This window comes from Pseudomonas sp. B414 (assembly GCF_055408445.1).
In genome coordinates, this window is record NZ_JBUZTQ010000005.1 from 1 (window position 1) to 55,227 (window position 55,227).

General features: G+C 58.6%; 57 protein-coding genes and 1 pseudogene (1 of these 58 only partly in view). 30 read left to right on the forward strand and 28 right to left on the reverse strand.

Translation table 11 applies throughout. From position 1 onward, the window contains the following. Positions 1-270: pseudogene (locus tag ACZRMH_RS05925) on the forward strand (hypothetical protein); the annotation flags it as partial. A gap of 404 nt (positions 271-674) precedes the next feature. Here ACZRMH_RS05925 and ACZRMH_RS05930 read toward each other — a convergent pair. The 6 genes from ACZRMH_RS05930 to ACZRMH_RS05955 form a co-directional block, all read right to left on the reverse strand. Beyond that, positions 675-1,016 (reverse strand): HopJ type III effector protein, encoded by a 342-nt coding sequence (locus ACZRMH_RS05930; RefSeq protein WP_464012605.1) that lies wholly within the window; start codon positions 1,014-1,016, stop codon positions 675-677. Beyond that, positions 1,009-1,305 carry a DUF1244 domain-containing protein gene (locus ACZRMH_RS05935; protein ID WP_464012606.1) on the reverse strand — a complete coding sequence of 99 codons (297 nt, stop codon included), beginning with the start codon at positions 1,303-1,305 and terminating at the stop codon, positions 1,009-1,011. The genes ACZRMH_RS05930 and ACZRMH_RS05935 overlap by 8 nt, the downstream gene beginning before the upstream one ends. A 14-nt stretch (positions 1,306-1,319) precedes the next feature. Then, on the reverse strand, positions 1,320-1,706 hold the full coding sequence (gene folX / locus ACZRMH_RS05940) for a dihydroneopterin triphosphate 2'-epimerase (protein WP_464012607.1): 387 nt from the start codon (positions 1,704-1,706) through the stop codon (positions 1,320-1,322). Beyond that, positions 1,706-2,266, reverse strand: a complete 561-nt coding sequence (gene folE, locus ACZRMH_RS05945; RefSeq protein ID WP_464012608.1) for a GTP cyclohydrolase I FolE — start codon at positions 2,264-2,266, stop codon at positions 1,706-1,708. Before folE ends, folX begins: the two co-directional genes overlap by 1 nt. Positions 2,267-2,290: 24 nt before the next feature. Beyond that, positions 2,291-3,001 carry a dihydromonapterin reductase gene (folM, locus tag ACZRMH_RS05950; protein ID WP_464012609.1) on the reverse strand — a complete coding sequence of 237 codons (711 nt, stop codon included), beginning with the start codon at positions 2,999-3,001 and terminating at the stop codon, positions 2,291-2,293. An 87-nt stretch (positions 3,002-3,088) separates the two neighbouring features. Then, on the reverse strand, positions 3,089-3,658 hold the full coding sequence (locus ACZRMH_RS05955; protein WP_464012610.1) for an antibiotic biosynthesis monooxygenase: 570 nt from the start codon (positions 3,656-3,658) through the stop codon (positions 3,089-3,091). 259 nt (positions 3,659-3,917) lie between these two features. On the opposite strand from ACZRMH_RS05955, the gene ACZRMH_RS05960 reads away from it, so the two are divergent. Continuing rightward, positions 3,918-4,856 (forward strand): MerR family transcriptional regulator, encoded by a 939-nt coding sequence (locus tag ACZRMH_RS05960; protein ID WP_464012611.1) that lies wholly within the window; start codon positions 3,918-3,920, stop codon positions 4,854-4,856. Here ACZRMH_RS05960 and ACZRMH_RS05965 read toward each other — a convergent pair whose 3' ends face one another. Then, the gene (locus tag ACZRMH_RS05965; protein WP_464012612.1) at positions 4,857-5,462 is read right to left on the reverse strand and encodes a hypothetical protein; all 606 of its coding nucleotides are present in this window, start codon (positions 5,460-5,462) and stop codon (positions 4,857-4,859) included. It abuts the gene before it with no gap. 59 nt (positions 5,463-5,521) lie between these two features. Continuing rightward, complete coding sequence (locus tag ACZRMH_RS05970) at positions 5,522-5,989, reverse strand: PAS domain-containing protein (RefSeq protein WP_464012613.1); 468 nt, start codon at positions 5,987-5,989, stop codon at positions 5,522-5,524. 101 nt (positions 5,990-6,090) lie between these two features. Here ACZRMH_RS05970 and ACZRMH_RS05975 point away from each other — a divergent pair, with 101 nt between their 5' ends. After that, positions 6,091-6,546, forward strand: coding sequence for a flavodoxin (locus tag ACZRMH_RS05975; protein WP_464012614.1), 456 nt, complete (start codon positions 6,091-6,093; stop codon positions 6,544-6,546). On the opposite strand, the gene ACZRMH_RS05980 is transcribed toward ACZRMH_RS05975, so the two are convergent. Then, complete coding sequence (locus ACZRMH_RS05980) at positions 6,527-7,423, reverse strand: LysR family transcriptional regulator (protein WP_464012615.1); 897 nt, start codon at positions 7,421-7,423, stop codon at positions 6,527-6,529. The two genes, ACZRMH_RS05975 and ACZRMH_RS05980, sit on opposite strands and share 20 nt — an antisense overlap. Positions 7,424-7,522: 99 nt before the next feature. Between ACZRMH_RS05980 and ACZRMH_RS05985 the strand changes: the two genes are divergently transcribed. From ACZRMH_RS05985 to ACZRMH_RS05995, 3 genes are all read left to right on the forward strand, one after another. Beyond that, on the forward strand, positions 7,523-7,909 hold the full coding sequence (locus ACZRMH_RS05985; RefSeq protein ID WP_464012616.1) for a CidA/LrgA family protein: 387 nt from the start codon (positions 7,523-7,525) through the stop codon (positions 7,907-7,909). Continuing rightward, positions 7,899-8,585, forward strand: coding sequence for an LrgB family protein (locus ACZRMH_RS05990; RefSeq protein WP_464012617.1), 687 nt, complete (start codon positions 7,899-7,901; stop codon positions 8,583-8,585). Before ACZRMH_RS05985 ends, ACZRMH_RS05990 begins: the two co-directional genes overlap by 11 nt. 507 nt (positions 8,586-9,092) lie before the next feature. Next, on the forward strand, positions 9,093-9,467 hold the full coding sequence (locus tag ACZRMH_RS05995; protein WP_464012618.1) for a hypothetical protein: 375 nt from the start codon (positions 9,093-9,095) through the stop codon (positions 9,465-9,467). A 12-nt stretch (positions 9,468-9,479) separates the two neighbouring features. Here the strand turns inward: ACZRMH_RS05995 and ACZRMH_RS06000 are convergent, their stop codons facing one another. Further along, on the reverse strand, positions 9,480-10,274 hold the full coding sequence (locus ACZRMH_RS06000) for an IclR family transcriptional regulator (RefSeq protein WP_464012619.1): 795 nt from the start codon (positions 10,272-10,274) through the stop codon (positions 9,480-9,482). Between the two features lie 163 nt (positions 10,275-10,437). Between ACZRMH_RS06000 and hmgA the strand changes: the two genes are divergently transcribed. From hmgA to ACZRMH_RS06020, 4 genes are all read left to right on the forward strand, one after another. Beyond that, on the forward strand, positions 10,438-11,727 hold the full coding sequence (hmgA, locus tag ACZRMH_RS06005; RefSeq protein ID WP_464012620.1) for a homogentisate 1,2-dioxygenase: 1,290 nt from the start codon (positions 10,438-10,440) through the stop codon (positions 11,725-11,727). Positions 11,728-11,730: 3 nt separating this feature from the next. After that, complete coding sequence (gene fahA / locus ACZRMH_RS06010) at positions 11,731-13,035, forward strand: fumarylacetoacetase (RefSeq protein WP_464012621.1); 1,305 nt, start codon at positions 11,731-11,733, stop codon at positions 13,033-13,035. Between the two features lie 12 nt (positions 13,036-13,047). Next, positions 13,048-13,686 carry a maleylacetoacetate isomerase gene (gene maiA, locus ACZRMH_RS06015; protein WP_464012622.1) on the forward strand — a complete coding sequence of 213 codons (639 nt, stop codon included), beginning with the start codon at positions 13,048-13,050 and terminating at the stop codon, positions 13,684-13,686. A 256-nt stretch (positions 13,687-13,942) separates the two neighbouring features. After that, positions 13,943-14,968 (forward strand): Leu/Phe/Val dehydrogenase, encoded by a 1,026-nt coding sequence (locus ACZRMH_RS06020; RefSeq protein WP_464012794.1) that lies wholly within the window; start codon positions 13,943-13,945, stop codon positions 14,966-14,968. On the opposite strand, the gene ACZRMH_RS06025 is transcribed toward ACZRMH_RS06020, so the two are convergent. The 3 genes from ACZRMH_RS06025 to ACZRMH_RS06035 form a co-directional block, all read right to left on the reverse strand. After that, positions 14,965-15,336 carry a MerR family transcriptional regulator gene (locus ACZRMH_RS06025; RefSeq protein ID WP_464012623.1) on the reverse strand — a complete coding sequence of 124 codons (372 nt, stop codon included), beginning with the start codon at positions 15,334-15,336 and terminating at the stop codon, positions 14,965-14,967. The genes ACZRMH_RS06020 and ACZRMH_RS06025 overlap by 4 nt on opposite strands. Positions 15,337-15,366: 30 nt before the next feature. Then, positions 15,367-15,942: an NAD(P)H-dependent oxidoreductase gene (locus ACZRMH_RS06030; protein ID WP_464012624.1), complete on the reverse strand. Its 576-nt coding sequence runs from the start codon at positions 15,940-15,942 to the stop codon at positions 15,367-15,369. A 78-nt stretch (positions 15,943-16,020) separates the two neighbouring features. Beyond that, complete coding sequence (locus ACZRMH_RS06035; RefSeq protein ID WP_019410845.1) at positions 16,021-16,278, reverse strand: YebG family protein; 258 nt, start codon at positions 16,276-16,278, stop codon at positions 16,021-16,023. A 372-nt stretch (positions 16,279-16,650) separates the two neighbouring features. Here ACZRMH_RS06035 and ACZRMH_RS06040 point away from each other — a divergent pair, with 372 nt between their 5' ends. After that, on the forward strand, positions 16,651-17,151 hold the full coding sequence (locus ACZRMH_RS06040; protein ID WP_261739577.1) for a phosphate-starvation-inducible protein PsiE: 501 nt from the start codon (positions 16,651-16,653) through the stop codon (positions 17,149-17,151). A gap of 69 nt (positions 17,152-17,220) precedes the next feature. Here ACZRMH_RS06040 and ACZRMH_RS06045 read toward each other — a convergent pair whose 3' ends face one another. From ACZRMH_RS06045 to ACZRMH_RS06060, 4 genes are all read right to left on the reverse strand, one after another. Next, positions 17,221-17,649 (reverse strand): HPF/RaiA family ribosome-associated protein, encoded by a 429-nt coding sequence (locus ACZRMH_RS06045; protein ID WP_464012625.1) that lies wholly within the window; start codon positions 17,647-17,649, stop codon positions 17,221-17,223. Positions 17,650-17,851: 202 nt separating this feature from the next. Further along, positions 17,852-20,188: a TonB-dependent Fe(3+) dicitrate receptor FecA gene (fecA, locus tag ACZRMH_RS06050; RefSeq protein WP_464012626.1), complete on the reverse strand. Its 2,337-nt coding sequence runs from the start codon at positions 20,186-20,188 to the stop codon at positions 17,852-17,854. A gap of 124 nt (positions 20,189-20,312) precedes the next feature. Next, the gene (locus ACZRMH_RS06055) at positions 20,313-21,278 is read right to left on the reverse strand and encodes a FecR domain-containing protein (RefSeq protein ID WP_464012627.1); all 966 of its coding nucleotides are present in this window, start codon (positions 21,276-21,278) and stop codon (positions 20,313-20,315) included. Continuing rightward, positions 21,275-21,763: a sigma-70 family RNA polymerase sigma factor gene (locus ACZRMH_RS06060; protein WP_464012628.1), complete on the reverse strand. Its 489-nt coding sequence runs from the start codon at positions 21,761-21,763 to the stop codon at positions 21,275-21,277. The genes ACZRMH_RS06055 and ACZRMH_RS06060 overlap by 4 nt, the downstream gene beginning before the upstream one ends. Before the next feature lie 177 nt (positions 21,764-21,940). Here ACZRMH_RS06060 and ACZRMH_RS06065 point away from each other — a divergent pair, with 177 nt between their 5' ends. The 4 genes from ACZRMH_RS06065 (at position 21,941) to ACZRMH_RS06080 (ending at position 27,489) form a co-directional block, all read left to right on the forward strand. Next, positions 21,941-22,501, forward strand: coding sequence for an RNA polymerase sigma factor (locus ACZRMH_RS06065; protein WP_464012629.1), 561 nt, complete (start codon positions 21,941-21,943; stop codon positions 22,499-22,501). Beyond that, positions 22,498-23,484 carry a FecR family protein gene (locus tag ACZRMH_RS06070; protein WP_464012630.1) on the forward strand — a complete coding sequence of 329 codons (987 nt, stop codon included), beginning with the start codon at positions 22,498-22,500 and terminating at the stop codon, positions 23,482-23,484. The genes ACZRMH_RS06065 and ACZRMH_RS06070 overlap by 4 nt, the downstream gene beginning before the upstream one ends. Before the next feature lie 470 nt (positions 23,485-23,954). Further along, positions 23,955-26,375: a TonB-dependent siderophore receptor gene (locus ACZRMH_RS06075; RefSeq protein ID WP_464012631.1), complete on the forward strand. Its 2,421-nt coding sequence runs from the start codon at positions 23,955-23,957 to the stop codon at positions 26,373-26,375. A 223-nt stretch (positions 26,376-26,598) separates the two neighbouring features. After that, complete coding sequence (locus tag ACZRMH_RS06080) at positions 26,599-27,489, forward strand: EamA family transporter (protein WP_464012795.1); 891 nt, start codon at positions 26,599-26,601, stop codon at positions 27,487-27,489. Between the two features lie 17 nt (positions 27,490-27,506). Here the strand turns inward: ACZRMH_RS06080 and ACZRMH_RS06085 are convergent, their stop codons facing one another. Continuing rightward, positions 27,507-28,379, reverse strand: coding sequence for a helix-turn-helix transcriptional regulator (locus tag ACZRMH_RS06085; RefSeq protein ID WP_464012632.1), 873 nt, complete (start codon positions 28,377-28,379; stop codon positions 27,507-27,509). A 134-nt stretch (positions 28,380-28,513) separates the two neighbouring features. Here ACZRMH_RS06085 and ACZRMH_RS06090 point away from each other — a divergent pair, with 134 nt between their 5' ends. Then, positions 28,514-29,410: a DMT family transporter gene (locus tag ACZRMH_RS06090; protein WP_464012633.1), complete on the forward strand. Its 897-nt coding sequence runs from the start codon at positions 28,514-28,516 to the stop codon at positions 29,408-29,410. 30 nt (positions 29,411-29,440) lie between these two features. On the opposite strand, the gene ACZRMH_RS06095 is transcribed toward ACZRMH_RS06090, so the two are convergent. Beyond that, positions 29,441-30,430, reverse strand: coding sequence for a 2-hydroxyacid dehydrogenase (locus ACZRMH_RS06095; protein ID WP_464012634.1), 990 nt, complete (start codon positions 30,428-30,430; stop codon positions 29,441-29,443). Positions 30,431-30,507: 77 nt separating this feature from the next. After that, entirely contained in the window at positions 30,508-31,431 is a 924-nt protein-coding gene (locus ACZRMH_RS06100; RefSeq protein WP_464012635.1) for a LysR family transcriptional regulator, read from the reverse strand. A 125-nt stretch (positions 31,432-31,556) separates the two neighbouring features. Between ACZRMH_RS06100 and ACZRMH_RS06105 the strand changes: the two genes are divergently transcribed. After that, positions 31,557-32,303 (forward strand): 3-oxoacyl-ACP reductase family protein, encoded by a 747-nt coding sequence (locus ACZRMH_RS06105; RefSeq protein ID WP_464012636.1) that lies wholly within the window; start codon positions 31,557-31,559, stop codon positions 32,301-32,303. 57 nt (positions 32,304-32,360) lie between these two features. On the opposite strand, the gene ACZRMH_RS06110 is transcribed toward ACZRMH_RS06105, so the two are convergent. Continuing rightward, positions 32,361-33,293, reverse strand: coding sequence for a LysR family transcriptional regulator (locus ACZRMH_RS06110; RefSeq protein ID WP_464012637.1), 933 nt, complete (start codon positions 33,291-33,293; stop codon positions 32,361-32,363). 218 nt (positions 33,294-33,511) lie between these two features. On the opposite strand from ACZRMH_RS06110, the gene ACZRMH_RS06115 reads away from it, so the two are divergent. The 5 genes from ACZRMH_RS06115 (at position 33,512) to ACZRMH_RS06135 (ending at position 41,191) form a co-directional block, all read left to right on the forward strand. Next, positions 33,512-35,023: an efflux transporter outer membrane subunit gene (locus ACZRMH_RS06115; RefSeq protein ID WP_464012638.1), complete on the forward strand. Its 1,512-nt coding sequence runs from the start codon at positions 33,512-33,514 to the stop codon at positions 35,021-35,023. A gap of 31 nt (positions 35,024-35,054) precedes the next feature. Beyond that, positions 35,055-37,241, forward strand: coding sequence for an FUSC family protein (locus ACZRMH_RS06120; protein ID WP_464012639.1), 2,187 nt, complete (start codon positions 35,055-35,057; stop codon positions 37,239-37,241). Further along, positions 37,231-37,431, forward strand: coding sequence for a DUF1656 domain-containing protein (locus ACZRMH_RS06125; RefSeq protein ID WP_016781859.1), 201 nt, complete (start codon positions 37,231-37,233; stop codon positions 37,429-37,431). The genes ACZRMH_RS06120 and ACZRMH_RS06125 overlap by 11 nt, the downstream gene beginning before the upstream one ends. Positions 37,432-37,441: 10 nt before the next feature. Further along, positions 37,442-38,305 (forward strand): efflux RND transporter periplasmic adaptor subunit, encoded by an 864-nt coding sequence (locus ACZRMH_RS06130; RefSeq protein ID WP_464012640.1) that lies wholly within the window; start codon positions 37,442-37,444, stop codon positions 38,303-38,305. A gap of 120 nt (positions 38,306-38,425) precedes the next feature. Then, positions 38,426-41,191 carry an RHS repeat domain-containing protein gene (locus ACZRMH_RS06135; protein ID WP_464012641.1) on the forward strand — a complete coding sequence of 922 codons (2,766 nt, stop codon included), beginning with the start codon at positions 38,426-38,428 and terminating at the stop codon, positions 41,189-41,191. Positions 41,192-41,270: 79 nt separating this feature from the next. On the opposite strand, the gene ACZRMH_RS06140 is transcribed toward ACZRMH_RS06135, so the two are convergent. Both ACZRMH_RS06140 and ACZRMH_RS06145 read right to left on the reverse strand, forming a co-directional pair. Beyond that, positions 41,271-41,666, reverse strand: coding sequence for a DUF4440 domain-containing protein (locus tag ACZRMH_RS06140; protein WP_321834468.1), 396 nt, complete (start codon positions 41,664-41,666; stop codon positions 41,271-41,273). Then, positions 41,659-42,903 (reverse strand): MFS transporter, encoded by a 1,245-nt coding sequence (locus ACZRMH_RS06145; RefSeq protein ID WP_464012642.1) that lies wholly within the window; start codon positions 42,901-42,903, stop codon positions 41,659-41,661. The genes ACZRMH_RS06140 and ACZRMH_RS06145 overlap by 8 nt, the downstream gene beginning before the upstream one ends. Positions 42,904-43,012: 109 nt before the next feature. Here ACZRMH_RS06145 and ACZRMH_RS06150 point away from each other — a divergent pair, with 109 nt between their 5' ends. After that, positions 43,013-43,897, forward strand: a complete 885-nt coding sequence (locus ACZRMH_RS06150; protein ID WP_464012643.1) for a LysR family transcriptional regulator — start codon at positions 43,013-43,015, stop codon at positions 43,895-43,897. A gap of 115 nt (positions 43,898-44,012) precedes the next feature. Here the strand turns inward: ACZRMH_RS06150 and ACZRMH_RS06155 are convergent, their stop codons facing one another. Beyond that, positions 44,013-44,837, reverse strand: a complete 825-nt coding sequence (locus ACZRMH_RS06155; protein ID WP_464012644.1) for an SDR family oxidoreductase — start codon at positions 44,835-44,837, stop codon at positions 44,013-44,015. A 10-nt stretch (positions 44,838-44,847) separates the two neighbouring features. After that, entirely contained in the window at positions 44,848-45,312 is a 465-nt protein-coding gene (locus ACZRMH_RS06160; protein ID WP_464012645.1) for a multidrug transporter, read from the reverse strand. Positions 45,313-45,824: 512 nt separating this feature from the next. On the opposite strand from ACZRMH_RS06160, the gene ACZRMH_RS06165 reads away from it, so the two are divergent. After that, positions 45,825-48,314: an RHS repeat domain-containing protein gene (locus tag ACZRMH_RS06165; RefSeq protein ID WP_464012646.1), complete on the forward strand. Its 2,490-nt coding sequence runs from the start codon at positions 45,825-45,827 to the stop codon at positions 48,312-48,314. Positions 48,315-48,380: 66 nt separating this feature from the next. Here the strand turns inward: ACZRMH_RS06165 and yaaA are convergent, their stop codons facing one another. Then, on the reverse strand, positions 48,381-49,160 hold the full coding sequence (gene yaaA / locus ACZRMH_RS06170) for a peroxide stress protein YaaA (RefSeq protein ID WP_464012647.1): 780 nt from the start codon (positions 49,158-49,160) through the stop codon (positions 48,381-48,383). Between the two features lie 211 nt (positions 49,161-49,371). On the opposite strand from yaaA, the gene ACZRMH_RS06175 reads away from it, so the two are divergent. The 3 genes from ACZRMH_RS06175 to ACZRMH_RS06185 all read left to right on the forward strand — a co-directional run bounded on the left by ACZRMH_RS06175 (position 49,372) and on the right by ACZRMH_RS06185 (position 53,230). Beyond that, on the forward strand, positions 49,372-50,490 hold the full coding sequence (locus tag ACZRMH_RS06175; RefSeq protein ID WP_464012648.1) for a polysaccharide deacetylase family protein: 1,119 nt from the start codon (positions 49,372-49,374) through the stop codon (positions 50,488-50,490). Between the two features lie 259 nt (positions 50,491-50,749). Next, positions 50,750-52,144, forward strand: a complete 1,395-nt coding sequence (locus ACZRMH_RS06180) for a PhoH family protein (protein WP_464012649.1) — start codon at positions 50,750-50,752, stop codon at positions 52,142-52,144. 174 nt (positions 52,145-52,318) lie between these two features. Next, a complete protein-coding gene (locus ACZRMH_RS06185; RefSeq protein WP_464012650.1) occupies positions 52,319-53,230 on the forward strand; it encodes a LysR substrate-binding domain-containing protein in 912 nt (303 codons plus the stop codon). Here the strand turns inward: ACZRMH_RS06185 and ACZRMH_RS06190 are convergent. After that, positions 53,219-53,665 carry a DMT family transporter gene (locus ACZRMH_RS06190; protein WP_464012651.1) on the reverse strand — a complete coding sequence of 149 codons (447 nt, stop codon included), beginning with the start codon at positions 53,663-53,665 and terminating at the stop codon, positions 53,219-53,221. The genes ACZRMH_RS06185 and ACZRMH_RS06190 overlap by 12 nt on opposite strands. Before the next feature lie 145 nt (positions 53,666-53,810). Between ACZRMH_RS06190 and moaC the strand changes: the two genes are divergently transcribed. The 3 genes from moaC to moaE are packed head-to-tail and all read left to right on the forward strand — an operon-like array spanning position 53,811 to position 54,978. After that, positions 53,811-54,284 (forward strand): cyclic pyranopterin monophosphate synthase MoaC, encoded by a 474-nt coding sequence (moaC, locus tag ACZRMH_RS06195; protein WP_464012652.1) that lies wholly within the window; start codon positions 53,811-53,813, stop codon positions 54,282-54,284. Further along, positions 54,281-54,526: a MoaD/ThiS family protein gene (locus ACZRMH_RS06200; RefSeq protein ID WP_464012653.1), complete on the forward strand. Its 246-nt coding sequence runs from the start codon at positions 54,281-54,283 to the stop codon at positions 54,524-54,526. The genes moaC and ACZRMH_RS06200 overlap by 4 nt, the downstream gene beginning before the upstream one ends. Before the next feature lie 2 nt (positions 54,527-54,528). Then, positions 54,529-54,978 (forward strand): molybdopterin synthase catalytic subunit MoaE, encoded by a 450-nt coding sequence (gene moaE, locus ACZRMH_RS06205; RefSeq protein ID WP_464012654.1) that lies wholly within the window; start codon positions 54,529-54,531, stop codon positions 54,976-54,978. A gap of 63 nt (positions 54,979-55,041) precedes the next feature. Here moaE and rhlB read toward each other — a convergent pair whose 3' ends face one another. Next, positions 55,042-55,227, reverse strand: the 3' end of a protein-coding gene (rhlB, locus tag ACZRMH_RS06210; protein ID WP_464012655.1) for an ATP-dependent RNA helicase RhlB. Its footprint extends 1,311 nt past the window's final position; the window shows 186 of its 1,497 coding nt (coding positions 1,312-1,497); its start codon lies off the right edge, out of view; the stop codon is at positions 55,042-55,044.

Consider the following 55,227-nt stretch of genomic DNA (forward strand, 5'->3'; position numbering starts at 1 on the left):
GCACGCAAATTTGATGCTTGCAGGGATTATTGTGGGAGCGGGCTTGCCCGCGATACAGGCAGCGCGGTATGGCAGGCAAACCGCGTTGCTGCCATCGCAGGCAAGCCAGCTCCCACAAGAATTGTGTCGCACGCAAATTTGATGCTTGCAGGGATTATTGTGGGAGCGGGCTTGCTCGCGATGCAGGCGGCGCGATGTGGCAGGCAAACCGCAGTGATGCCATCGCAGGCAAGCCAGCTCACACAAGAATTGTGTCGCACGCAAATTTGATGCTTGCAGGGATTATTGTGGGAGCGGGCTTGCCCGCGATACAGGCAGCGCGGTATGGCAGGCAAACCGCGTTGCTGCCATCGCAAGCAAGCCAGCTCCCACAAGAATTGTGTCGCACGCAAAATTTGATGCTTGCAGGGATTATTGTGGGAGCGGGCTTGCCCGCGATGCAGGCAGCGCGGTATGGCAGGCAAACCGCGGTGATGCCATCGCAGGCAAGCCAGCTCCCACAAGAATTGTGTCGCACGCAAAATTTGATGCTTGCAGGGATTATTGTGGGAGCGGGCTTGCCCGCGATGCAGGCGGCGCGGTGTGGCAGGCAAACCGCGGTGATGCCATCGCAGGCAAGCCAGCTCCCACAGGTTTTGTGCTGCCCACAAGACTCGAGCCTTGCAGGTTGTGGGTTACGCCTTGCGCTTCAGCGGCTGGGCTTCGAACTTGACCCCGGCCAGGCCGTGGGCAATCAGCGCACGGATATTGCTGTGGTCAGTGCCTTCAGGCGTGGCCAGTACCGAACGGTAATGCTCGCCAAACGCCAGCAGGGCCTCTTGATCGATCAAACCTTCCAGTAACGCCAGGCCCAGGGTCTTGCACGAACCTTCGTTCTGCCCGGCTGCGTTTTCCACGCCGCCGTTGTTGAAAGCCTGCGGCTGGTAATCGTAGTGCGCTGCAATAAAAGCCAGGGTGTCGGCAAAAACGTGTTCGCCGCTGTTGAGGCTGGCGCGCAGGTTGTTCAAATCAGTCATGCTTTTTTCCTTGGGCAAACGCCGCCGCCTGGTCGGCGCTGGCTTCGTTCTGGTATTGGGCTTTCCATTCGGCATACGGCATGCCGTACACCACTTCACGGGCGTCATCGAGGCTGATGTCGATCTGGCGCTCGTCAGCCGCGGCCTTGTACCACTTGGACAGGCAGTTGCGGCAAAAGCCCGAGAGGTTCATCAGGTCGATGTTTTGCACGTCCTTGCGGCTGTCCAGGTGGGCGACAAGGCGGCGAAAGGCGGCGGCTTCGAGTTCCAGCTGTTCTTGAGGTGTCATGGGTTTCACCGATATTAAGAGATTGCAGCCTGACGGCTCGCTGCCAGGGTGATCGATACCGATTCGGCAAAGCGCAGTGCGTGCGGCTTGTCGACTTCGACTTCGGCATACAGTACTGCTTCGTTGGCCATTACCAGGTCCAGCAGTTCCTGGGTCAGGCGTTCGAGCAAGGCGAAGCGGTTTTCTTCGACATGCTGGATAACCGCCTTGGTGATGGTGCGGTAGTTCAGCGCGTGGTCGATATCGTTATCACGCACTGCTTGCTGCGCTGCGTAGAGGATGGTGAGGTTGATCAGCACATCCTGCTTGTTGAGGATCTCTTCCTCATTGATACCGATATAGGTGCGCAGGCACAGGTCCTTGACGCGAATACGGGCCATTCCTGGCTGAAGTTGTGGCATTACGGCTTGCTCCGTCCAATCAGTTGCAAGAACTCCATGCGGGTGCTCGATTCGCGAAAGGCGCCGAGCATGACCGAGGTGTTCATGGTCGAATTCTGTTTTTCTACACCGCGCATCATCATGCACATGTGCTGGGCTTCAATCACCACGGCCACGCCGGCGGCCTGGGTAACGCTCTCGATGGCGTCGGCGATTTCCCGGGTGAGGTTTTCCTGGATTTGCAGGCGTCGGGCGAACATGTCGACGATACGGGCGATCTTCGACAGCCCCAGCACTTTGCCGGTCGGGATATAGGCCACATGGGCCTTGCCGATAAACGGCAGCAAATGGTGCTCGCAGAGTGAGTACAGCTCGATATTGGCCACAATCACCATTTCGTCGCTGTCAGAGGCGAACAGGGCGCCGTTGACGATATCGTCCAGGCTCTGCTCGTAGCCATGACACAGGTATTGCATGGCCTTGGCAGCGCGTTTGGGGGTGTCGAGCAAGCCTTCGCGCTCAGGGTCTTCGCCAAGACCGATGAGGATTTCGCGGTAATGCCCGGGCAGTAATGCGCTCATGAAAATACTTCCTCGCGGGACGGCTTATTTGAGATGCCGGCCGCCATTGACGGTCAGGGTAGTGCCGGTCACATGGGGGTTGTCGAGCAGATAACGCAGGCTCTGGTAGATCACCTCGGCACCGGGCTCGATGCCCAGCACGGATTTGGCCAGCGCTTTGCTGCGGTACGCCGCATCGTCGTCGGGGTTGAACAACAGCATGGCCGGGGCGATACCGTTGACTTTGATTTGTGGCGCCAGTTTAGCCGCGAATGACAGGGTCAGGCTGTCGAGCCCGGCTTTGGTGGCGCAATAGGCAATGTGCTTGCTGCTGCCCTTGCGTGTCACATCATCGCTGATATGCACAATATCGGCCGGGCTTGAGCGCTCCAGCAGCTCGCTGCCATGCAGGTTGATCAGGTAGGGCGCGAGCATGTGCACGCTGAACATCTGGGTAAATGCGTCGGTTTCATTTTCCGCAGTTTCTGCCAGCCAGGCCGAGGCGTTGTGCACAATCGCCCGCAAACGGTCGGTGTGCGCTTTAAGGCGCTGGATAAAGTCGAGAATGCCGGCTTCGGTCGAGAAGTCGGCAAACAAGGCGACAGCGCCCAGATCGCGAAGGGTCTGTACACCCGGTCTTTCGCTGCGATAGGTGAAAATCACCGGGTAACCGTCTGCCAGCAATTGCTGGGCACAGTGCAGGCCAATGCGTTGGCCGGCACCAGTGATCAGGATCGGGGCAGAAGATGTGGGCATGACGGACTCGGTGCAGTAAGCCGGAAACTGTCGCGGCGCAATGGCAAAACTATACCAGCGTGCGCGACATAACGCCCAAGCCCGAGTTTAGTTGCGCGGTGTCGCGATGGTGCTGCGTATTGGGTTGGCTGGCGTGCTGTGCAGCCAACTGGCCAGCAGGTGGGTAGACAGCGGGATAAACAGATAAACCATCAGCGGTGTCAGCGCCAGGGTGCTGACCAGTACCCGAGGCGCCATGCTCAATTCGCCGAGCAAGGGGGCGCAGACAAAGTTGAACAGTAATGAGACGGGGAAGAAGGCCAGCCAGATGGCCACTGCCTGCTTCCAGCGCGGCGGCCGTTGGCCGCTTGCGCCAAACCAGCCATCGATGCCGCTGACACGATGCTCGGAAGGGTTGGCGAACAGGTCGCTGCCGCGCAACAACCAGGCCTTGCGCGAGACCGAATGCTCCCAGGCGTGCAGGGTGGCTTCGTCGGCAAAGCGGAAAATAATTTGAAATTCGTCGTCGCCCGGGGGCGGGGCCAATACGCCGGAGCCCAGATAACCGGAAAAGTCAGTGGCCAGTTGTTCGCCTTCATGCAGCCAGGCGATCAGCTCCTGGTAGCGGCCTTTGGCGACACGGCGTGCAACCATCAATGTGACAGGGGAGGTAGACATTGTGTATCTCCATAAGGCTGATGCTGCCCGGGTAGGGCAGGCACAAAACACAGCGCCGGGGTGGTGGGCTGGGTGCGCAAAAACAAGCAAAAACTGTTCCGTAATGCTGGCAGGGATTCTGTGGGAGCCGGCTTGCTCGCGATGGCATCACTCAGGTTTGTCAGACACGCTGAGTCGCCCGCATCGCGAGCAAGCCCGCTCCCACAGTACTGATATGAGGCGTAGAATCCCGGAATACCCTTTTGGTCTTCCCATCCCAATGCCTGTGATTACTGACGTTGAGCCCATTACTCAAGCTGCTGAAGGCCCTGATGCCGAAGGCCTTTACCCGATCCGGGAAGTGGCCAGGCTGACAGGCATCAACCCGGTAACCCTGCGCGCCTGGGAGCGGCGCTATGGTTTGATCGAGCCAAAACGCACCGAAAGCGGGCATCGCCTCTACTCTGTGACCGATATTGGAACAATTCGTCAGGTCATGGCCTGGCTTGAGCGTGGAGTCTCAGTCAGCAAAGTTGCGCAGATGCTCGCGAGCAGCACGCCCGAGGATGCGCAAACCGCCTCTACTGAATACGGCGAATGGCAAACCCGTATCGGCGCCGCGCTCACGGCCTTCAACGAGCCTGAGCTGGAGCGTCTGTACGGGCAGGTTTTTTCCAGCTATCCGGTCGAAGTGGTGTTTCAGGGGATTTTCCTGCCGCTGTGGCAGCAATTGTTGAAAACTCAGGATGTTTTTGGGCGCACCAGCGAATGGCTGCTGCTGGACGGTTTTTTGCGCGGGCGGGTGCAGCATCGTCTGCAATTACAGGCCGCAGATGCCCGCCAGTGCGTGCTGGTGGTGGCGATGCCCGAGTTGTGTCGCGAGCTGGAGTTGCTGGTGGCGGGCTTGTTGTTGAGCCGCAATGATCGCGTAGTCAGGGTGTTGGCCATCGGTCAGCCATTGGAAGAGTTGTCACTGGTTTGCGAGAAGCTCGAACCTCAGGCCGTAGTCCTGTTTGCCAACCATGCGTTGAGCACGGCACACCAGCGCAGGCTGATACGGCTGGCGCAGACCTTGAATTGTTCGGTATCGCTGGCGGGAGATGCATCTGAGGTGGCTCAAGAGGCACTGGCGGGCTCATCCATCGCTTGCCTGGGGAGTGCGGCGCGCTTGATGAATCAACGCCTGGCCGCGGATCTCAAGGCAACCCTGGACAGCTGATCATACGTGCAGGCGCGGATGCGCCAGGCGGTGTTGTTGCAGGATGTACTGGCGCAGCCGCTCGGTTTCGCCCTTGTCGCGCTGGCTTAGCCGGTAGGCGTAAAAACCCGTTTCGGTCTTGCGTTCCAGGGTGCCACGCAGGGCAATCCGCTCATCTCCGCCGGGGCTGAACCACTGCGAAAACTGGCGGGGTGGCTGGCTCTCGTGCCGCATTTCAACCAGCACACCTTTGAACGATAGTTCGGTTATCCACAGATGACCGGCCTTGCCCCTGACATTTTCCAGGGGCACCGGCTCAGGCAGCGTCAGGCGCCATGGGCGAGCTTTGGGACCGTCTTCGAAGATGCTCGGCGTGCCCAGTTGCAGATGCTGGGCATGGAATTCGTCTTCAACCAGGCGCAGCGGAAAACTCATTTGCTGGTTATCGAATTGCGCCAGGATCGTGACTTGCTCGTGGGCGGCCAGCCGGGTAAGCAGATCCCGTATTTGCGATACGCCATTAACCATCAGGCTGGACGACGCTTCCCGCAGATTCAGCAGCGGGTTTTGGTGCATCGTTTGGATGAAGTCCAGTTCGTCCTGAGTCAAAAGGGCATCGTGAGACATGGTGAGGCTCAAAAATATTTGTCTGAAAAATCGTCACAGCGACTATCAGACCGCGATTTCTACGTTTTGTTTAATCCGCTCGTCGCCTTGAGTGCCTGCAGTTCAGCCTGTACCGCGGCCAGTTGGGCTTCGAGCTGGGCTACCCGCTGCTCGGCCTTGACCTGTTGGGTGACGTCTTTTTGCACGCCAATAAAGTACGTCAGTTTGTCGTTCTCGTTAAATACCGGGGTGATAGACAGCTCATTCCAGAAGTGGCTACCGTCCTTGCGGTAGTTGCGCAGTACCTGGCGGGTCGGTTTTGCGCTGGCAATCGCTTCGCGGATCAACTGCAGGCCGCGCTGGTCACGGTCGCCAGCCTGCAAAAAGCGGCAGTCCTGGTACAGGATATCGTCGCGGTTGTAGCCAGTGAGGGCTTCAAATGCCTCGTTTACATAAATCAGGATGTTGTCTTCGCCCTCTTGTTCGGCAACCACAATGCCGTCCTGGGAGGCGTCCACCATGCGTTGTAGCAAACGGGCGTTGATCATTGAGTTGTACTCCACAGAGGCATGCTGATTGGCGCATGGTAAGGCATCGCTGCCAGACCTGTTAATATCCCAGGCTTTTAGTCAGTTACAGGATCAGATTGATGAAAGTCGCCATCCTTTCCGGCTCGGTGTACGGCACCGCTGAAGAAGTCGCCCGCAATGCGAAACAACTGCTGACCGATGCCGGTTTTGAGGTTTTGCTCAATACTCGCGCCACCCTGGCCGATATCCAGGCATTTGGCCCTGAGGCTCTTTTGGCCGTGACCTCAACCACCGGCATGGGTGAGTTGCCGGATAACCTGGTACCACTGTACAGCGCCATTCGTGACCAGTTGCCAGCCGCCTGGCGTGGACTGCCGGGAGCAGTAATCGCCCTGGGTGACGAGAGTTACGGCGACACTTTCTGTGGCGGCGGCGAGCAAATGCGCGAGCTGTTTGCCGAGCTTGGCGTGCGTGAAGTGCTGCCTATGTTACGCCTGGATTCCAGTGTCACGGTCACTCCGGAAGAAGACTCCGAGCCGTGGATTGGCGAGCTGGTCACAGCGCTGCAGCAATAACCGGGCGCTCACGCAGCAGCTCCAGCCAGGCTTGAGCTGCCCGTGACAAATACGCGCCGTCGCGCCAGATAAACGCGATATCCCAGCGCAGATAATCCGGCGCCACCAGCTTTACCCGCATTACGCCGGGGTGTACCAGTGCGCGGGCCACCACGCTGGGCAGCAACACTACGCCCTGGCCTGCGGCCACCAGCGCCACCAGAAAGTCCGTCTGGCCACTGCGTCCGCCTTCCCTTGGGGTGAAGCCCGCCTGCTGGCAGGCCTTGAGCACGCGGTCGTTGAGCATAAAACTATGCTGATAGAGCAAAAATGGCGTATCGGCCAGTTGCTCCAGACGCACACTGGGGCCTTCTGCCAGTGGGTGATCGGCGGGGATCATCACGTCCAGCGGCTCGTCGCAAAACGGCTGATAGCCGAAGGTGGGGTTTTTCGGAGTCAGGCTGCCGCCCAGTTCCAGCTCACCGCTCAACACCGCCCGTTCAATATTGCGGCTGCCTTCTTCCAGCAAGTGCACCTGGATATTTGGATAGCGCCGTCGGTATTCGGCAATCAGCCCGGCGAACATCGTGTTGCTGCCCAGCAACGGCAAGCCCACCCGTAGCTCACCACGGGTCATATCGCTCAAATCGTCCAGCTCAATCAGCAACTCCCGGTGCATGCGCAGTATGCCCTCGGCCCGTTGCAGCACCACATTGCCGGCAGCCGTCAGCCTGACTTGTGAACCCAACCGGTCGAACAGGGGCGTGCCGAGGCTGTGCTCAAGCTGTGCCACCTGTTTGCTCACCGCCGACTGGCTGATGTGCAGGCCTTGTGCGGCCTGGGTAAAACCGCCCAGGCGTGCGACTTCAACAAAGGTGCGCAGGTGTTTGAATTCCATGTTCGTGATTCCATTTTGGAATGGCTGTAAGTCTGACAATTCGTTTTCGGGATGGTAGCAGGCTCTTTAAACTGAAGGCCTGTCTGGAATGGAAAAATCATGAAACGCTTTGATGTAAAACGCTTGGGCAGACTGGTCAGTGAACTGGCCGTGTTGCTGGCTTTGTACTTTCTCGGTTGCCAGTTGGCGGCCTGGTGGCACTTGCCGATACCGGGTGGAGTTGTGGGTATGGCGCTGCTGTTGCTGGCGTTTGCCCTGGGCTGGGTCAAGCCAGCGACCCTGCAGTTGGGCGCCGGTGTATTGATGGCCGAGATGCTGTTGTTCTTTATTCCCGCGCTGATGAGCCTGCTTGACTACGGCGTGATCGTGCGTGATGAAGGCTGGCGCATCCTGCTGGTGATAGGCCTCAGTACCTTGTTGGTGATGGTGGTCACGGCGTTTACCGTCGAGGCCGTATGTCGCTGGAGAGTGCGTCATGAAGTTTGAGCTGATGCCTATGTTCTGGCTGTTGTTCACCCTGCTGACCTATGGCTTTAGCCGCTGGCTGTACCAGCGCACCGGGCGCTACCTGTTGTCGCCGCTGATTCTGGTGCCGGCCTTGCTCCTGGCCGTTGCCGTGCCACTGCACACCGCCTATGCCGAATACTCCAGTAACACCCATTGGCTGATGCTGGTGTTGGGGCCGGTCACGGTGGCCTTCGCCGTGCCAATCTGGCAGCAGCGCAGATTGCTGGCCCGGCACTGGGTGGCGTTGCTGCTGGGGATGCTGGCGGGCAGTACGGTGTCCATCGCCAGTTCGTTCTGGTTGGCCCGGGCGCTGTCCCTGGATACTGCCTTGACCATGTCCCTGGTGCCGCGCTCGATCACTACGCCATTTGCCATGCCGCTGGCACAGGACCTGGGCGGGGTGCCTGAACTTACCGCGGTGTTTGTGATGTTTACCGGCGTATTTGGCGCCTTGCTGGGCGGCATCCTGCTCAAGTGGCTGCCACTGCGCAGCAGCCTGGCGCGGGGTGCGCTGTTTGGTATCGGCGCTCATGGCGCAGGGGTTAGCCGTGCACGGGAAGTGGGCAGCGAAGAAGGATCGGTGGCGGGGCTGGTGATGGTATTGACCGGCATCCTCAACCTGTTTGCGGCGCCATTGCTGGCGATGGTGTTTTAACCATAAAAATGCATCCCTTGCTTTTCTGGGAGCTGGCTTGCCTGCGATGGCATCACCTCGGTTGCCTGAAAGGCCGCGTCGATTGCATCGCGAGCAAGCCCGCTCCCACAGGAAAAACAGGGGTTTTTGAAAGCATAAAAAAGGCCGCTGTAAAACAGCGGCCAAGGAAGACGTTCATCAAGGAGCTACAAATCAACGTCAGGGTAAATCGATAAGCAGAGTCGATGCGACTCGATGCGTTGGACGTGTGTCCGTACTGGAAAGTTCGACAAGAATAAGGTCTGGCTCGCAGCGGAGTAAGTCCGCTTTGTGACAATCTCTGTTACAACTTCGGCAACAGTTGTTGTGCGAAAAAGTGGCTGTGGCTCAAGGGCTTACAGACTCGATAACTATGTAGTGCACGCCCCTGACACGGCATGTGTTGAATGTGCTTTCACATGATTTCTCCCGGCAGTTTTTGTCGCAGCAAGACGCTGCACAGGCCGGGAGCACTAACAGGAGTACATCATGAGCACTATGGATAAAGGCGTATTGGATACCGATCAATTCACCCTTAAACCCAGCCCGGCAGTGGTTGAGCGGGTGCGCGGATTTCTCAATGAGCAACTGCTGCACCTCGCCACGGACTGTGAAAATATTTATCTCAATACGGTCAACAATATCGTCGATATGACCGTGATCTACAGTCAGGACCTGCTGGGCCTGGGCATGGATACACTGGAGTGGGGCATCGTCCAGTCGCACAACGACTGGGAGACCGGGGTGTTTTCCAAGGGCAGCACGTTCCAGGAAGTTCATCGTATTCATCACCTGCCGATTGAGCGCATCGAACAGATGATGAGAGACCTGCTCGATGAGGCCAAATACAAATGGATGGTCTGATGCTATGGGCCTTCAACCCGGCTGGTAGCCCATCCGCCAGCTGATGGCCTGGCTGGCGGCCAGCAAGCGTTTGGCCGCTGGCCCGTTTTCATCGGCGTGAAACAGCGATGTCGGGCCAACCACGGTAATCACACCGGCCACCTTGCCCGTGGCATTGAACACCGGGGCCGACAGGGCATCGACGCCGGGCATCAGCAAACCATGTACAAAATGCAGGCCGCGCAGGCGGATCTGCTCACAGAGTCGGGTATAGGCCTCGGGTTTTTCCAGGGGATGAACCAGATCGGTTTTCAATTCCAGTTCGCGCAAGTCGGAGGTTTCGCGATCCGGCAAAAAGGCGTTGAACACCAGCCCCGTGGATGAACTGAGCAGCGGCAAAACCGAGCCCAACTGGGTGACTACGGTGATCGCCCGCACCGCCGGTTCGATATGCACTACGGTCGCGCCCTGATTGCCCCATACGGCCAAAAAGCAGGTTTCATTCAAGTCATCACGCAACTCGGCCAATGGCAGGCTGGCGACCTTAAGCACATCCATGCTGTTGAGCGCGGCCAGGCCCACACGCAAGGCTTCGCGCCCCAGGCCGTAATGGTTGGTGGCGATATTCTGCTCGGCAAAGCCGCTGGCAATCAGTGCCTGTAAATAGCGATGCACCTTGCTGGCGGGCATCTGCACATGCTCGGCCAGGCGCGACAGCGAGGTCGAGGGGGACAGTTCGGCCAACGCTTTGAGGATGTCGGTGCCGACTTCGGCGGAGCGCACTTTTTGCTTGCCGGCACTGTCGTTGCTGCTGCGGGGCTTTTCCATGGTGGCGCTTAGATCTCGGGACGAATGGGCGTCTTTATAGCTTGACGCTTAATACCAATCAAATTACGTTATGCGTAATTGAATTACGATAAAAATAACGCAGCGACACGCAGCCTGTTTTCAGCAGCGCGCAGTCAACTGCCTTCTCCACTCTGGAGGCTCCATGAACCTCGACCTTGGCTATCAATCCGGGTTTGGCAACGAATTCAGCAGCGAAGCATTGCCCGGCGCCCTGCCGGTCGGTCAGAACTCCCCGCAAAAAGCTCCCTACGGCCTGTACGCCGAATTGTTCTCCGGCACCGCGTTCACCATGGTGCGCAGCGAGGCGCGGCGTACCTGGATGTACCGTATCCAGCCGTCCGCCAGCCACCCTGCGTTCGTCAAGCTTGAGCGGCAATTGGCCGGTGGCGCGCTGGGGTCGGTGACGCCTAATCGCCTGCGCTGGAACCCGTTGCCTGTTCCAGAGGAAGCTACGGACTTTATCGATGGCCTGGTAGGTATGGTGGCCAATAGCGGGTCGGAAAAACCCTCGGGCATCAGCATTTACCATTACCGCGCCAATACCTCGATGCAGCGGGTCTTTTTCAATGCCGACGGTGAGCTATTGCTGGTGCCAGAACTGGGCCGCTTGCGCATTTGTACCGAGCTGGGGCGTCTGGATCTGGAGCCACTGGAAATCGCGGTGATCCCCCGTGGCCTCAAGTTTCGCGTTGAGCTGCTCGACGCCCAGGCGCGCGGTTATGTCGCCGAGAACCATGGTGCGCCACTGCGCCTGCCCGACCTGGGGCCGATTGGCAGCAATGGCCTGGCCAACCCCCGTGATTTTCTGACCCCGGTCGCCCATTACGAAGACTCGCGCCAAAGCACGCCGCTGGTGCAAAAGTTCCTCGGTGAGCTGTGGGGCTGCGAGCTGGATCATTCGCCGCTGAACGTGGTCGCCTGGCATGGTAATAACGTGCCGTACAAATATGACCTGCGCCGTTTCAACACCATCGGCACGGTCAGCTTCGATCATCCCGATCCATCCATCTTCACCGTCCTGACCTCGCCGACCAGCGTGCCGGGCCTGGCCAACCTCGACTTTGTGATCTTCCCGCCGCGCTGGATGGTGGCCGAAAATACCTTCAGGCCACCTTGGTTCCACCGCAATCTGATGAACGAATTCATGGGCCTGATCCAGGGCAGCTACGATGCCAAGGCCGAAGGTTTCCTGCCCGGTGGTGCGTCGTTGCACAGCTGCATGAGTGCCCACGGCCCCGACGGCGAAACTTGTACCAAAGCGATTGCCGCCGAGCTGCAACCGAGCAAGATCGACAACACCATGGCCTTTATGTTCGAGACCAGCCAGGTGTTGCGCCCAAGCCGGTTCGCCCTGGAGTGCGCGCAACTGCAAACCCATTACGACGCTTGCTGGGCCACGCTGCCCGTGACCTTCACCCCGAATCGGAGATAACCCATGACCCAGACCACTTTTGCCCGTAGCTGGATCAGCTCTGCCAACGGCCACAGCGACTTTCCATTGCAGAACTTGCCGTTGGGCATCTTCAGCATGGGTGGCTCGGCCCCGCGCAGTGGGGTTGCCATTGGCGATGCAATTTTCGATCTGGAAGCCGGGCTGGCGGCCGGGCTGTTTGAAGGTCAGGCCAAGGTGGCGGTAGAGGCCTCGTTGGGCGGCGCGTTGAATGCCTTTTTTGCTCTGGGGCGTAGCGCCCGGGTTGCCCTGCGCGAGCGTTTGCTGGAGCTGTTGGGCGAAGGCAGCCCCCTGCGCGGCAAGATTGAAGCCCAGGGCGCAAAACTGCTGCCGCTGGCGGCGGATTGCCAATTGCATCTGCCCGCCAAAATCGGTGATTACACCGACTTTTATGTCGGCATCGAGCACGCGAAAAACGTTGGCAAACTGTTCCGCCCCGATAACCCGCTATTGCCCAACTATAAATATGTGCCGATTGGTTACCACGGCCGCGCCTCGACCATTCGCGCATCCGGTGCCGAAGTCCGTCGTCCTAAAGGGCAAACCCTGCCTGCCGGTCAGACCGAGCCGACCTTTGGTCCATGCGCACGCCTGGACTACGAGCTGGAACTGGGCATCTGGATTGGCCAGGGCAATGACCTGGGCGACGCGATCGCGGTCAGCCAGGCGGGCGAGCATATTGCCGGTTTCTGCCTGCTCAACGACTGGTCGGCGCGGGATATCCAGGCCTGGGAATACCAGCCGCTAGGGCCGTTTCTGTCCAAGAGCTTTATTACCAGCATCTCGCCGTGGGTGGTGACCGCTGAAGCGCTGGAGCCTTTCCGCCGTGCGCAACCGGCCCGTCCGGAAGGTGATCCGCAGCCGCTGGCATATCTGCTGGATGCCAGGGATCAGGCCAATGGCGCGCTGGATATCGAGCTTGAAGTGCTGCTGCTGACCGAGTCGATGCGCGAGCAGAATCTGCCGGCCCATCGCCTGGGCTTGAGCAACACCCTGAACATGTACTGGACCGCTGCACAGTTGGTCACCCACCACAGCGTCAACGGTTGCCAGCTGCAGTCCGGTGATCTGTTCGGTTCGGGCACCTTGTCCGGCCCGGATCGCTCGCAACTGGGCAGCCTGCTGGAAATCACCGAGGGCGGTAAACACCCGATCGAGTTGGCTTCGGGCGAAGTGCGCAAGTTCCTGGAAGATGGCGACGAAATCATCCTGCGTGCCCGCTGCACCCGTGAAGGTCATGCCTCCATCGGTTTCGGCGAGTGCCGGGGCAAGGTTGTCGCTGCACGTTAAAAGGAGCGGGACATGGAACTCTTTACCTATTACCGCTCAACTTCGTCATATCGGGTGCGTATCGCGCTGGCGTTGAAGGGGCTGGATTATCAGGCAGTACCGGTCAATCTGATCGCGCCGCCAGGTGGTGAGCACCGTCAGCCAGCGTATTTGGCAATCAATCCGCAGGGCCGTGTGCCAGCCTTGCGCGCCGATGAAGGCAGCGTACTGACGCAGTCGCCGGCAATTATCGAGTATCTCGAAGAGCGTTATCCGCAGGTGGCGCTGCTGTCCGCAGACCTCACCACCCGTGCTCATGAGCGCGCGGTGGCGGCCTTGGTGGCGTGTGATATCCACCCGCTGCACAACGTCAGTGTGCTCAATCAACTGCGTCAGTTGGGGCAGGGCGAAGAGCAAGTGGTGCAGTGGATCGGTCACTGGATCAGTCAAGGGCTGGCCGCCATTGAACAGTTGATCGGTAACGAGGGTTACTGTTTCGGGCCGCAGCCAGGGTTGGCTGATGTGTACTTGATCCCGCAGTTGTATGCCGCACAGCGCTTCAACGTGGCGCTGACGCAGTACCCGCGCATTGCCCGGGTAGCGGCACTGGCAGAAACACATCCGGCGTTTATCAAGGCGCATCCGGCCAATCAGCCTGATACACCTGCCTGACCAACTCCCGGATGCACAGGTTTTGTATGTGACACAAAACCTGTGGGAGCTGGCTTGCCTGCGATGGTAGCAACGCGGTTTTCCTGAAAGACCATATCGCCCGCATCGCGAGCAAGCCCGCTCCCACAAGTCCTTATTCCGCCCAGTTATGTCCGAAACCTTGAAAAGGCCACAGGCTTATTCCTGCGCACTTCAACGAGTTTTCTGGCGCCGCCTATACTGGCCAGTACCCCCATAATCGTTCGAGGGCCTGATGATGTTTGCTCTCATGCAAAGCGCTCAGCTTGAGTCGCTGCACCTCAGTGTAGACCCCGTTACAGGCCTTAAAGCCGTGATTGCCATTCATAACACTCGCCTGGGTCCAGCGCTGGGGGGCTGTCGTTATCTGGCCTATCCCAACGACGAAAGTGCTGTGGGCGATGCTGTCCGTCTGGCTCAGGACATGAGCTACAAAGCGGCGCTGGCCGGGCTGGCTGTGGGAGGGGGGCAAGCAGTGGTTGTGCGGGCGGCTCATGTCGATAGCCGTGCCGCGTTGTTTGAAGCCTTCGGCCGCTGTGTCGACCAACTGGACGGGCGCTATATCACTGCAATCGACAGCGGCACATCAACTGCCGATATGGACTGCATTGCCCAGCACACCCGGCATGTCACCAGCACCACCGCTGCTGGCGATCCTTCACCTCATACGGCCATGGGCGTATTTGCCGGTATCCGCAGCACCGCGTCCTCGCGTTTGGGCAGTGACAATCTCGAAGGCTTGCGCGTTGCAGTTCAGGGCCTGGGCAAAGTGGGTTACGCGCTGGCAGAGCAACTGCATGCAGCGGGCGCCGAGTTGTTGGTCTGCGATACCGACCCTGGCAAAGTGCGCCTGGCCATGGAGCAACTGGGCGCCCATCCGATTGCCTGCGAAGCCTTGCTCAGTACGCCGTGCGATATTCTTGCTCCGTGCGGTCTGGGCGGGGTGTTGAACTGGCACAGCGTGGCCCAACTGCGTTGCTCGGCTGTGGCCGGGTGTGCGAATAACCAGCTGACCAATCTGCAAGTGGCGGATCAACTCGAACGACGGGGTATTTTGTATGCCCCCGATTACGTCATCAATTCCGGCGGCCTGATCTATATGGCCTTGACCCATGAGGATGCAGCGCCCGAGGCCATCAACCAGCAGTTGCTGCAAATCAGCCAGCGCCTGACCGGCATCTATGCCCACGCTCAGGCCGAAAAGCGCTCGCCGGCAAGAGTCTCGGATGAGCTGGCGCATCAATTGCTCTATCCCAAGGATTAAGCACAGGCCAAATCCAGCCCCGGGCCACCCATGGCATAGCGCGACTCAAACTCAACCAGCCCCGCATGCACCTGCTGTAATGCTTCGATCTGGCTTGCCACAGCATGTTTTTTGCGGGCGATGGCGTTGCTCACCACCTCCCAGGGCAGTGTCTGGCCGCGATGCAGATCAAGAATGGCCTGCATTTCCTTGAGCTTGAAACCCAGCTGCTGTGCGCACTTGATAAATACCAGCAATTCGACGCTTTGCTCGCTGTAGATGCGATAGGCGCCACGGCGCTGGGGCCGCGGCAACAGGCCGATATCTTCGTAATGGCGAATGCTTTTGACGGTGGTGCCCGACAACTGGGCGGCTTTGCCGATGTACATGAAAAGTCCTTTTAAGCGCCGCCCGCCGGGTTATTCATTGGCGAGCTTGCGTGCCTCTTGAAGCCAGGCGTTTCTTTGGGGTGACGTGGCGTCGAGGATCGGGCCAAACGTCAGGGTGGCGGTGGGTTTTATGCCACAAAACGCCAGGGTGTTTTTACGTATTTGATGCAGCCCCGGCATGCGGTATACCCATTTGTAGTACCACGGCGGAGTGTCCATGGTCACCAGCAGGTGTGCGCTGCGGCCTTTGAGCAGCTTGTCGGGGAAGGCCTTGCCCTTGCGGTATTGAAAGGCAAAACCGGGCAGCAGGATGCGGTCGAAAAAGCCTTTGAGCACTGCGGGGATTCCGCCCCACCAGATCGGGTAGACCAGTACCAGATGCTCGGCCCAGAGGATATTGGCCTGTGCCTGAAGCAAATCAGGCTCCAGTGCCTGGACCTGCTGGTAGCCTTCGCGCAGCACCGGGTCAAAGTGCAGGGCGCCCAGGCGCATGACGCGCACATCGTGGCTGGCATCCCTGGCTGCTGCTATATAGCTTTCTGCCAGTGCGCTACAGAAACTGTTTGTGCCGGGGTGACCGAGAATCACCAGTACTCGCTTGCTCATCGTGACGCCAACCTGAAAGAGGGCCTTTGAGGTTAGAGGCTGCCCCGTAGGGGAGAGTCAAGCGAGGACCGGGTGCGATTACTCGCTGTCGACCAGCAACTCGGACAGGGCGTCCGGCTGGCTCTTGAAGGCCTTGGCAAATACATCGCGATTTTTCGCCATGTAGATACCGGCTTCTTCGACCTGCTGCTCGCTCAGCGACGGCACGGCCTTTTGCAATACTTCTGCCAGCAACTCGGCCAGCTCCAGCATTTTGTCATGACGGTCAGCTTCGGCTTTATCCATGAACAAACGCTCCAGATCTCGGCTGCTGCGGTATACCACTTCGACGGCCATTTACCACCTCATATGCCTTCACGTAAATTATCTTGCGATTACTGTATTTATATACAGCGAAAAGGATAAGCCAATCACCGGGATTTGAATAGCGGCTTTTTCACTCTAGCCGTAATTGGTGTGCGTGGCGGGGGCGGGCGTGTCTAATAGCTGCCCGCAGTCATCTTATGTTGGATCTCACCTGTGGGAGCGGGCTTGCTCGCGATAGCAGCGACGCGGTGTACCTGTTTGTTAGACCGCGCAGCCCCCATCGCGAGCAAGCCCGCTCCCACAGGTGAAGTCACTTGCGCTTGCACATGGCCTTTTTTCTGCATGTAAAAGCGTCATATGCATCGCGGATGATCCGTTCGAGTCGATTCAAGGAGCTGCATCGTGAGAGTTAACAAAGCTGAGAAGCTACGTCGCCAGGTTCATGAACTGGCCGAATCGATGGGCAATCTGTTCGTCGAAACCTTCCATTACCTGGCGCTGTTTGCCATTGGCGCGGTCACTGCCTGGGCGGCGGTGATGGAGTTTCTGGGGATGGTGGAGAAGGGCAATATTTCTATCGATGACATCCTGCTGCTGTTTATCTACCTCGAACTGGGGGCCATGGTCGGGATTTACTTCAAGACCAACCATATGCCCGTGCGTTTCCTGATTTACGTGGCGATCACGGCGCTGACCCGTTTGCTGATTTCCAACGTGTCCCATCACAACCCGCCAGACATGGGGGTGGTGTACCTGACCGGGGCGATTCTGTTGCTGGCGTTTGCCATTCTGGTGGTGCGTTATGCGTCGTCGCAGTTCCCGTCGGTGAAGATCGAGAACCCCCATCGCAAGACCGGTGCCGGCTCCGGTGAGCATCCGGAAGTGGAGAAGGGCGAGCTGTAAGCGCCTCTCACAAAAAAAGGCGGGCTTACCGAAGTAAGCCCGCCTTTTTTATGCGTCCTGGACGCGGTATCAGCTATTGAGTTCGAGTTCTTTTTCTTTCTCTAAAAACTCTTCTTCCAGCAGGGCGTCAGCGCTCTGCTTTGGCTCTTTTGCCTCAAACCCTTCCGGGGCGAGGGTCACTGTACGTTTGCCACGCAGCTTGCCGAACAGGTGTTCCAGAGCGTGCTCCAGCTTTTGAGCGGCACCCTCCACAGCCTGGGTCAGTGAGTCAGCGTCGTGGGATACAAGAATCGGCTGGTGTCCTTTAGGTCGAGCCTCCATTTTGCAACGTTTGTCCTTGGGACCGGACTTGCCACCATTTTCATCACTGAGATGGACCTCGACTCGGGTCAGATCTTCCAAATGGCGTTCGAGCGTTACCTCGACAGTTGCAGTTACCCAATCCTGGGTGCGTTTGTCACTGTCGATGTGTTTATCGGAAAAGACGTGAGTAAGCATAGTTCTTCCCTTATATAAGCGTGCTCGTGTGAGGTCTGACGGCCTCGTATGTTCAAAGGTTCAACGTCATCGCTCAGTTACAGTGTTTGGGCCGATGAGCAAATATTTCAAGCACTATTTTCAGGAAGTCTCGCAAGTCGTGACCGGCGTCATTCTTTGTCTGTAGGAAAAGCCCGCGTGTGCGGGCTTTGGTCGATTTGAATCAAAATGCGACAGAGGTCTGCACGTAGAGCGTGCGTGGCTCGCCCACGTATTTGCCCTTGTTGTTGTCGTCAAACGAGCGGGTGTAGTACTCGTGATTGAGGATGTTTTTGACCCCGACGGCCACGTTCAGGTCGGACAGTTGATGACCGAAGTCATAGCCCACGCGGCTGTTGAACACCATGTAGCCGGGGATCAGGCCGGTGCTGCCGTCAGCGCTTTCGGCGCGGGTGTTGGCATTATCGGCGAACTGGTTGCTCTGGAAGGTGCTGTCCAGGTTGGCTTTCCATGGGCCTTCGGTATAACCGACGCCGATGCTGCCCTTGTTTTTCGAGGAGAACGGCACACGATTGCCCTTGTTCGGCCCATCTTCGCGGATGGTTGCGTCAACATAGGCGTAGCTGGCGTATACGTCGAAACCGGCCAGTACCGGGCTCAGGCCATCAAGCGCGTAGTTGACGCTGGCCTCGATGCCCTGATGCCGGGTCTTGCCCCGGGCGATCACTGTATCGGTGGTCTGGTTGCTGTCGTACTGGTTGTTGAAATTGATCAAAAATGCGCCTATCTCCGCGCGCAGGTTGCCATTGTCGTAGCGTGTGCCGAGTTCCCAGGTGCGCGCTTTCTCAGGTTTTACTTCGCCACCGCTGACGCGGTTGGGCATCTGGCTGTACTGCACGCTGCCGAAAGAACCTTCGGTGTTGGCGTAAAGATTCCAGCTGTCGGTGACGTGGTACATCACGTTCAGAGCTGGCAGCGGGGTGTTGTAGTCGCCCTTGTATTTGACGTTGGTCAGCAGGTTGGTTTGCTGCTGTTCGATCATCTCGTAGCGAATGCCGGGGGTGAAGGTCCATTTGCCGATATCGATTTTGTCATCGATAAAGAACGCATGGGCTTCGGTGGCGCCACGGGTGTCGCGGTCATTGCGGCTGTTGCTGGTGGGCAGCTCGTTGGCCGCAATCGGGGTGCGGTAGCGCAGTTCATGGCCAGCTTCGTTGATATAGCGATAGCCCGCGCCCACTTCGTGGCTGCTGTTGCCCAGGTCAAAGCCTTGGGCAATGCGGGTTTCGATGCCGCGCACCCAGTATTCACGGGGTGACAGCGAGAGGAAGCTGCCCTGGTCCAGATAACCGCTACGCAGGGTTTTGGTGAAGAAGCTGTTGACCGTGAATTCGCGGCGATCTTCCTGGTAGCGATAACCGAAGTTGACCAGGGTGCGACGGCCCCAGAACTTGTCGTTCGGGCGGGTCGACTGGTATGGGTCGGCCTTGTAAGCCGCAGTGCTCAGGCCGCCGGGCATATCGGCTTGACCATCGTAGTACTGGGCCATGGCGTGCAGACTGTTGGCTTCGTCGATCTGGTAGTTACCCTTGAGGATCAAGTCGTCGATGCGTGTGTCGCTGTGCTCGCGCCAGTCGCCGCCGCGCACGCCGGAGTACAGCAGGGCGCCGCCCAGGCCATTGTCGGCGGTGCCGCCTGCCAGCAGGTTGGCGGTTTTCTTGAAGCCGTCCTGGGAAGATGACGGGCTGGTCTCGGTCTGCATACCGAGTTTTACGGTGGGCTCGTCAGGAATGGCGCGGGTTACGAAGTTGACGATACCGCCCACGTTTTGCGGGCCATAACGCACGGCACCGCCACCGCGCACGACGTCTACCGCGTCCATATTGCCCATGCTGATGGGAGCAAACGACAACTGTGGCTGGCCGTAAGGGGCGAAGGGTACCGGAATGCCGTCCATCATCACGGTGGAGCGGGCCGCCAGCCGCGGGTTAAGCCCGCGAATGCCGAAGTTGAGCGCCATATCGTGGCTGCCGGTGCCGTTGTTTTCCGGGGCATTCACGCCGGGGATGCGGTTGAGCACTTCACGGGCACTGGTCGCGCCCTGGCGTTCGAAGTCTTCGCGGCGGATCACGTCTCGCGCGCCGGGGTGTTCAAATACGTTGGTTTGCGCCGCATCGCCCAGCCAGTCGCCGACCACGCTGGAAGTGCCCAGCTCAATGCTTGTTGGCGCTGTCGAGGTGCTTGCCGGTTGCAGGCTATACGCCCCTTGGCCTTCGGTGCGCGCTTGCAGGCCGGTGCCTTCGAGCAAGGCTTGCAAGCCTTGCTCTGGGTCGTAGGTGCCTTCCAGGCCCTTGCTCTGAATGCCGCTGGCGGCTGCGGAACTGAAGGAGATCAATACCCCGGCTTCACGACCGAACTGGTTCAGGGCGTTTTCCAGCGACGAGGGCGCGATGTGATAAACCTTGGCGTCGGCCAGGGCCATCGGCAGGACGCTGAAACTCAAACTGGCGCCTAGTAGCAAACGGGCCAGAGACGTGAGGCGAAAGGGCTGAGCGGGCATGAAAGGGGTCCTGAGAAGATGAGAATCGAAGTGGCTTACCTTCTCTGTCACGGCAGATTTGAAATCAGCTCATCTTTTTTGAAATTAATGCAGATCCCTTGTGGGAGCGGGTTTTGGTGTGTGGTCAGGCTCTTGCTTCTACCGTTACCCAGTACCGGGTAAAGCGTTTGATCCGCACCGGCAAGCTGACCGTGAGCAGGTCCAGAACCCGCTCACTGTCGTCCACCGGGTAGGTGCCGGAGATGAGCAAATCTGCGACTTTCGGGTCGCAGTTGAGCTGGCCACGACGATAGCGGCCCAGTTCACCGAGAAAGTCAGCCAGACGCATATGGGCGGCTACCAGCATGCCGTCGGTCCAGGCGCCGCTCCCGGCATCCAGCGGATGTGGCGGGTTCCAGGCCTGGCGGTTGAAACTCAGTTGCTGATGGCGCTCAACCCATAACGGGCTGCCCGGGTGTGCCGTGGGCGTGAGCGCAACCCGGCCATCAAATACCGCGATCTCGGTACGGTCGGTGAACTGACGCAGATTCAGGCGTGCGCCCTGTGGCTGCAAGCTGCCGTCGGCGGTCAGTACCTGCAAGGGCCGTGAATCCTGGGCTGCGGTCAGCAGTATTTCGCCTTCGAGCAGGCGGATTACCCGCTGCTGAGCATCGAATTTCACATCAATCGAACTGGCGGTGTTGAGCTGGATCTGACTGCCATCGTGCAATTGCACTTTGCGCCGCTGGCCCACCGGGCTGCTGAAGTCTGCCAGTAGCGGGGTGATGGGCAGTTGATCACGCAAGCCATAGGTCAGCGCGGACCCTGCGCCCAACAACAGCAGTAGCTTCAGGGCCTGGCGGCGACTGCTGCTTTTCGGCGCATTAAGGGCCGCGTGGGCCAGCGGCGACGACAGGCCGCGCAAGCGCTGGTTGATCCGCTGAATATGATCCCAGGCCCGCTGGTGTTCACTATGGGCCTGCAACCAGTGTTCCCATACCTGCTGACGCTGTGGGCTGAGGGCACCTTCCTGCATTTCGATCAGCCAGCTTACGGCTTGCTCGGCGACGGCGGAACCTATGTCCGCTGGTGCATTGAACGCGCCGTTCACAGGGCGAAGTAGCAGCGCAGGGCTGCCTTGCTCAAGTGGCGTTTGACCGTGGCCACCGAAACGCCCAGCCGGGCACCGATTTGGGCATGGCTCAGGCCATCGATCTGGGCCAGCAAAAAGGTCCGTTTAACCGGGGAGGGCAGGCCATCGAGCAACTGGTCCAGCTCCATCAGGGTTTGCAGAATGATTGCCCGCTCTTCTTCGCTGGGCGCAACCAGCTCTGGCATCTCGGCGAGTGCCTGCAGATAAGCGCGTTCCAGATCCTGGCGGCGGTAGTGATTGAACAGCACACGCTTGGCGACCACGGTCAAAAAAGCCCGGGGTTCGTTCAGGGTTGGGGTTTCGCGAGCGGTCAGCAGCCGCATAAAGGTGTCCTGGGCCAGGTCGGCGGCACTCTGCGGGCAGCCCAGCTTGCGCCGCAACCAGCCCGTGAGCCAGCTGTGGTGGTCCTGATACAGAACCTCGACGGTGTTTGACTGCGGCAACGACCACTCCAGCTGCGCTGAAAACGCTTTAGAGAACAAGAATTGTTCGCATTGTAGAGGTGGCTGATTGCATTGAGCAATTACCACTGATCAATGTTGTGGGTACTGGCCGTCATCTGCTTTTGCATATGAGAATATTTATCATTAGTATCGCTTTCCTTTTTGACCTGCGCACCGATGTCCATGACCCCGCCCGAACTCAAGGATGGCCCCGCTAGCGAACCGCGCCATGGACGGGCGCATTTTCTGCAGGTGTTTCTCAGCCAACGTCCGCAAATGGAAGCCCTGGTGAGCCGCCGCGTGGGTTGTCGGGCCACGGCTGCCGACCTGGTCCAGGACTTGTTCCTGCGTTTCTGGCGTCGGCCGCTGGTGCAAGTTGAGGAACTCAGCACTTATTTGCTGCGTTGCGCGGGCAATATCGCCATCGACCATTTGCGCAGCGAAGGCACTCGCGGGCGGGCCAGCCAGCACTGGCAGCCGGAGGTGGATGCACGAAGCAGCGAACCGCAAGCGGCACTGGAGGCGGGCAATGATTTGCGTCAGGTCGAGGCGGCCTTGCGCGGTTTGCCCGAGCGCACGCGGCATATCTTTTTGCTCAACCGGATTCACGGTCGCACCTATGCCGAGATCGCCAAGGTCATGGGCGTGTCCCAAAGTGCCGTCGAAAAACATATGATGCGCGCCCTTGAGGCCTGCAAGGCCAGTTTGCGTGAACCGCCATCAGGGACAGCGTTGTGAGCAGCCATTCGAAAATCCCCGTCACCCCCGAGCAGGAGTGCACCGCGCTGGCATGGCTCAGCGTGTTGCACGATCAGCCCGACAGCGGTGATCAGGCCACTTTCAGCCGCTGGCTGCAGGCCGATCCTGCCCATGCTGAGGCTTATGCCCAGGCGCAAGTGGTGTGGGAACTGAGCGAAGTGGCGGGCAGCACCCTGGCGGCCGAAGAAGCCCTGGTGATGCAGGGGTATCTGAACGCGATGAACACATCCCGACGTAGCCGCCTGTGGCACTGGTCCGGCGGGCTGGCCGTTGCGGCATGCTTGCTGATGATGGTCGGCGTGATTGCCGGTTGGCAGCCCGCGCGGTGGGTGGATGATCTTGGGGCTGATTATGTCAGCGCACCGGGGCAAGTGCGTACGCTGGTGCTGGCCGATAAATCACAGGTCACCCTCGATGCCGACAGTGCCATTGCGGTGAACTTCAGCGGTGGCGAGCGGCATGTGCAGTTGCGCCGTGGCGTGGCGTTTTTTCATGTCACCCATACCGGCGAGCCATTTGTTGTGGATGCCCAAGGCGGCGAAGCGCGGGTATTGGGCACTGAATTTGAAGTGCGCCTGCAACCGGGTGGTGCGCAGGTGACGGTGTTGTCCGGGCGGGTAGGGGTCAAGGCCAGCAAGGATGGAACGCAGCAGGTTCTTACTGCGGATCAGCAGTTGGCCTACGACGCTGGCGTGACCGATACGCTGCATCGCGTCGACAGCCAGGCCCGACTGGGTTGGCGCTCGGGCTGGCTGACCTATTACAAGACGCCGCTGGCCGATGTGGTGGCGGATCTCAAGCGTTACTACCCTGGGCAGATACTGTTGCTTGATAGCCAGTTGGGTGCACAGCGCATCAGCGGCAGTTTCCCGAGCAAAGACCCGCAGGCAGTGCTCAACTCGTTGCAAGGCGTGCTGGGGTTTGAACAGCACAAGATGTTTGGGCTGATTGTTTTGCGCTGACTGCTCCCCTCACCCCAACCCTCTCCCGGAGGGAGAGGGGGCCGACCGAGTCGATTCCAGATTCGATGTAATAACTTCAGATTGCAGAAAATCTCAAGCATCTCCCAATTGACTTCCTCTCCCTCCGGGAGGGAGAGGGAGCCGGCCGATTCGATTACAGATTCGATGTATTACCTTCAGATTGCAGAAAGTCTCAAGCATCTCCCAATTGATTTCCTCTCCCTCCGGGAGGGAGAGGGAGCCGGCCGATTCGATTACAGATTCGATGTATTACCTTCAGATTGCAGAAAGTCTCAAGCATCCCCCAATTGGCCCCCTCTCCCTCTGGGAGAGGGCTGGGGTGAGGGAAAAGGGTTAAACACCCAATTATTTTTCAACCGCAGGTGAGGTAACCCCCACCCCCATCCGTGTAGTGCTTGAAAATGCGAAAAATTCGTATTCCGTATCGAGTCGACACACAGGTCATGAGCATGAAGTCCAGGGCAAGTTCGGTGAAACAGTGGTTGGGCGCTTCTGCTTTTTTGATGGCGGGACTGGCGCTGAGTCCGCTGTGCGTGGCAATCGCAGACGAGGCCACGCAACAGCAGGTCGCCGCGATGTTCGATTTCAACCAGCCGGCCAAACCGCTGCCCCAGGCCCTGAACGATTTTTCCCGCCTTACCGGCCTTAGCGTGGTCTACACCGATGAAGCGCCCTTTGGCCTGCAAGCCCCTGCGATCAAAGGCCATATGAGCGCGGATCAGGCCTTGCAACGTCTGCTCGCGCAGTCGGGCCTCACGGTGCGTCGTACCGATGCCAATACCTTTGCCCTCGAACCCCAGCCCATGGCAGGTGCCCTGAATCTGGGCGCTACCAGCATCACCTCGCAGGCAGCAATTGACACCAGCTATCAGCCACCCGCGAATACATCAGTCATGCGCGGCACAGGATCGAACATGGAGATCCCGCAGACCGTCAACGTGGTCGCCGCCCAAGTGATTCGCGACCAGGCACCGCGCAATCTGGATGACGCCCTGAACAACGTCAGCGGCATCACCCAGGGCAACACGCTGGGCAGCACCCAGGACTCGGTAATGAAGCGCGGTTTTGGTGACAACCGCGACGGTTCGATCATGCGCGATGGCATGCCGCTGGTGCAGGGCCGGGCGATGAATGCCACCACCGAGCGGGTCGAAGTGCTCAAGGGGCCAGCTTCGTTGCTCTACGGGATTCAGGACCCGGGCGGGGTGGTCAACGTGGTCAGCAAAAAGCCACAGCTGGAGCAGTACAACGCGCTGACCGTGCGCGGCTCCACCTATGGTTCCGGCAAGAACGGCAGCGGCGGCAGTCTGGACAGCACCGGCCCGCTGGGTGATTCGGGGCTGGCGTACCGGATGATCATCGACCACGAAGACGAAGATTACTGGCGCAATTTCGGTGTGCATCGTGAAACACTGATTGCCCCGTCGCTGGCCTGGTATGGCGACAACACCCAGGTGTTGTTGGCTTATGAACACCGCGAATTCCTGACCCCCTTCGACCGGGGCACGGCGATCAACCCGGCCACCAACCATCCGCTGGATATCCCGGCCACACGGCGGCTGGATGAGCCGTTCAATAATATGGAAGGGCGCTCGGACCTGTATCGCCTTGAAGTCGATCACGACCTTAACGACGACTGGAAAGCCCATTTCGGCTACAGCTGGAACCGCGAAACCTACGATGCCAGTCAGGTGCGTGTCACCAAGGTCAATGCTGATGGTTCCCTGACCCGTAAAATGGACGGCACCAAAAATGCCATCACCACTGACCGTTTTTCCACCGTCAGCCTGCAGGGCAAGGTGCAGGCCGCGGGCATGCAGCATGACCTGGTGTTCGGCTTCGATGACGAGTACCGCAAAATCTATCGCGCCGATCTGATCCGTCAGGACAGCATATCCAAGTTCTATTATGACAACCCGGTGTATGGCAATGAAGTTGCCGGTACTACGGTCAGCGCCAGTGACAGCAACCAGACCGACTTGCTGCGCAGCGATTCATTGTTTGCCCAGGACTCCATTCACCTGACCGACCAATGGATTCTGGTGGCTGGCGCACGCTTTCAAAAATACGATCAGTTGGCCGGCAAAGCCATTCCGTTCAAGGTCAACACTGACACCAACGGTGTAAAGTGGGTTCCTCGAGCCGGACTGGTATACCGCTACACCGATGAACTGTCGTTTTATGGCAGCTACACCGAATCATTCAAACCCAACTCCACGATCGCACCTCTGACCGGTGGGGTGGTGCTGGATTCGGCCATTGCGCCGGAGCAGTCAAAATCCTGGGAGCTGGGCGCCAAGCTTGATATTCCGGGGCGTATCACCGGTACGGTGGCCCTGTACGACATCAAAAAGCGCAATGTACTGGTGTCCTCCACCGTGGACGACGTCACCGCCTACTCAGCGGCAGGTGAAGTCCGTTCGCGTGGGCTGGAACTGGATGTCAGCGGCCAGTTGAGCGACAACTGGAGCCTGATCGGCAGCTATGCCTGGACCGATGCCGAAGTGACCAAAGACACCACCTACCAGGGTATGCGCTTGCAGAACGTGGCTAAAAACAGCGGTTCGCTGTCAGCGGTGTATGACTTTGGCAGCATCGTCGGCGGCGACAACAAGCTGCGAGTGGGCGCGGGGGCCCGTTATGTGGGCGAACGGGCAGGGGATGCACTGAACGATTTCGACCTGCCGGGCTATACCGTGGCGGATGCGTTCGCTACCTACGACACCCGGATCGAAGGGCAGAAGGTCAAGTTCCAGGCCAACGTCAAAAACCTGTTTGACCGCACCTATTACACCTCGGCGGCCAGCCGTACATTTGTTTCCATGGGTGATGCGCGGCAGTTGACCTTCTCCAGTACGCTGGAGTTTTAACGACTTTGTCCTGTTTTTAGGTGTCTCTGACTTCCTACAAGAAATAAGGAAATGTCACTAATAACGCTTTAAGTTGACCCTCTAACTCCTTCAAAGCTACGAAGTCGAAAAATCAACAGGTGCGGGCTCTTCTCGCACCTGTTATCAACCACTTCTCTGCGCTATCTCCTGCGCAATACCAGTCATGCAAGGCCTCGCCCACCACCACGAAGGCTACTCATCAATGAAACCACTACACGTAGTATTGGCTGTATTGATCACGGCAATCTGGGGTGTCAACTTCTCGGTAATCAAGCTGGGGTTGGCAACCGTAGATCCGTTTATTCTTGCGGGCATCCGCTTCAGTCTCTGTGCGTTGCCAGCGATTTTCTTTATCCGCAAGCCCGATGTGCCCTGGCGGTACATCATTGGTTACGGGCTGCTGTTCGGCATCGGCCTGTGGGGTATCGTAAATCTGGGTATCAAGGCAGGACTCTCGGCAGGTATCGCCTCGCTGGTGCTTCAGTTCAGCGCATTCTTCACCATCCTGTTGGGTGGATGGGTGTTCAAGGAAGCGCTTACACGCTTTCAAGTGCTGGGCATGCTGATCGCACTTGTCGGGCTTACGTGCATCATCATGGTCAGCGATGGCTCAGTAAGCCTGTCAGGCGTGTGTCTGGTGCTGGTTGGCGCGGCCTCGTGGAGCGTCGCCAATATCATCAACAAAAAGGCCAGTACCAAGGATGTCTTCGGCTTTCTGGTCTGGTCCAGCGCCTTTTCGCCGATTCCTCTGTTCGCTCTCGACTACGCGGTTAACGGCAGCTCCGGGTATGTCACATTCGTCAACCAGGTCGACACGACAGCGGTGCTGTCGATTCTGTTTCAGGTTTATCCCAATACCCTGTTTGCCTACTGGATTTGGAACTCGCTACTCAAGACGTACCCGGTTTCAACCGTAGCGCCACTGTCGTTGTTGGTTCCGATCTTCGGCATGCTCGGATCGGTTTTAATATTCAACGAAAGTGTGCCGTTTAATAAATTACTGGCAGTGGTTCTGATTGTGCTTGGTTTGGCAGTTGGTCTTTATGGGCAACGTATTTTCAATATTATGTTCAAACGTTCTGAACCTACTTGAATATGAATAGGCGTTGATTACTTAAACACCGCCCGATACTCCCCCGGCGTCCCGCCCAGGCTTTGCTTGAAGCGGTTGGCAAAGTGGCTGGCGCTGGCGAAGCCGCAGGCCAGCGCTACATCGCCCACCGCCAGGGTGCTGTTGCGCAGCAAGTGGCGGGCGCGAGCCAGACGCCGGGCCAGCAGGTATTGATGGGGCGGCACGCCGAAGCTTTGGCGAAACATGCGCGCAAAGTGATACGGCGACAGCGCACACTGCCCCGCCAGTTGGCCGATGCTTAGCGGCTCGGCCAATTGGTGCTCGATAGAGTCGATCAACTGGCGCCGTTGGTAGGCCGCCAGCCCGCCCTTGAGTTGCAATCCATCACGCAAACCCACCTGGGATAGCACGGCATGGTCGAGCAGGGCGCTGGCCATGCTGCTGGTGAGCAGGCGCTCGCCGGGTTCTTCCCAGTTCATGCTGATCAGTTGGTGAAAGCGCCGGGTTTGCTGCTCGTCATCCTCAAAGGTGATTTCACGCAATTGCAGTTCCCGTGGTTCGCGATCGAGCAGGGCGATGCAGCCCAGGGCAAACTGCTCCTGGCTGACATACACATGGGCCAGGCGAATCTCGCCATTGATCACCCACGCCGACCGGTGCCCGGCAGGCAGCACGCAAAGCTTGCCCGGCGCACCTTTGGCTGCGGGCGTCTCGCGACGAAAGGTGCCGGTGCCCCCTGAGAGGTAACACGACAGGGTGTGGTGGGTCGGCGCTTCGTAGTCGCGGGTGTCGTGGTGATTGCTCCACATGGCCGCAGCCATGCCGTCGCCCAGCTCGGCGCTGTGCTCCAACCGTGCATTGGGCGAGCGGCCCATGGCTTGAAAGACTTGCAGGGATTGCAGTGTGTGCATGGTCAGTTCTCCAACGCTTTGCATCCTACTCCGTCGCGTCCCGGCTGCCAGCCCCAGGCCAACAAAAGCGCAAGAATCTGCAAGCGCGCGCACAAGCCTGGGCACAGACTGCAAGCCATTGTCTGGAGTGCGCCATGAATCTGTTTTTGTATGTATTGACCGTGCTGATCTGGGGCACCACCTGGATTGCCCTGAAGCTGCAACTGGGGGTGGTAGCCATACCTGTGTCCATCGTTTATCGCTTTGGCCTGGCGGCGCTGGTGCTGTTTGCCGTGTTGTTGCTTAGCCGCAAATTGCAGGTGATGAACCGGCGCGGGCATTTGATTTGCCTGGCTCAGGGGCTGTGCCTGTTTTGCGTCAACTTTATGTGTTTCCTTACCGCCAGTCAGTGGGTGACCACGGGGTTGATTGCGGTAGTGTTTTCTACTGCCACGCTATGGAATGCACTGAATGCGCGGATTTTCTTCAAGCAGAAAATCGCCAGTAATGTCATCGCCGGTGGGGCCTTGGGGCTGTTCGGGCTGGGCTTGCTGTTCTGGCCGGAGTTGAGCGGGCATACCGCTACACCGCATATCTTGCTTGGCCTGGGCCTGGCGTTGATCGGCACCCTGTGTTTTTCGGCGGGCAACATGCTGTCGAGTTTGCAACAGAAGGCCGGGCTCAAGCCGCTGACCACCAATGCCTGGGGCATGTTCTATGGCGCAGGCATGCTGGCGCTGTACTGCGCGGTTAGCGGCATCCCGTTCGATATGGAATGGAACACGCGTTATATCGGCTCACTGCTGTATCTGGTGATACCGGGTTCGGTGATCGGTTTTACGGCGTACCTGACTTTGGTCGGGCGCATGGGGCCGGAGCGCGCGGCTTATTGCACGGTACTGTTTCCGTTGGTGGCGCTTAACGTCTCGGCTTTTGCCGAAGGCTACCAGTGGACCACCCCGGCGTTGGCCGGGCTGGTGCTGGTGATGCTGGGTAACGTGCTGGTGTTTCGCAAGCCCAAGCCTGCGGCGCTGCAAACCAGGATGGCGTGAGAGCAGTACACAGTTAAAGGCAAAAAACGATCAGCCCTTGAACACCTGCGGGTTGACCAGATCCTGCGGGCGCTCGCCCAGCAAGGCGCTGCGCAGGTTGGCCAGAGCACGGTTAGCCATGGCCTCGCGGGTTTCGTGGGTGGCTGAACCGATATGGGGCAGGGTGACCGCATTCTTGAGCTGGAACAGCGGTGATTCGCTCAACGGCTCCTTCTCATAAACGTCCAGGCCCGCGCCACGGATGGTGCCGTTCTGCAGGGCTTCGATCAGCGCAGCCTCGTCAACCACCGGGCCACGGGAGATATTCACCAGGATTGCACTTTTTTTCATCAGGCCCAGTTCGCGCTGGCTGATCAGGTGTTTTGTTTTCTCGCTGAGTGGCACCACCAGACACACGAAATCAGACTCTGCAAGGAGCTGGTCCAGGCTGCGGAACTGTGCGCCGAGTTCTTGTTCAAGCCCGGTCTTGCGGCTGTTGCCGCTGTACAGGATTGGCATGTTGAACCCCAAGCGGCCACGACGTGCCACGGCCGCGCCGATATTGCCCATGCCGACGATACCCAGGGTCTTGCCATATACATCGCTGCCAAACAGGGCGGGCGGCACGCTGGCTTTCCACTCGCCGGCCTTGGTCCAGGCATCCAGCTCCGCTACGCGGCGGGCGCTGCTCATGATCAGGGTAAACCCCAGGTCGGCGGTGCTTTCGGTCAGCACGTCCGGGGTATTGGTGAGCATGATGCCGCGCTCGTTGAAGTAGTCGACATCGTAGTTGTCGTAGCCCACCGATACGCTGGAGACCACTTCCAGTTGCCTTGCATTTTCCAGCTGCTTGCGGCCCAGCTTGCGACCGACGCCGATCAAGCCGTGGGCATGCGGCAGCGCCTCATCGAATTGGGCATTGATATCGCCCAGCTTGGGGTTGGGCGCGATGACATTGAAGTCCTGCTGCAGGCGCTCGATCATCGCAGGGGTGACACGGCTGAAGGCGAGTACGGTTTTTTTTGTGCTGGAAAGGCTCATCGGAACAAGGCTCATCGGCTGTCGGGAATGTAAGCACGCTAACATTCATTGCCGATTATTGCAGCGCCCCTGCGTGTTCAGATCGCGCTAAAGCGCCGTGCCAGCTCCTGCTCGCCGAACTGCTCGATGATGAAGTCGACAAAAACCCGGGTTTTCCCGGGTAACAGTTTGTGTTCGGCGTAGTAGATCGAAATATTGCCGTCGTCGACATACCAGTCAGCCAGGACGCGCTGCAGTTCGCCGCTGCGCAGGTAGGGAACGGCAAAGGGCATGCTCACCAAAGCTACTCCAAGGCCTTGGGATGCGGCAACGCAGGCGGCCTGGGAGTCGCTCATGGTCATACGTGCCTTGAGGCTCAAGGGCGCTTGTTCACGGGTACGACTGGTCAGTTGCCAGGTGCGCACGCGGCCGGTTTGCGGGGAACGGATCAAAATGCCGTAGCAGTGCTCCAGGTCGACGGGGGTCAGGATGGCCGGGTGTTGCGCCAGGTAGTCGCCAGACGCGACCAGTACGCGGTGGGCTGGCGTCAACCTGCGCGCCACCACACCTTGCGGCAGCTCGAAGCCGCCACCGATGGCCGCGTCGAAGCCTTGGCCGATCAGGTCGATCTGGCGGTTATCAAAGTGCCAGTCGGGAGTGATTTCCGGATAACGGCGTAAAAATTCGCCCAGCAGCGGCACGATGTACATCACGCCGGTGAGTACGCCCATGCTGACTTTGAGTGTGCCCACGGGTCGGCCTTCGGCGCTGGCAAGGTTCGCCACTGCGTTCTGAATGGTCGTCAGGCTTGGCCCCACCTCCGCCAAAAACAACTTGCCAGCTTCGGTCAGGGTCAGGCGACGGGTGCTGCGCTGGAACAAGCGCACACCGACCCGGCTCTCGAGTTTGGCAACACTTTTGCCCACTGCCGCCGGTGTCAGGCTCAGTCGACGGGCTGCTTCAGCAAAGCTGCCGACTTCTGCGCTGCGAATGAAACATTCGATACTGCTAAAACTTTCCATGGTCGCCATTCACAACTTTTGGTTTACACAGACTATAGCAATCACGGTCTACCCGGTTTGCCGGGCGAGGTTAATACTCGGCTTCATTGCCAAGGCATCGGGCCTTGCAGCATCGGGAGTTGCACATGAGTACTTCAAACCTTCACGGTAAAGTCGCCTTGATCCAGGGCGGTTCACGAGGCATCGGCGCGGCGATCGTCAAGCGTCTGGCAGCCCAGGGCGCAGCGGTTGCCTTCACTTACGTCAGTTCTGCAAGCAAGGCACAGGACCTGCAAAACAGCTTGATTGCCAGTGGCAGCAAAGCGTTGGCGATTCACGCCGACAGCGCTGATGCCCAGGCAATTCGGGACGCGGTTGACGCCACCCGCAAAGCGTTCGGGCGTCTGGATATTCTGGTTAACAACGCAGGCGTACTGGCCGTTGGGCCGCTGGAGGATTTCAGCCTGGAGGACTTCGACCGCACCCTGGCCATCAACGTGCGCAGCGTTTTTGTCGCCACCCAGGCTGCTGCCAGGCACATGACCTCAGGCGGGCGCATCATCAACATAGGCAGCACAAACGCCGAGCGCATGCCGTTCGCTGGCGGCGGGCCGTATGCCATGAGCAAGGCTGCACTGGTGGGGTTGACCAAAGGCCTGGCCCGCGATCTGGGGCCGCGCGGTATTACCATCAATAACGTGCAGCCGGGGCCGGTGGACACCGACATGAATCCGGCTTCAGGCGAGTTTGCCGAGAGCCTCATACCGTTGATGGCGGTAGGACGCTATGGTACGGCAGAAGAGATTGCCAGCTTTGTCGCTTATCTGGCAGGGCCGGAAAGTGGCTATATCACCGGTGCCAGCCTGATGGTGGATGGCGGATTCAGCGCCTGATATGCACAAGGCGTGTGTGGGAGCGGGCCTGCCTGCCCCCACAAGGGCTGGAGGGGATCAGCTGTACGTCGCCAGCTCGCTCTGGTGCGCCGCCAGAATCTCCGGCAACGAGCTTTTCAAATACTCGACCCAGGTCTTGATCTTGGCATCCAGGTACTGGCGTGACGGATAGATGGCGTACAGGTTCAGTTCCTGCGAGCGGTACTTGGGCAGCATGCGTACCAGCGTGCCGTTGCGCAGGCCTTCGATAGCGGCATACACCGGCAACACGCCGACGCCCATGCCGCTGGTGATCGCGGTTTTCATCGCATCGGCGGAGTTGACCAGAAACGGCGAGGAATTGATCAGCACCATCTCTTGGCCTTCCGGGCCTTCGAACACCCATTTATCCAGGGCAATCACCGGGCTGACCAGGCGCAGGCAGGCATGGTTAAGCAGGTCGCTGGGCTTGAGGGCGGTGCCGTTGGCTTTCACATAGGCGGGCGAGGCACACACGATGCTGTAGGTGATGCCCAGGCGCTGGGACACAAAGCCTGAATCCGGCAGCTCGCTGGCCAGCACGATGGATACGTCGTAGCCCTCGTTGAGCAGGTCCGGTACACGGTTGGCCAGGGTCAGGTCGAAGGTCACATCCGGGTGGACCTTGCGGTAGCGGGCAATGGCGTCGATCACGAAGTGCTGACCGATGCCGGTCATGGTGTGCACTTTCAACTGGCCTGCGGGGCGCGAGTGAGCGTCGCTGGCTTCGGCTTCGGCTTCTTCGACATAAGCCAGAATCTGTTCGCAACGCAATAAGTAACGTTTGCCGGCCTCGGTCAGGGCGATGCGCCGGGTAGTACGGTTAAGCAAGCGGGTTTGCAGATGGGCCTCAAGGTTGGACACCGCCCGCGAAACGTTGGCGGTAGTGGTGTCCAGCATGGCTGCCGCAGCGGTGAAGCTTCCGGCTTCGGCCACGCAACTGAAGGCGCGCATATTTTGCAAAGTGTCCATGAAGTGCTCTCAAGGGGCGATATAGGGGACAACGACAACCAACAGCGACAAATTGTGACATGAAGTTTCAGGGTTTACAGGGAGGTTTTCATTCGACCAACGGATTATCCCAAGAACGGTAATAAAGATTCACATTTATGCCCGCTTATCGTTGCGCCTGCCAGGCCATAGACTTCTCTACCTCAAGCCTCCCCCCTCCTTTTCAGGAATTTGCAGCAGTGCAGCGTCGCATCAGCAGAGAGCTTAAAGCCCTCAGTGTTCTGGCTTTATCGTTAGCATTAAACGGCTGCATTGGTTTTGGTGGCATCGGTCCCAAAGACGCGATGTTGCCTGCCAATACCCTGGCCACCGACGAGGCGATTGAAAGCGCCGCGAAAGACGCGAACTGGCCCAAAGCCCAATGGTGGCACGCTTACGGCGACCCACAACTGGATCAATGGATCAGTATGGCTGTACAGGGTAGCCCAAGCATGGCCATGGCCGCTGCACGAGTGCGTCAGGCCAGGGCGATGGCGGGGGTTGCCGAGTCGGCCGAGTCACTGCAAATCGATGGCGAATCGACCCTCAAACGGCACAACTGGCCGTCGGATCAATTCTATGGCCCGGGCGCGCTGGACAACTCCACGACCTGGGACAACAACGCCGCGCTGGGCTTCAGCTTCGCCCTCGACCTGTGGGGCCGCGAAAGCAATGCCACCGAGCAGGCCGTGGACATGGCCCATATGAGCGTCGCTGAAGGGCGCCAGGCCCAGCTCGAATTGCAGAACAACGTGATTCGCGCCTATATCCAGTTGTCGCTGCATTACGCCCAGCTCGATATCGTCGAATCGACCCTGCATCAGCAAGAGCAGATTCTTGAGCTGGCGCAGAAACGTCTGGACGGTGGTATTGGTACCCATTTTGAAGTCAGTCAGGCGCAAGCGCCGCTGCCCGAGATCCATCGCCAGATCGATGCCCAGGAAGAAGAAATAGCCCTGACCCGCAACCAGCTTGCGGCGTTGGCCGGTAAAGGTCCGGGCGAAGGCGCACGGCTCAAGCGTCCGACCCTGGCGTTGAACACCGCGCTGAAGCTGCCATCAGCCTTGCCGGCGCAACTGCTGGGCCAGCGCCCGGACGTGGTTGCCAGCCGCTGGGAAGTGGCTGCCCAGGCCCGGGGCATTGATGTGGCGCACGCCGGTTTCTACCCCAACGTGGACCTGGTGGGCAGCATCGGCTTTATGGCCACTGGTGGCAGTGCGCTGGGCTTTTTGACCGGCAAGAAACTCAACTACAACGTCGGCCCGGCAATTTCGCTGCCAATTTTCGATGGCGGTCGTTTGCGCTCGGAACTGGGAGTGGCTTCTGGTGGGTATGACATGGCCGTGGCCAAGTACAACCAGACGCTGGTGAATGCGCTCAAGGGTATTTCCGATCAGTTGATCAAGCGCGAGTCGATGGACAAACAGCAGGTGTTCGCCGCCGAGTCGGTGGACGCTGCGCAAAAAACCTACGACATCGCCATGGTCGCTTTCCAGCGCGGGCTGACCGATTACCTCAATGTGCTGAACGCGCAAACCCTGTTGTTCAAACAGCAGCAAATTCAGCAGCAAGTCCAGGCTGCACGCCTGAGCGCCCATGCCGAGCTGGTGACCGCCCTGGGTGGTGGCCTTGGCGCGGGCTTTGACGTGCCCAGGGACGATCGTTATGTGCCCGACAAACCCCCGGCCATCATGGCTGTGTTCACTCATTAAATCCCCGATGGCTAATTTTGAGAGCCTGTAGATGAACCACTTGCCCGCCCCGGTACGCTGGCTGTATTCCCTGGAATGGCGCCGTGGCTTTTATGACTGGGCACGCAGCGATGGCGTGACCTGGGTGCATATTTTCAAAGTGCTGGTCGCCGCGTTTTTGACCCTGTGGCTGGCCATGCGTCTTGAGCTGCCACAACCGCGTACCGCGATGATCACCGTCTTTATCGTGATGCAACCGCAAAGCGGTCAGGTGTTCGCCAAAAGCTTTTACCGGTTTTTGGGCACCCTGACCGGCTCGGCGGTGATGGTCGCGCTGATCGCCCTGTTTGCGCAAAACACGGTGTTGTTTCTCGGCGCGATGGCGATCTGGGTGGGCATCTGCTCGGCCGGTGCGGCCCGTTGCCGTAACTTTCGCGCCTATGGCTTTGTCCTGGCCGGCTACACCGCTGCAATGGTTGGTCTGCCCGCACTGGCACACCCCGACGGTGCCTTTATGGCTGCGGTGTGGCGAGTGCTGGAGATCTCCCTGGGCATTCTCTGCGCAACCGTGGTCAGTGCCGCTATTCTGCCCAAGACCGCTGGCGCGGCGATGCATGACGCGCTGTATAAACGCTTTGGTGTATTTGCCGGCTTTGTTGCTCAGGGCTTGCGTGGCCAGTCCACCCTGGAAGCCTATGAAGCCAGCAATGTGCGTTTTATCGGTGAAAGCGTGGGCCTGGAAGGCATGCGCAGCGTTACGGTATTTGAAGACCCGCACATGCGTCGGCGCAGTGGTCGCCTGAGCCGTTTGAATAGCGAGTTCATGGCCATTACCACGCGCTTCAATGCCCTGCACCAGTTGCTTGCGCGCCTGCGCAGCCGTGGGGTGGTGGACGTGGTGTCGGCCATCGAACCCGAGCTGGAAATACTCTCACAGTTGCTCGATATCTATACCGGTCGCCCGTTGACCGATAAAGACGCGGCCTTGCTGGCCGAGCAGCTGGATGCCTTCAAGGCAAGCCTGCCGGGGCATGTGCGTGCGCTGCGGGTGAAGTTTCTGGAGAGTGAACCCAGCCCCTCGGACTTTCTCGATTTCAACACTGCGTACGAACTGCTGTTTCGTTTTGTCGACGACCTGCATAACTACGCACTGACCCACGCCTCGCTGGCCGACCATACCCACGAACGCGAGCGCTGGGACCAGCCGTTTATCTCGCAAACCAACTGGTGGTCAGCGGCAGCTTCGGGGATTCGGGCGGCATTTATCCTGGCCGTGCTCGGTACCTACTGGGTGATGACGGCCTGGCCCAGCGGCGCCATGATGACCTTGATTGCCGCCGCCACTGTCGGTTTGTCGGCGGCCACGCCTAACCCCAAGCGCATGGCCTTTCAGATGGCTTGCGGCACATTCCTCGGGGCGTTGATCGGCTTTGTCGAGATGTTCTTCGTGCTGCCGCATATCGACGGCTTCCCGCTGTTGTGCCTGGTGCTGGCGCCGGTGATCGTGCTGGGTTCGTTCCTCACCTCACGGGCCAACTACGCCGGTGTGGGGCTGGGCCTGCTGATCTTTTTCAGCACCGGCTCGGTCCCTGACAACCTGACCCTCTACAACCCGTACCAGTTTATCAATGACTACATTGCGATGGTGCTGGGCATGCTGGTCTGCGCCGCGGCTGGCGCGATCATCCTGCCGCCCAACAGTCGCTGGTTGTGGAGCCGTCTGGAGCAGGACTTGCGCGAGCAAGTGGTGTACGCCATCAGCGGCAAGTTGCGCGGTTTGAGTTCCAGCCTGGAAAGCCGTACCCGCGACCTGATGCACCAGGCCTATGGCCTGGCCGCGGGCAAGCCGCAGGTGCAGCGCGAGCTGCTGCGCTGGATGTTTGTGGTGCTGGAAGTCGGCCACGCGATTATCGAGTTGCGTAAGGAACAGGCGATTTTGCCGGTGCACCCGGCATACGCCGAGGCCCAGCCATGGCGCCAAGCCATCCGGGTTATGGGCCGGGCACTGGTGCGGCTGTTTATTGCCCCCAGCGAAAGCAACCTGGAACGGGCGTTGATTGCCGTCGATCACGCCATCAGCCGGGTGCAATCCACCGATGAGCCGTTTGCCCGCAACTTCGACACCTCGGCCTTGGTCCGGGTGCAAAGCTACCTGCACTTTATCCGCACCTCACTGCTCGACCCGCAATCGCCGCTAGCCATTTATGCCCAGCCGCAAGGACTAGAACATGCCTCGTGAAATCGCCTTCCATGGTGTCTACATGCCCACCATGACCCTGATGTTTTTTATCGCGGCGGGGTTGGCATGGGGCTTTGACCGACTGTTTTCCGGCTATGACCTGTACCGCTTCTTCTGGCACCCGGCGCTGCTGCGTCTGAGCCTGTTTGCCTGTCTATTTGGCGCCATGGCGCTCACTGTTTACCGTTGAGACCGATCCGATGAAAAAGTTTTTCAGCCTGCTCGCTACCTTGCTGGTTCTGGCCCTCGCCATATGGATCGGCCGCACCCTCTGGGAGCACTACATGAATACCCCGTGGACCCGTGATGGACGGGTGCGGGCCGATATCATCAACGTTGCCGCCGACGTTAATGGTTATGTGGTCGGGGTGCCGGTCAAGGACAACCAGTTAGTGAAAAAGGGCGACGTACTGCTGGAAGTCGACCCTGAGCATTACCAAATTGTGGTCAAGCAGGCGCAGTCCCTGGTGGCATCGCGCAAGGCGACCTGGGAAATGCGCAAGGTCAATGCCCATCGCCGGGCCGATATGGACAACCTGGTGATCTCCCGCGAGAACCGTGACGACGCCAGCAATATCGCTGACTCGGCCCTGGCCGACTACCAGCATGCCCTGGCCCAGCTGGACGCTGCGCAACTGGACCTGAAACGTACCAAGGTGCTGGCTACGGTCGATGGTTATGTGACCAACCTCAATGTGCATCGTGGTGACTACGCGCGGGTGGGTGATCCGAAAATGGCCGTGATCGACCAGGATTCGTTCTGGGTGTATGGCTTCTTTGAAGAAACCAAGCTGCCGCATATCCGCGTGGGCGACAAGGCCGACCTGCAGATGATGAGCGGCGAAGTATTGAAGGGCCATGTGGAAAGCATCTCGCGGGGTATCTACGACCGCGACAACCCCGAGAGCCGTGAATTGGTGGCGGACGTGAACCCGACTTTCAACTGGGTGCGCCTGGCGCAGCGGGTGCCGGTGCGTATCCACATTGACGAGATTCCGGATGGCTTCCTGCTGGCGGCGGGTACGACCTGTACCGTGATTGTGGAGCAGGGCAAAGTGGACTGACCTGGCGTCAGTCCTGGGCCACTTGGCAGCCCGCCATAAGTTAACTCTGTCATTTCTGACAGTAGGCAAGTCGCTGACTCGCGTATCTACTCTAATCAAGATTAGTCGAGGCTCTTGATTATGAATATTCACATTCATACGCCAACGTTAGCGGCTATCGATCCGCGTGGGTTGGTCGTTCGTTCAATCGCTTATTGCCGCTCTGCCATCGAGACAGATGCTGAGGTTCGTATCAATCGAACCGAGTACGACGAGGCGGGGCGAGAGGTTGCACAGTGGGACCCGCGGTTGTGGGTACTGCATGGCAGTGATGCCTCGACACCGGCCAATGTCGAGCACCTTTACACGCTGACAGGCATTCCCTTGAGATCCTTGAGTGTTGATGCAGGCCTGCGAATAAGCCTGCCGGGTGAAATGGGGCAGCTCCTGCACAGCTGGGATGGGCGAGGTAGTCAGCAATATATTCAGTACGACACCTTGCTGCGCCCCTTGGCGATTTTTGAGCATGAGTCAAATGCCCCGGTATCGTGTACTGAGCGTTATAGCTATGGCTCTGTAGATCCAGTCTGTATCGACCACAACCAGTACGGACAATTGATCCGCCACGATGACCCGGCTGGTACCAAGCATTTTAATGAGTTCGGCATAACGGGCGAGCTTATTGAGCAAAATCAGCACTTTTTGCAGGCACTGGAATCGCCTAATTGGCCTGCGTCAGAGAGTGAACGCGACCAGCTTCTTGAGACAGGGGCGGGGTACACAACGGTGTCTCGTTGCTGTCCTTTGGGCGCTGTCGTGCTGCAAACCGATGCCAAGGGCAATCAGCAGCAGTTTGATCACACCGTGGACGGTCAGTTGCGTGAGGCGCGGCTGCTGCTTGCAGGCGCATCAACGGCCAGGGTTGTGGTCAGCAGCATTCACTACAATGCTGGCGGCCAAACTCAGCAACAGACTGCCGGTAACGGGGTGATCAGCAGCTTCGACTATTCACCTCAGGACGATCGACTCAGACGCCTGCGGGCCAGCCGACCACAGCAGGAAGCCTTGCAGGACCTGAACTACCTGTACGACCCGGTGGGCAACATTCTCAGTATCGAGGACAAGGCTCTCCCGGTACGCTTCTTTGCCAACCAGCTTATCGAGCCGATTAATCACTACACCTATGACAGTCTTTATCAACTCATCGAAGCTACGGGGTGGGAGTCAGGGAGCAGCAACCAAGGCCCTGATCAGATTGAAGACCCACAAGCGGTGGCCAATTACCGTCAGACCTACCGTTACGACGCCGGTGGGAATTTGCTGGAGTTGACCCATCAAGGGCCGCAAAGCCATGGGCGCGTGCTGACTGCGGGTAAGTACAGCAATCGTTGCCTGCCCGATAACAATGGGATCGCGCCGACTAAGGCAGATATCGCCGCAGGGTTTGATGAAAACGGTAATTTGCGCGCATTGGATAAAGGTCGGACGCTGAATTGGAACTTGCGCAACCAGTTGAGTGAAGTCAGGCCTGTAGAGCGTGAGTCGGGCCTTGATGATAGTGAGAGCTACCGTTATGGCGCTGACGGTATGCGCCAGCGAAAAATACGTTTAACGCTAACAAATTCCCGTCAGGTGATTAACGAAACCCGTTATTTACCGGGGCTGGAAATTCGATTGAGCAAGGCCACGGGGGAAACGCTGAACGTAATCAGTGCCCGCGCAGCGCGCAATTCGGTGCAGGTGCTGAAGTGGGAAACACCGCTGGCGAAGAATTCGGTAGATGAACAATACCGCTACACACTTGCCGACCACCTGGGCTCTTTCACCTTGGAGCTGGACAGTGAGGGCCGGATTATTAGTCGTGAGCTTTATCATCCGTTTGGCACTACGGCGTTTAGTGAGCGAGGTGATTCGAGCGAGGTGACTTACCGGACTTTGCGCTATTCGGGTAAGGAGCGAGATGCAACTGGGCTTTACTACTACGGCTTTAGGTACTTCGCGATGGGTTGGCGCTGGATAAATCCTGATCCTGGTGGCTTAATCGATGGATTAAACCTGTATAGAGCCCTGCGCAATAACCCAATTTACTACAGTGATCTGGATGGACTCATGCCGGTGCATGGTGAGGGGCAGGGTACGAAAGACCGGCGCTATCACGAGCTTTCCGAGCAGGGCGCTGTTCGTCCTCTGCAGGCAGCAGGTATGCAGGCGATACGTAATTTTTTTGCGGACAGCGAAGATCCGAGCACCCAAGCCTATCGCCGTGAAATTCCCGTGGCACTCGAAGAACTGAATGCTCGACATGGCCAGGCGCTTGGCAATACTCATCAAGCTCATGTCATTGCAGCAGCCCGAACCAGAACGGCAGCTCCCTCGGGGCCAGTGTTGTATCACGCTGGAGAGGCTATGTCGGGAGTGTTGAGTAATGTCGTGGGTGAGGGAAATACAAGCAAGATAATGGGCCCAATGTCTGTTATTTTTAACAGTCCTGTGGAGGATCCTGCGGTACTGGCACAGAGACGGAGTGCAGTTGCCAATACTATACAAATTGCAGGGGACCTGGCTTCGTACAGCAGACACCCGCTTCTCTCTGCAGGGGGGCATATCGCAAAAAAAGCGGGGCAGCTGATGAAACAGAGTGAAGCACAAACGCAGATGCAATATGCGCAACTGACGGATACAGCAATCAGATATGCAGTTATTCCTGCGCAGACTTCTATGCCTTCAATGGCAATTAACAGGTTACCTGTGGACGCGCATTTCGCGGCACTGAACGATTCGCCCATAGCCCCCGAGTCGCTCGTTTCCAGCGGTCGGTACAGCGCCATGAACAGGCGCCTGTATGCCGCAGCATTTGATCAAGCATCAAATCCCCAGCAAGGGTCTGGAGCACGATCCAACTTTTGATCCCCTTGCCTTGCAGCGGTAACGCACAGTCATGACCGTTACCGTTGCACTTCGATCTCAAGTACCGGCTTGTTGCCTGTCAATCCGCACAAAACGTCTCATGCAAATGCCGCCACAGCACCTTGCCGTCGGCGGTTTTTTCAAATACCACGGTGGCCCGGCGATCAGTGCGGTTGCCGTTGTGTTCCTCTTGCAGCTCGCGGTAGCTGACCACCGCACCGCCTGCGTGCAAGGCAATGCCCTTGAACTCGCTGAGGGTGATTTTCAACCCAGGGCGCGCTCCGCGCAGTTGTTCAAACAGTGTTTCTACCCCGTCGAGATCCAGCACTTTGCCGCCGGGGGTAATCATCGAAAACTGCGGCGAAAAACGCGCTAGCAAAACCGGCAGTACGCCGGGCTCCAGGCCGGAAAACCAGCCTTCAATTTCGACGTGGGTTTCGTTTACCAGATCAAAGTAGCTCGCGTAGTCAGTCATCGGAATCTCCAGGTAAAGGTGCGAGCAAAGCCAGCACGCGGGATGTATCAAGGCGCAGAACGGGAATGAGCGGCACCAGCGTCAATGCACAACCGATGGCAAAGCATAGGGCATAGGCGTGGGGCGTCGAGGTGATCAGGGTCAAAGCGCCAAACAGGGCCATCATCAAGGCCGGGCCGAGCAAAAAGCTCAACTGGCGGTTGATATTCCACAGCGCACTGGCATGGCCCATATGCTGCGCAGAGACATCAATAAACGCGGTATTTTGCGCCGTGCTGCTGCACAGGCTGCCGCCAAATCCCATCAGCCCGTACAGCGCGATTGGCAGCCAGGAGCTTGAACCATCAATATGGATCAACAACCCAATACCCACGGCTTGTGCCGTCATGCCCAGCAAAAGCAACGGCTTTGGTCCGACACGGTTAAATTGATAACGGCTCAGGCAAATGCCCAGCGCCGATGCCAGCGCCCACGGCAGCATCAAGGCGCCGGTTTGCGCAGGGCTCAAGCCCAGTTGATGCAGATACAGAATGCTCACCAGCTGGGTGCCGATAAAAATGCCGGGGATAAACAGATAGGTCAGCATGCCGACGCGCAGCAGCGGGCTTTTGAGCAAGCGCGCCATAGTCAGGGCGCCCGCCGTCACACTCTGATAACTCAGCGCAGGGCGCGAAGCCGGGCGGGGCTCTGATGCAAACCAGCGTGCGGCCAGCAGCAGGGCAAGCAGCGCCAGTGGCAGGTTGGCGTAAAACACCCAGCGCCATGACCATGCTTCGACCACCCAGCCGCCCAATACTGGCGACAGCGCGGGCACCAGCAGCGCCACCAGCAAAATCACCGAAGTCAGGCGGGCACGTTCCCGTACGGGGAAGTGCCGATACACCATGGCTTGCCCCACCGGGATCAATAACCCGCCCGCCAGCCCCTGCAAAAGACGCCAGCCAATCAGGGTTTCAATCGAACCCGACTGTGCCACGCACCATGACGCCACGCTGAACAACAACAGTGAAGCCATGATCAGGCGCTTTTCGCCAAACACAGCCGCCAGCCATACGCTGGGCAAAATAATCACGGTCAGGCCGAGCATATAGGCGTTGCCGATCCAGGCCAGTTGCGCGACGGATGCGTGCAGCTCCAGGCTGATTTGCGGGTAGGCAATGGCAGCAGCGAACATGTTCACCAGATCCAGTGCATAGCCCAGCAAATACACCAGGGCGATTTTGTTGCGGTAGGCCATGATCGGCTCCTTGATCGGAGACCGCACAGTAAGCAGCTTTTGCTGCTGGAGGAATCGTCTGCTCGCTGCTAGATTGTCAAAAATATTTTGACAATAGGCAGGTTTAACGATGGTCAGCCTCGATCGATTCGACACCTTCAAGGCGGTGGTTGAGGCCGGTTCCCTGACGGGTGCCGCAGATTTGCTGGGGCAAACCCGTGCTGTGGTCAGCTTCAATATCAAGCGCCTTGAGGCCGAGCTGGGCGTGACCCTGCTGACACGCAATACCCGAAGGCTGGCGCTGACCGAGGCGGGCGAACGCTTTTATGTGCATTGCCTGAGCATGCTGGAGGCGGCCCGCCTGGCGATTGACGAGGCCCGTAGTGAACACACCGAACTCAAGGGCACGCTGCGCATCACCACCACGGTGGAGTATGCCCTGGCCAAAGTGGTTCCTGCGCTGGAGTTGTTTCGCAGTCTGCACCCCGAACTCGATGTGCATTTGTCGACCTCCTCGACCCATGCCGACCTGATTTCCGAGCGTTTTGACGTGGCTCTGCGCCTGGGCCGTGTGCTCGATTCGAGCCATCGCGCCGTGCAGTTGAGCACCTTCGAGATTCTGCCCGTGGCCTCACCGGGGTTCGTCGCCAGCGTTGTACCGATCAACAGCGTGCAAGCCCTTGAGCAAACACCCTGGCTGGAGCATGGCCGGGTAGGGGAGTTGAATATTACCGAGTTGAGCAGCGGTGCGGTGCGGCCTTACCAGCCCAACCCCGGCAAGGCGCGGATCAAGGCGGATAACTCATCGGTGCTGCAGGCTTTTGCTCTTACCGGGCAGGGGGTGGCGATTCTGCCGGACTGGCTGATCGAAGAGGATTTGCAGGCCGGGCGCCTGGTGCATTTGCTGCCCGGCTGGCAATTTACCCGCCAGGGGGTTTACGCGCTGTACCCCGACACCCGTCATTTGCCGTTGAAGGTGCGGGTGTTTATTGATTTTATGAAAATCCATGCCTGAGCATCGATTGTTGTGGGAGCGGGCTTGCTCGCGATGGTATCACCGCGCTTTGACTGCAAGACCGCATCGCCTGCATCGCGAGCAAGCCCGCTCCCACAGAGAGATTCGCAGATCATCAAAAGGTTTTATTCAACCCGAACCGCTTCATCAGGATTTTTTGCAGCAACGCGCTCGGCACTAGCGCAGCCAGCAGCGGCATGGCGCGGCTGCCATTACCGTAACGCAATAACATCGGCGGTTTGGGTTTCTGCACAGCCTTGAGCACCGCTTCTGCAAAGGCGGTTGCCGGTGTGGGGTTGTCTTGCGAGGCTTTGGCTCTTGCACGAATGCCGTCACGCATGGGCCACCAGGCGGAGTGCTCAGTGATCAACTGTTCGGCCTGGGCGCTGGCGTTGTTGGCGAAGTGGGTATCTATGGCGCCTGGCTGCACCTCCAGCACGCGAATGGCAAAAGGCGCCAGTTCCATGCGCAGGGCATCGCTCAATGCATGCACTGCCGCCTTGGAGGCGCAATAGGCCCCGGCAAACGGCGTCACCAATACCCCGGAAACACTGCCGATATTGACCACCAGCCCTTGGTTGCGACGCAGTGCTGCAAACAGGGCGCGGGTGACACCCACCACTGAAAAAACATTGGTTTCAAATTGCTGCTGCAACCCTTCGACGCCACCATCGAGCAACGGCCCCATGGCACCGTAACCGGCGTTATTGATCAACACATCCAGCCCGCCGCCAGCTTGTTCCAGACGCTCGACCAGTTGCGCCAGCGCCTGCGGGTCATTGACGTCCAGTTGCACCGCATCAAATCCCGCGGCTGCCAGCCGGGCCACGTCTTCAGGCTTGCGGGCGCAGGCCCATACGTCATGACCGGCTGCCTTGAAGGCATTGGCCATGGCACGGCCAATACCGCTGGAACAACCGGTGATCAAAACACGGGGCATCAAAATATCCTTAGTTGGAAAAACTGCCTTGCAGGCGTTCGGCGCGAAACTCGAGGGTTTGCGGGCGATAACCGGCGCGCAGCGGCGGCATCGGCAGGCAGTCCTGCCAGATGGCCCCGGCTTGCAGTTCGCCGGGGCCGCGGTAGCGCGGGGCCGTGTAGAGGTTGTCGGCCAGGTTGACCGTGTCGCCGGGTGCATAGGCGGCGACGCGCCAGCCAAGCTCGAGCAGAGGTACGTCATTGTGGTTTTGCAGGGTCAGTTGCAGCGGGCGGTCTGCCGGGCACTGCGCGGGGTCATAGACGATGCGCAGCTCCAGGCGTGCCAGTTGCTGAGCTTCGCGACTGTCCAGCCACGCCACTGACGCTGCCACGATTGCCAGCCCCAGCACGGCGGCCAGCGAAATCGGCAAAGCCTTGGCCGGGTAGCGCAGCAACAGGACAAGCCAGGTGATGACAAGCAGGACGCCGATAAACATGGCAGGACCTCGGGCCGATAAGACCTCAACCTTACCTGAACCAGTGCCATGCCGTTAGTCGCGACTGTCAATGTTGACAGTCGTGGAGCCTTTGCCTTGGGTATTAACTGACGATAAATACCTGTCAGAGAGTACCTGTGATGCCAGCCCCTGATCGCCATACCCCCGCACTAAGTGCTGTGGACCCCCGTGGCCTGGCAGTCCGTCTGATCGCTTATTGCCGCACCGATGGCAGCGCCACGGCCGAAACCCGAATCCATCGAGTCGGGTTTGATGCCACGGGCAAAGCCTGCGCGCAGTGGGACCCGCGGCTGTGGGCGCTGCGCTCGCAAGAGGCTGGCGTTCCGAGCAATCTTGAGAATGTGTTTTCCCTCTCCGGAGTGCTGTTGCGTTCTCTGAGCGTCGATGCGGGACTGCGGGTCAATTTACTCGGTGAGCTTGGCCAGGTCCTGCACAGCTGGGACGGGCGAGGCAGCCAGCAACAGCTAGAGTACGACGGGCTGTTACGCCCGGTGGCTGTATTTGAGCAGGCGCTCAATGCCAGCCAGACCTGTATTGCGCGTTATCTTTATGGTGCTGCAGATCAAGCCTCGGCTGTTTATAACCGCTATGGGCAGTTGATTCGTCGCGATGACCCGGCAGGCACCTGCCACTTCAAGAACTTCAGCATCCAGGGCGAGCTGCTGGAACAGTGCCAGCATTTTGTGCAGGCGCTGGAGCCGCCGCACTGGCCGCAAGCGCTGAGCGAGCGCGATGGCTTGCTTGAGTCGCAAGCGGGAGCCACCACGCAGATGCGTTTCAATGCCCAGGGAGACGTTGTGGCCCTGATTGATGGCCAGGGCAACGAACGGCAGTTTGACTACACCGTGGACGGGCTGTTGGGTAGCGCTCGGTTGCGTCTCAATGGGGCTGGATATCAAGTGCTGGTGCACAGCATGGATTACAACGCCCAGGGCCAGATCGCGGAGGAAACCGCAGGCAACGGTGTGGTCAGCCGATTCGAATACAACCCTGCTGATGGCCGGTTGATGCGTCTGTACGCCAGCCTGACTGAGCCGCAAGCCTTGCAGGACTTGAATTATGTCTACGACCCCAGAGGCAATATCCTGAGTGTCGAGGACAAGGCGCTGCCGGTCCGCTTCTTTGCCAACCAGCGTATTGAACCGGTCAGCCATTATGTCTACGACAGCCTCTACCAACTGGTCAGTGCCACGGGATGGGAAGCCGGGAGTGCCAACCAGGGGCCGGGCCAGATTACAGATCCGCAAGCAGTGGCAACATACCATCAAACCTATGCCTACGATGCTGGAGGCAACCTGCTGCAACTGATTCACCAAGGGCCGCAAAGTCATGGGCGCTTGCTGATAGCCGGGCAATACAGCAATCGGTGCCTGCCCGATCGCAATGGGCAGGTCCCGACACAAGCGGATATTGCCGCGGGTTTTGATGGGTGCGGCAACCTGCGCTTACTGGAAAATACCCGCGTAATGAATTGGAATTTGCGTAATCAGTTGAGCGAGGTTCGACCGGTGGTACGCGAGTCGGGCCTTGACGACAGCGAGCACTACATCTACGACAGTGACGGCCTGCGCCTGCGTAAAATCCGTTCAGTACAAACTAATGTTCGTACAGTAACCAGCGAAACTCGCTACTTGCCGGGACTTGAAGTGCGTATGAACAAAGCCAGCGGCGAAACCTTGTATGTCATCAACGCTGAGGCCGGGCGCAATGCTGTGCAGGTATTGTGCTGGAAAGATTCGCCGCCCTCAGGGCTGGTCAATAGTCAGTATCGCTACACCCTTGGCGATCACTTGGGCTCCAGTACCCTGGAACTGGACAGCCAGGCCAGGGTTATCCGCCGTGAAACCTACCACCCGTTTGGCACCTCGGCGTTCAACGAGGCGGGGGATTCGAGCGAGAGCAGTTATCGCACGCTATGGTATTCGGGCAAGGAACGGGATGCGACGGGGCTTTATTATTACGGGTTGCGTTATTACATACCGTGGCTACAGCGATGGGTAAACCCTGATCCTGGCGGGTATGGGGACGGGCCTGATCTTTATGCGTTTGTTGGTAATAATCCAATCACCTTTGTGGATACCGACGGTGCCGTGCGCATTGATGTCAGCAATTTGACCAAAGAGCAAAGAAAAGCCATTGGCGTTGATGAACCTCAGTTACAACCAGCACGGAAGGTGTATGACGCCGGTCGGGGCGAGGTCAAGCCAAGCAGTAACGTGCGGGAGCTGAACTCGGAAATGTACAAATCCTTCAAGCAGGCGCATGTGACGAATCTGGTCACTAAAACCTTGTTGATTGAAGGCTCACCCAATCAGTTCGTTGATTTGTGGCGCTCAAGCAAGGACCCCATGGATTTTATCCAGCAGCGTCGATTTAACCAGGGTACTAGTGCTTATATTCAATGTCGTACCGGCAATTGCGGTGAGCATTCAGAAATAGCCTTCAGCCTGCTGGCCAGTACTAAAACGGAACAACCTGTGTTTCAGGTCGCTGCGAAGGGTATTGATCATAATTTTGTTGTGATTGGTGATCGCCGTCAAATGAGCGATGAAAAACTGGTGATTGTAGATCCTTGGGTCAACTTTCCGATGGTGCACACCGCTGATGTTGGGGCGTTTGAGATCGGGGACACGCTAGAGCAAGCGGGCAGGGATGCCATGCCTCAATACCGGTTGGATGATGCTACGTTGAAAGTTAATAGCGAGATGGTCTTCCCGGTAATAGGCATTGTGGGCGGCGTGAGTGACAATCGAAGAAGATCGATTAAAGCGTTCGATGTAATGCTAGCGGCTCAGAGTCCATCCGGGAAATCGCCACTGTTTGAGCAACTGTTTTCAATAGAAGATAAATACCGCGGCATGCTGTTTACGAAGCCGGGTAAAGAGAAAAAATTCAATGCCCTGCCCGCCACCTTTGTGGAGGGCCGCATGCAGAACTATTCCAATTACATGACGGTCCATTACGGTCTTCAGAGGCCCTGAAGGTACGGTGCAGCTCGTATTGATTGCACCGTGGGCTTGTTACGCCTGCTCTGTCATAGGGCTGTGTCACTGCGGGGCATGGTTGCGCAAAAACACCAGCAGATCCGGCTTGGACTGCTCGGCGCTAAAGCGATAACCCTGAGCATCAAACTGCTTGAGGTGCTCGGGGTTGTTGATGCGCTCCTTGATCACAAACCGGCTCATCATGCCGCGGGCTTTTTTCGCATAGAAGCTGATGATCTTGTGCTGGCCGTTTTTCAGGTCCTTGAATTCGGTATTGATGATGCGGGCGTTCAGGGCCGGTTTTTTCACCGCCGAGAAGTATTCGTTGGACGCCAGGTTGAGCAACACGTCATCACCTTGTGCGGCGAGGGCCTCATTGAGCCACTCGCTGATCTGCGTGCCCCAGAACGCGTACAGGTCCTTGCCACGGGCATTGGCCAGTTTGGTGCCCATCTCCAGGCGATAGGGCATCATCAGGTCCAGCGGGCGCAGCAGGCCGTACAGCCCCGAGAGCATGCGCAGATGGGTTTGCGCGTAGTCAAAGTCTGCTTCACTGAAGTCCACGGCATTGAGGCCGGTGTACACATCGCCCTTGAACGCCAGCAGGGCCTGCTTGGCATTTTCGGCGGTAAAGGCGGGCGTCCAGCTGCCGAAGCGTGCTGCGTTAAGGCCTGAAAGCTTGTCGGACAAATGCATCAGCTCGCCAATCTGTTGCGGGCTTAGTTCGCGCAATTGCTCGATCAGTTCCTGGGAGTGGTCCAGGTATTGCGGCTGGGTGAAACGCGCAGTGGCCGGCGGCGTCTCGTAATCGAGGGTTTTGGCGGGTGAAATCACCATCAGCATGGGGTCGTCTCCTTTTAGCGTCGGGGGATTCTAGGGGGTTGGCCGGTTTGACTCCAGCTATGGCGGTGATAGGCATTGCGCAAAACCTGTGGCAGCGGGCTTGCTCGCGATGCCATCACTGCGGTTTACCTGACAGATCGCTTCGCCAGAATCGCGAGCAAGTCCGCTGCCACAGGTATAGTGCGAGCAGTTTTCACAAGGAGATCGACCCGTGCGCATTGCTGTTTTTTTCTCGGCCTGGCTGGTGTGCCTGGGGGCGCAGGCGGTACCCAATGAACCGGCAACCCTGGATCGCAGCACCTGGCCCGAGCAATTGATCAGCCCGGCCTTGTTCGATGTGGCTTCGCGGGCCGAAATCCTTGCCTTCGCCCATGCTCTGCTGGCCAGCGAAGCACTGGACGAAAGCGCCCTCAAAGAGCGCCTGGGCCTGAAAATCATCAACCTGGATGCCATCGATAATCTGCGCAAACGCATGTGGCAACGGCTACTGGCCAACTACAACTATGCCCAGCAGAGCTGCGATCAGGATGCCTCGTTCTGTTATTACGTCGACGGCATGGACAGCCTGCGTGAGCAGGCCGGCAAGTTTGCCATTGCCGACGACTCGTTTTACGTCGCCTGGGCCGAACCCGGCCGCGAGTTTCACCAGCGTTATCTGGATGAGCAACTGCGCAAGGCGGCGCTGTTCCCGCAGATCAGCAGCGAAGTCGAGCTGTTCGGCGAGCAGGAAAGCAACGGCGAGGCCATGCATGACCGGCTGTTTTCACTGAGCTTCGACAGTGGCCCCACCCAGTTGCCGGGCACCACTGACTGGCTGACCGATTACCTGCGCAAGCAGTCCCTGAGCGCGAGGTTTTTTGTGCTGGGCAAAAGCGTCCAGGTGCGCCTCGACAAAGGCGGCGCGCAGGCGCTGCAAGCGCTGTACAAGGGCCAGTGCGTGGGTGTGCAGGGCTGGGAATATCGCTCTCACAGCCACTGGCAGGCCTGGCAGGACTCGATCCTGCGCAGCACGGCCTTGGTCAAGCAGGTAGTCCCGCAAAACTATATACCCCTGTTTCGCCCGCCCTATGGGCAGCGCCGGCCAGACAGCGGGGCTTTTTTTGAAGCGCAGGGTTTGCAGGTAGCATTGTGGGATATCGACGCCCAGGACATGGCCGCCAGCCTGAGCGCCGAGCAGTCAGCGCAACGGGTCTTGACCCTGATGCTGTTGTGGCGCCACGGGGTGATTGCGTTTCACGATACCCAGGACAAGGTGCGCACCGCATTGCCCTGGTTGCTCAAGGCGACAGCACAGAGTGGTCTGGGTTGGGATGATTGCGAAGTGCTGTAGAAACAGGCAGTTAATAACTAACCTTAGCTGCGCTTCAGGCATTCGCCAAGGCTATTCGTCACTCAAAAAAATAAACTGCTTAATCGCTAAAAAAGCTTTTTTTTGTCACACAAATTGGAGTATTACGAAGACAGACGGCCGAAACCTGCGACACAGGTGGCGTCTTCCAAGACCCATCGGGTAGGGCATACGGCAGTCACTTCGAGGCGCAGCACTGTTGCGGTATTGCGTCTAATGGCTCCCACAAAGGTGACCGAGTATGGATGATCACGGACGCACTCATTCTTCCAACCAGCCAATCCTTTATGTACTCGATACCAATGTTCTGATTCACGATCCAAACGCAATGCTCAACTTCGAGGAACACCACGTCGCGATCCCGATGACGGTGCTCGAAGAACTCGACAAACTCAAGACCGGCAAATTACTGGTGGCAGCAGAATGCCGTCAGGCCATCCGCCTGATTGACCAGTTGCTGGGGGTTGCCACCCCCGATGACGTCGAAAAGGGCGTGCCGATCCAGCGTGGCAAAGGAGCGCCAAAAGGCTTTCTGTCGATCCTCATGAGCAAGCGCCGCGAGCCCAACGCGCTGCTGCCCGAAAATCTCAACGACAACATCATCATCAACCAGTTGATTGACCTGCACGCCCGTGAGCCGAAGTTGCGCGTGGTGCTGGTTACCAAAGACATCAACATGCGCCTCAAGGCCCGGGCGTGCGGGATCGAGTCCGAGGACTACAGCACCGACCAGTTGGTAGACGACGTGTCGATGCTGTCGCGTGGCTATCACACCATGACCGGCTCATTCTGGGACCGGGTCAACAAGGTCGAAACCCGTCAGGGCCATGGCCGTACCTGGCATCAGGTACAAATGAACGAAAACCTGCCGGCCGTGCACATCAATGAATTCATCATCGATGAGCAGGGTTTTGTCGGCTGGATCAAAGAGGTGCGCAAGGACCAGTTGCTGATCCTCGACATGCACCAGGAACCGCTGCTGCATCAGGAAGCCTGGGGTCTGAAACCGCGGGATATCTACCAGGGGCTGGCGCTGTTTGCCTTGCTCGACCCGGATATTCACCTGGTTAACCTGTCGGGTGCAGCGGGTTCGGGCAAGACCATTCTGGCGCTGGCGGCGGCGATTGAACAAACCATGGTCAGCAAGCGCTACCGGCGGATTATCTGTACCCGCAGCGTGCAGGGTCTGGACCAGGAAATCGGCTTCTTGCCGGGTACCGAAGCCGAGAAAATGGAGCCTTGGCTGGGGGCCATCACGGACAACCTTGAAGCCCTGCATATGGATGACGAAAACACCCACGGTAGCGTCGACTACATCCTGAGCAAGGTGCCATTGCAGTTCAAATCCCTGAACTACATCCGTGGTCGCAGCTTCCAGCAGAGCCTGATTTTGATTGATGAGTGCCAGAACCTGACACCGCACCAGATGAAAACCATCATCACCCGTGCGGGCGCCGGTTCCAAAGTGGTGTGCCTGGGCAACCTGGCACAGATCGATACACCGTACCTGTCGGCCACCAGTTCGGGGCTGACCTACCTGACGGAGCGTTTCAAAGACTTCCCCAACGGTGTGCATATCGCCCTGCAAGGGGTGCCTCGCTCGATTCTGGCGGAATACGCCGAGTCGCATCTCTGACATTGCTTGTTTAACCCTGACCCGGGCGGCCATGAGCCGCCCGGTTGCGTTTTGCTCCCTTCCTGTCACAAGCTTAGCCTGAGGTAAGCTTGCAGCTGTTATGCGCTGTGTCAGCGGGTTTTGGGGGCGAGCATGCAGCGCTCCCTTGGAGAGAGTGATGACAGGAGAGTCGGAGTGTTACTGCGCAATATCGATTTGAATCTGCTGGTGGTGCTCGATGCGCTGCTCACGGAAAAACACGTGACCCGCACCGGTGTGCGTTTGCATTTGAGCCAGCCGGCCATCAGCCACTCACTGAACAAACTCAGGGTGCTGCTGGACGACCAGTTGCTGATTCGCCAGGGCAACGAAGTGGTGCTTAGCGCTCTGGCGCAAAATCTTCAGGCACCGCTCAAGGCGCTCCTGGGGCAGATCGAAACGCTGCTTGGCCAGTCCATCGACTTTGTGCCAGCTGACTCACAGCGCACCTTCCGCGTGGCGATGTCCGATTACGGCGCTGCCATCGTCTTGCCAAAATTAGTGGTGCAACTGCGCGAGCAGGCCCCTGACACCTCGCTGGTGGTGATCCAGGACAGCCGCCTGGGCATGCTGGAACAGATCGAACAGGGCAAGATCGATCTGGCCGTCGGGGTTTTTCCCACGATGCCTGCTGATATCTGCAGCGATGTGCTGTTTGAAGAAACCTTTACCTGCCTGCTCAATCGGCGTTCGCTCCCGGACAATGGCGTGCTTGATCTGGACAGCTATCTGGCCCGTCCACACTTGCTGGTGTCGATGGACGGCAACACCCAGGGGGAGGTGGACAATGTATTGCGTGCCCAGGGGTTGCAGCGTCGGGTTGTGGTCAATGTCCCGCACTGGGGCACGGCGCCGGGGATGATTGCCGACACCGACCTGATTCTTACCGTGGCGACCCGTACCCTGGACACTCTGTCATTCGGCGACATCCTGGTCGCTCTACCGCCGCCCATGACGGTGGCGCCGTTCAACTATGTGCAGGTCTGGCATCAGCGCTTCAGCGAAGACCCGGCCCATCGCTGGCTGCGTGATCTGGTCCGGCAGGTGAGTGTGCCCTCAGCCCCGTGAGGCGATGACAAAACCTGCCAGCACCACGCTGACCCCGAGCAGTTTCTGCAAGCTGGGGGTGTTTTTTGGCAAACCCAGCAAGCCGAAGTAATCGATCAGCAGCGAAATAACCAACTGGCCCACCACCACCGCCATGATGAAATTCAGTGCGCCCAGACGCGGTACGGTGATCAGCGCAACGGTGATGTAAAACACCCCGGCCAGCCCGCCTAGCCAGATCCACCAAGGCCCGGAGACCAGGGCCGCGAGGTTGGGCCGGGGTACTTTGACGATCAGCATCACCAGCGCAATCGCCAGGCCACTGACCAGTAATGAGAGCACGGTGGCCCAAAAGGGATGGCCCAGTACCACGCCCAGTCGAGCGTTGCTGCCCGCCTGCAGGGGCACCGCGACACCCGCCAACAGGCTCAAGGCAAGGGCAATAAAAAGTGGCATAGGCATGGCTCCAAAGTTTCGACCTTTGTACGGCGATTGTCGGTGGGCGGCCAATTCCAAGTTCTGATGCGCGGTATTCGCGGGGTCGATGGCCTTAAACTGACCCTCGGGTTTACAATCGATACTCCACTCTGGAGTACCCCCTGTGCTGACACACTTAGATTCCCAAGGCCGCGCCAACATGGTCGATGTCACCGACAAAGCGGTGACCTCCCGCGAGGCTGTGGCACAAGCGGTGGTGCGCATGCGCCCTGAAACCCTCGAAATGATCGTTAGCGGCGGCCATCCCAAGGGCGATGTATTCGCCGTAGCGCGGATCGCCGGAATTCAGGCGGCGAAGAAAACCTCGGATCTGATCCCGCTGTGCCATCCGTTGATGCTCACCAGCGTCAAGGTTGAGCTCAGCGCCCAGGGCAGCGATGCGGTACTGGTCGTGGCCCGTTGCAAGCTATCCGGGCAGACCGGCGTCGAGATGGAAGCCCTGACCGCCGCCAGCGTTGCAGCCCTGACCATTTATGACATGTGCAAGGCAGTCGATCGCGGCATGACCATCGAAAGCGTGCGTGTGCTGGAAAAGCTTGGTGGCAAGAGCGGGCACTTTCAGGCGCACGCATCATGAAGCTCAATGTAGTGTTCTTTGCCCGCTATCGTGAAGCGTTGGGGTTGGATGGCGAGTCAGTGGACGGCGAGTTTGCCTCCATCGATCAGTTGCGCACTCACTTGGTGCAACGCGGTGGTGCCTGGCAGGTGCTGGCCGAGCCCAACTTGATGTGTGCGCGCAACGAAGAACTGTGCAAGCTGAATGAAACACTGGCGGATGGCGACGAAGTGGCGTTCTTTCCCCCTGTGACCGGAGGCTGAGCATGGCGATTCGGGTGCAAGCGGCGGCCTTTGACCCGGGCGCTGAAGTGAACGCGCTGCACGCGGCCAATATGGGCGTGGGGGCGGTGGTGAGCTTTGTCGGTTATGTACGCGACTTCAATGACGGCCGTGATGTGGCGGGGATGTTTCTGGAACACTACCCGGGCATGACCGAAAAGGCCCTGGCCAAGATCGCGGTTGAGGCGCAGCAGCGTTGGCCGTTGCTCAGGCTTGAAGTGTTGCACCGTGTGGGTGCGCTGGAGCCGGGTGAGCCGATTGTATTTGTGGGTGTGGCCAGTGCCCATCGTCAGGCGGCATTCGATGCCTGTGCGTTTGTGATGGACTACCTGAAAACCCGCGCCCCGTTCTGGAAGAGAGAACAGACTGCTGACGGCCCGCGCTGGGTAGAAGGGCGGGCCAGCGATGAAGCAGCGGCAGAGCGCTGGAAATAATCTGCTGCTCGCTGACCCATTGTGGCAGCGAGCAAGCCCGCTCCCACAAGGATCTGTGTCAGATCAGGCTATCGTTGCCGGGTCATGTGGCTTGCGCACCACCCGTACTACCGGGCGCAGCAGCTCGGTCGGTGGCGTTTCGCAGCTGATCTTGCGGCCCAGCAAGGCTTCGATCGACGGTAACTGATACGAGTCGTCCTCACCGGCAAAGCTGATGGAAACACCGCTGGCACCTGCACGGCCGGTACG

Excerpts from the sequence above, each read along its gene's own strand:
- ACZRMH_RS06120 (WP_464012639.1), top strand. The coding sequence starts at position 35,055 with ATGAACCACTTGCCCGCCCCGGTACGCTGGCTGTATTCCCTGGAATGG.
- ACZRMH_RS06065 (WP_464012629.1), top strand. The coding sequence starts at position 21,941 with ATGTCCATGACCCCGCCCGAACTCAAGGATGGCCCCGCTAGCGAACCG.
- ACZRMH_RS06035 (WP_019410845.1), bottom strand. The coding sequence starts at position 16,278 with ATGGCCGTCGAAGTGGTATACCGCAGCAGCCGAGATCTGGAGCGTTTG.
- ACZRMH_RS06160 (WP_464012645.1), bottom strand. The coding sequence starts at position 45,312 with ATGTTTATCGGCGTCCTGCTTGTCATCACCTGGCTTGTCCTGTTGCTG.
- ACZRMH_RS06105 (WP_464012636.1), top strand. The coding sequence starts at position 31,557 with ATGAGTACTTCAAACCTTCACGGTAAAGTCGCCTTGATCCAGGGCGGT.
- fecA (WP_464012626.1), bottom strand. The coding sequence starts at position 20,188 with ATGCCCGCTCAGCCCTTTCGCCTCACGTCTCTGGCCCGTTTGCTACTA.
- folX (WP_464012607.1), bottom strand. The coding sequence starts at position 1,706 with ATGCCACAACTTCAGCCAGGAATGGCCCGTATTCGCGTCAAGGACCTG.
- ACZRMH_RS05975 (WP_464012614.1), top strand. The coding sequence starts at position 6,091 with ATGAAAGTCGCCATCCTTTCCGGCTCGGTGTACGGCACCGCTGAAGAA.
- ACZRMH_RS06150 (WP_464012643.1), top strand. The coding sequence starts at position 43,013 with ATGGTCAGCCTCGATCGATTCGACACCTTCAAGGCGGTGGTTGAGGCC.
- hmgA (WP_464012620.1), top strand. The coding sequence starts at position 10,438 with ATGAACCTCGACCTTGGCTATCAATCCGGGTTTGGCAACGAATTCAGC.
- ACZRMH_RS05970 (WP_464012613.1), bottom strand. The coding sequence starts at position 5,989 with ATGATCAACGCCCGTTTGCTACAACGCATGGTGGACGCCTCCCAGGAC.
- ACZRMH_RS05980 (WP_464012615.1), bottom strand. The coding sequence starts at position 7,423 with ATGGAATTCAAACACCTGCGCACCTTTGTTGAAGTCGCACGCCTGGGC.
- ACZRMH_RS06030 (WP_464012624.1), bottom strand. The coding sequence starts at position 15,942 with ATGAGCAAGCGAGTACTGGTGATTCTCGGTCACCCCGGCACAAACAGT.
- ACZRMH_RS06135 (WP_464012641.1), top strand. The coding sequence starts at position 38,426 with ATGAATATTCACATTCATACGCCAACGTTAGCGGCTATCGATCCGCGT.
- ACZRMH_RS06080 (WP_464012795.1), top strand. The coding sequence starts at position 26,599 with ATGAAACCACTACACGTAGTATTGGCTGTATTGATCACGGCAATCTGG.
- fahA (WP_464012621.1), top strand. The coding sequence starts at position 11,731 with ATGACCCAGACCACTTTTGCCCGTAGCTGGATCAGCTCTGCCAACGGC.
- ACZRMH_RS06145 (WP_464012642.1), bottom strand. The coding sequence starts at position 42,903 with ATGGCCTACCGCAACAAAATCGCCCTGGTGTATTTGCTGGGCTATGCA.
- ACZRMH_RS05960 (WP_464012611.1), top strand. The coding sequence starts at position 3,918 with ATGCCTGTGATTACTGACGTTGAGCCCATTACTCAAGCTGCTGAAGGC.
- maiA (WP_464012622.1), top strand. The coding sequence starts at position 13,048 with ATGGAACTCTTTACCTATTACCGCTCAACTTCGTCATATCGGGTGCGT.
- ACZRMH_RS05965 (WP_464012612.1), bottom strand. The coding sequence starts at position 5,462 with ATGTCTCACGATGCCCTTTTGACTCAGGACGAACTGGACTTCATCCAA.
- ACZRMH_RS06085 (WP_464012632.1), bottom strand. The coding sequence starts at position 28,379 with ATGCACACACTGCAATCCCTGCAAGTCTTTCAAGCCATGGGCCGCTCG.
- folE (WP_464012608.1), bottom strand. The coding sequence starts at position 2,266 with ATGAGCGCATTACTGCCCGGGCATTACCGCGAAATCCTCATCGGTCTT.
- ACZRMH_RS06075 (WP_464012631.1), top strand. The coding sequence starts at position 23,955 with ATGAAGTCCAGGGCAAGTTCGGTGAAACAGTGGTTGGGCGCTTCTGCT.
- ACZRMH_RS06000 (WP_464012619.1), bottom strand. The coding sequence starts at position 10,274 with ATGGAAAAGCCCCGCAGCAGCAACGACAGTGCCGGCAAGCAAAAAGTG.
- ACZRMH_RS06020 (WP_464012794.1), top strand. The coding sequence starts at position 13,943 with ATGTTTGCTCTCATGCAAAGCGCTCAGCTTGAGTCGCTGCACCTCAGT.
- yaaA (WP_464012647.1), bottom strand. The coding sequence starts at position 49,160 with ATGCTGATGGTGATTTCACCCGCCAAAACCCTCGATTACGAGACGCCG.
- ACZRMH_RS05985 (WP_464012616.1), top strand. The coding sequence starts at position 7,523 with ATGAAACGCTTTGATGTAAAACGCTTGGGCAGACTGGTCAGTGAACTG.
- moaE (WP_464012654.1), top strand. The coding sequence starts at position 54,529 with ATGGCGATTCGGGTGCAAGCGGCGGCCTTTGACCCGGGCGCTGAAGTG.
- ACZRMH_RS05995 (WP_464012618.1), top strand. The coding sequence starts at position 9,093 with ATGAGCACTATGGATAAAGGCGTATTGGATACCGATCAATTCACCCTT.
- ACZRMH_RS06095 (WP_464012634.1), bottom strand. The coding sequence starts at position 30,430 with ATGAGCCTTTCCAGCACAAAAAAAACCGTACTCGCCTTCAGCCGTGTC.
- ACZRMH_RS05935 (WP_464012606.1), bottom strand. The coding sequence starts at position 1,305 with ATGACACCTCAAGAACAGCTGGAACTCGAAGCCGCCGCCTTTCGCCGC.
- ACZRMH_RS06190 (WP_464012651.1), bottom strand. The coding sequence starts at position 53,665 with ATGCCACTTTTTATTGCCCTTGCCTTGAGCCTGTTGGCGGGTGTCGCG.
- folM (WP_464012609.1), bottom strand. The coding sequence starts at position 3,001 with ATGCCCACATCTTCTGCCCCGATCCTGATCACTGGTGCCGGCCAACGC.
- ACZRMH_RS05990 (WP_464012617.1), top strand. The coding sequence starts at position 7,899 with ATGAAGTTTGAGCTGATGCCTATGTTCTGGCTGTTGTTCACCCTGCTG.
- ACZRMH_RS06025 (WP_464012623.1), bottom strand. The coding sequence starts at position 15,336 with ATGTACATCGGCAAAGCCGCCCAGTTGTCGGGCACCACCGTCAAAAGC.
- ACZRMH_RS05955 (WP_464012610.1), bottom strand. The coding sequence starts at position 3,658 with ATGTCTACCTCCCCTGTCACATTGATGGTTGCACGCCGTGTCGCCAAA.
- ACZRMH_RS06130 (WP_464012640.1), top strand. The coding sequence starts at position 37,442 with ATGAAAAAGTTTTTCAGCCTGCTCGCTACCTTGCTGGTTCTGGCCCTC.
- ACZRMH_RS06045 (WP_464012625.1), bottom strand. The coding sequence starts at position 17,649 with ATGCTTACTCACGTCTTTTCCGATAAACACATCGACAGTGACAAACGC.
- ACZRMH_RS06090 (WP_464012633.1), top strand. The coding sequence starts at position 28,514 with ATGAATCTGTTTTTGTATGTATTGACCGTGCTGATCTGGGGCACCACC.
- ACZRMH_RS06140 (WP_321834468.1), bottom strand. The coding sequence starts at position 41,666 with ATGACTGACTACGCGAGCTACTTTGATCTGGTAAACGAAACCCACGTC.
- ACZRMH_RS06180 (WP_464012649.1), top strand. The coding sequence starts at position 50,750 with ATGGATGATCACGGACGCACTCATTCTTCCAACCAGCCAATCCTTTAT.
- ACZRMH_RS05930 (WP_464012605.1), bottom strand. The coding sequence starts at position 1,016 with ATGACTGATTTGAACAACCTGCGCGCCAGCCTCAACAGCGGCGAACAC.
- ACZRMH_RS06100 (WP_464012635.1), bottom strand. The coding sequence starts at position 31,431 with ATGGAAAGTTTTAGCAGTATCGAATGTTTCATTCGCAGCGCAGAAGTC.
- ACZRMH_RS06125 (WP_016781859.1), top strand. The coding sequence starts at position 37,231 with ATGCCTCGTGAAATCGCCTTCCATGGTGTCTACATGCCCACCATGACC.
- ACZRMH_RS06155 (WP_464012644.1), bottom strand. The coding sequence starts at position 44,837 with ATGCCCCGTGTTTTGATCACCGGTTGTTCCAGCGGTATTGGCCGTGCC.
- ACZRMH_RS06110 (WP_464012637.1), bottom strand. The coding sequence starts at position 33,293 with ATGGACACTTTGCAAAATATGCGCGCCTTCAGTTGCGTGGCCGAAGCC.
- ACZRMH_RS06200 (WP_464012653.1), top strand. The coding sequence starts at position 54,281 with ATGAAGCTCAATGTAGTGTTCTTTGCCCGCTATCGTGAAGCGTTGGGG.